The 56,377-nt window shown below is 73.3% G+C and carries 53 protein-coding genes (1 of these 53 cut by a window edge); 37 read left to right on the plus strand and 16 right to left on the minus strand.

Annotation, left to right across the window (positions count from 1 at the left end):
• The 3 genes from ACFV6E_RS29905 to gap all read left to right on the plus strand — a co-directional run.
• Positions 1-230, plus strand: a 230-nt coding sequence (locus tag ACFV6E_RS29905; RefSeq protein ID WP_385465802.1) for a hypothetical protein, incomplete at its 5' end; no start/stop codon positions are given.
• 34 nt (positions 231-264) lie between these two features.
• The gene (locus ACFV6E_RS29910) at positions 265-1,221 is read left to right on the plus strand and encodes a GlxA family transcriptional regulator (protein ID WP_385164249.1); all 957 of its coding nucleotides are present in this window, start codon (positions 265-267) and stop codon (positions 1,219-1,221) included.
• A gap of 132 nt (positions 1,222-1,353) precedes the next feature.
• Positions 1,354-2,352 carry a type I glyceraldehyde-3-phosphate dehydrogenase gene (gene gap, locus ACFV6E_RS29915; RefSeq protein ID WP_385164246.1) on the plus strand — a complete coding sequence of 333 codons (999 nt, stop codon included), beginning with the start codon at positions 1,354-1,356 and terminating at the stop codon, positions 2,350-2,352.
• Between the two features lie 345 nt (positions 2,353-2,697).
• Here gap and ACFV6E_RS29920 read toward each other — a convergent pair whose 3' ends face one another.
• Genes ACFV6E_RS29920 through ACFV6E_RS29930 form a run of 3 tightly spaced genes read right to left on the minus strand, consistent with a single transcriptional unit; the run spans position 2,698 to position 5,104 of the window.
• Entirely contained in the window at positions 2,698-3,456 is a 759-nt protein-coding gene (locus tag ACFV6E_RS29920) for an SDR family oxidoreductase (RefSeq protein ID WP_385465804.1), read from the minus strand.
• A 60-nt stretch (positions 3,457-3,516) separates the two neighbouring features.
• Positions 3,517-4,329 (minus strand): maleylpyruvate isomerase family mycothiol-dependent enzyme, encoded by an 813-nt coding sequence (locus ACFV6E_RS29925; RefSeq protein WP_385164241.1) that lies wholly within the window; start codon positions 4,327-4,329, stop codon positions 3,517-3,519.
• Between the two features lie 7 nt (positions 4,330-4,336).
• Positions 4,337-5,104: an enoyl-CoA hydratase/isomerase family protein gene (locus ACFV6E_RS29930; RefSeq protein ID WP_385164239.1), complete on the minus strand. Its 768-nt coding sequence runs from the start codon at positions 5,102-5,104 to the stop codon at positions 4,337-4,339.
• 312 nt (positions 5,105-5,416) lie between these two features.
• On the opposite strand from ACFV6E_RS29930, the gene ACFV6E_RS29935 reads away from it, so the two are divergent.
• The 22 genes from ACFV6E_RS29935 (at position 5,417) to ACFV6E_RS30040 (ending at position 34,746) form a co-directional block, all read left to right on the plus strand.
• Complete coding sequence (locus ACFV6E_RS29935) at positions 5,417-6,439, plus strand: LysR substrate-binding domain-containing protein (protein WP_385164236.1); 1,023 nt, start codon at positions 5,417-5,419, stop codon at positions 6,437-6,439.
• Positions 6,440-6,942: 503 nt separating this feature from the next.
• Entirely contained in the window at positions 6,943-8,466 is a 1,524-nt protein-coding gene (locus ACFV6E_RS29940) for a sugar transferase (RefSeq protein WP_385164234.1), read from the plus strand.
• Between the two features lie 81 nt (positions 8,467-8,547).
• On the plus strand, positions 8,548-9,864 hold the full coding sequence (locus ACFV6E_RS29945) for a nucleotide sugar dehydrogenase (protein WP_385164231.1): 1,317 nt from the start codon (positions 8,548-8,550) through the stop codon (positions 9,862-9,864).
• Positions 9,854-11,134, plus strand: coding sequence for a glycosyltransferase family 4 protein (locus ACFV6E_RS29950; RefSeq protein ID WP_385164228.1), 1,281 nt, complete (start codon positions 9,854-9,856; stop codon positions 11,132-11,134). The genes ACFV6E_RS29945 and ACFV6E_RS29950 overlap by 11 nt, the downstream gene beginning before the upstream one ends.
• Complete coding sequence (locus ACFV6E_RS29955) at positions 11,131-12,498, plus strand: Wzz/FepE/Etk N-terminal domain-containing protein (protein WP_385164225.1); 1,368 nt, start codon at positions 11,131-11,133, stop codon at positions 12,496-12,498. The genes ACFV6E_RS29950 and ACFV6E_RS29955 overlap by 4 nt, the downstream gene beginning before the upstream one ends.
• Positions 12,495-14,081 carry a Wzz/FepE/Etk N-terminal domain-containing protein gene (locus tag ACFV6E_RS29960; RefSeq protein WP_385465807.1) on the plus strand — a complete coding sequence of 529 codons (1,587 nt, stop codon included), beginning with the start codon at positions 12,495-12,497 and terminating at the stop codon, positions 14,079-14,081. Before ACFV6E_RS29955 ends, ACFV6E_RS29960 begins: the two co-directional genes overlap by 4 nt.
• Positions 14,082-14,084: 3 nt before the next feature.
• Positions 14,085-16,013, plus strand: a complete 1,929-nt coding sequence (gene asnB / locus ACFV6E_RS29965; RefSeq protein WP_385164219.1) for an asparagine synthase (glutamine-hydrolyzing) — start codon at positions 14,085-14,087, stop codon at positions 16,011-16,013.
• Between the two features lie 25 nt (positions 16,014-16,038).
• Positions 16,039-18,231 carry a bi-domain-containing oxidoreductase gene (locus ACFV6E_RS29970; RefSeq protein WP_385465809.1) on the plus strand — a complete coding sequence of 731 codons (2,193 nt, stop codon included), beginning with the start codon at positions 16,039-16,041 and terminating at the stop codon, positions 18,229-18,231.
• A complete protein-coding gene (locus ACFV6E_RS29975; protein WP_385465812.1) occupies positions 18,228-20,198 on the plus strand; it encodes an alginate lyase family protein in 1,971 nt (656 codons plus the stop codon). The genes ACFV6E_RS29970 and ACFV6E_RS29975 overlap by 4 nt, the downstream gene beginning before the upstream one ends.
• Positions 20,199-20,221: 23 nt before the next feature.
• Positions 20,222-21,760: a right-handed parallel beta-helix repeat-containing protein gene (locus ACFV6E_RS29980; RefSeq protein WP_385465814.1), complete on the plus strand. Its 1,539-nt coding sequence runs from the start codon at positions 20,222-20,224 to the stop codon at positions 21,758-21,760.
• Position 21,761: 1 nt separating this feature from the next.
• Positions 21,762-23,054: an O-antigen ligase domain-containing protein gene (locus ACFV6E_RS29985; protein ID WP_385164208.1), complete on the plus strand. Its 1,293-nt coding sequence runs from the start codon at positions 21,762-21,764 to the stop codon at positions 23,052-23,054.
• Positions 23,055-23,070: 16 nt separating this feature from the next.
• Positions 23,071-24,348 carry a glycosyltransferase gene (locus ACFV6E_RS29990; RefSeq protein WP_385465898.1) on the plus strand — a complete coding sequence of 426 codons (1,278 nt, stop codon included), beginning with the start codon at positions 23,071-23,073 and terminating at the stop codon, positions 24,346-24,348.
• Positions 24,345-25,580 (plus strand): class I SAM-dependent methyltransferase, encoded by a 1,236-nt coding sequence (locus ACFV6E_RS29995; protein WP_385465817.1) that lies wholly within the window; start codon positions 24,345-24,347, stop codon positions 25,578-25,580. Before ACFV6E_RS29990 ends, ACFV6E_RS29995 begins: the two co-directional genes overlap by 4 nt.
• 13 nt (positions 25,581-25,593) lie before the next feature.
• Complete coding sequence (locus tag ACFV6E_RS30000; protein ID WP_385465820.1) at positions 25,594-26,388, plus strand: glucose-1-phosphate cytidylyltransferase; 795 nt, start codon at positions 25,594-25,596, stop codon at positions 26,386-26,388.
• The gene (locus ACFV6E_RS30005) at positions 26,385-27,032 is read left to right on the plus strand and encodes a PIG-L deacetylase family protein (protein ID WP_385164200.1); all 648 of its coding nucleotides are present in this window, start codon (positions 26,385-26,387) and stop codon (positions 27,030-27,032) included. Before ACFV6E_RS30000 ends, ACFV6E_RS30005 begins: the two co-directional genes overlap by 4 nt.
• A gap of 3 nt (positions 27,033-27,035) precedes the next feature.
• Entirely contained in the window at positions 27,036-28,061 is a 1,026-nt protein-coding gene (locus ACFV6E_RS30010) for an NAD-dependent epimerase/dehydratase family protein (protein WP_385465822.1), read from the plus strand.
• A complete protein-coding gene (locus tag ACFV6E_RS30015; RefSeq protein WP_385164194.1) occupies positions 28,049-29,332 on the plus strand; it encodes a DUF4910 domain-containing protein in 1,284 nt (427 codons plus the stop codon). The genes ACFV6E_RS30010 and ACFV6E_RS30015 overlap by 13 nt, the downstream gene beginning before the upstream one ends.
• Positions 29,333-29,337: 5 nt before the next feature.
• The gene (locus tag ACFV6E_RS30020) at positions 29,338-30,627 is read left to right on the plus strand and encodes a hypothetical protein (RefSeq protein WP_385465901.1); all 1,290 of its coding nucleotides are present in this window, start codon (positions 29,338-29,340) and stop codon (positions 30,625-30,627) included.
• The gene (locus tag ACFV6E_RS30025) at positions 30,624-31,583 is read left to right on the plus strand and encodes a glycosyltransferase family 2 protein (RefSeq protein WP_385164190.1); all 960 of its coding nucleotides are present in this window, start codon (positions 30,624-30,626) and stop codon (positions 31,581-31,583) included. Before ACFV6E_RS30020 ends, ACFV6E_RS30025 begins: the two co-directional genes overlap by 4 nt.
• Positions 31,580-32,803: a polysaccharide pyruvyl transferase family protein gene (locus tag ACFV6E_RS30030; protein ID WP_385465825.1), complete on the plus strand. Its 1,224-nt coding sequence runs from the start codon at positions 31,580-31,582 to the stop codon at positions 32,801-32,803. The genes ACFV6E_RS30025 and ACFV6E_RS30030 overlap by 4 nt, the downstream gene beginning before the upstream one ends.
• Entirely contained in the window at positions 32,800-33,345 is a 546-nt protein-coding gene (gene rfbC, locus ACFV6E_RS30035) for a dTDP-4-dehydrorhamnose 3,5-epimerase (RefSeq protein ID WP_385465828.1), read from the plus strand. The genes ACFV6E_RS30030 and rfbC overlap by 4 nt, the downstream gene beginning before the upstream one ends.
• 66 nt (positions 33,346-33,411) lie before the next feature.
• Complete coding sequence (locus tag ACFV6E_RS30040; protein ID WP_385465831.1) at positions 33,412-34,746, plus strand: glutamate-1-semialdehyde 2,1-aminomutase; 1,335 nt, start codon at positions 33,412-33,414, stop codon at positions 34,744-34,746.
• 79 nt (positions 34,747-34,825) lie between these two features.
• Here ACFV6E_RS30040 and ACFV6E_RS30045 read toward each other — a convergent pair whose 3' ends face one another.
• The 3 genes from ACFV6E_RS30045 to ACFV6E_RS30055 form a co-directional block, all read right to left on the minus strand.
• Complete coding sequence (locus ACFV6E_RS30045) at positions 34,826-35,527, minus strand: phosphatase PAP2 family protein (protein WP_385465834.1); 702 nt, start codon at positions 35,525-35,527, stop codon at positions 34,826-34,828.
• Positions 35,528-35,542: 15 nt separating this feature from the next.
• Positions 35,543-36,043, minus strand: a complete 501-nt coding sequence (locus tag ACFV6E_RS30050) for a nuclear transport factor 2 family protein (protein WP_385465837.1) — start codon at positions 36,041-36,043, stop codon at positions 35,543-35,545.
• A 126-nt stretch (positions 36,044-36,169) separates the two neighbouring features.
• Positions 36,170-36,781, minus strand: a complete 612-nt coding sequence (locus ACFV6E_RS30055; protein ID WP_385164172.1) for an FMN-dependent NADH-azoreductase — start codon at positions 36,779-36,781, stop codon at positions 36,170-36,172.
• Between the two features lie 165 nt (positions 36,782-36,946).
• Here ACFV6E_RS30055 and ACFV6E_RS30060 point away from each other — a divergent pair, with 165 nt between their 5' ends.
• On the plus strand, positions 36,947-37,345 hold the full coding sequence (locus ACFV6E_RS30060) for a winged helix-turn-helix transcriptional regulator (RefSeq protein ID WP_385164170.1): 399 nt from the start codon (positions 36,947-36,949) through the stop codon (positions 37,343-37,345).
• Positions 37,346-37,458: 113 nt separating this feature from the next.
• Here ACFV6E_RS30060 and ACFV6E_RS30065 read toward each other — a convergent pair whose 3' ends face one another.
• Complete coding sequence (locus tag ACFV6E_RS30065; protein ID WP_385164167.1) at positions 37,459-38,292, minus strand: helix-turn-helix transcriptional regulator; 834 nt, start codon at positions 38,290-38,292, stop codon at positions 37,459-37,461.
• A 314-nt stretch (positions 38,293-38,606) separates the two neighbouring features.
• On the opposite strand from ACFV6E_RS30065, the gene ACFV6E_RS30070 reads away from it, so the two are divergent.
• Positions 38,607-39,551 carry an SDR family oxidoreductase gene (locus ACFV6E_RS30070; RefSeq protein ID WP_385465840.1) on the plus strand — a complete coding sequence of 315 codons (945 nt, stop codon included), beginning with the start codon at positions 38,607-38,609 and terminating at the stop codon, positions 39,549-39,551.
• 39 nt (positions 39,552-39,590) lie between these two features.
• Here the strand turns inward: ACFV6E_RS30070 and ACFV6E_RS30075 are convergent, their stop codons facing one another.
• The gene (locus ACFV6E_RS30075; RefSeq protein WP_385465904.1) at positions 39,591-40,745 is read right to left on the minus strand and encodes a 4-hydroxybenzoate 3-monooxygenase; all 1,155 of its coding nucleotides are present in this window, start codon (positions 40,743-40,745) and stop codon (positions 39,591-39,593) included.
• A gap of 325 nt (positions 40,746-41,070) precedes the next feature.
• On the opposite strand from ACFV6E_RS30075, the gene ACFV6E_RS30080 reads away from it, so the two are divergent.
• On the plus strand, positions 41,071-41,583 hold the full coding sequence (locus tag ACFV6E_RS30080) for a flavin reductase family protein (protein ID WP_385465843.1): 513 nt from the start codon (positions 41,071-41,073) through the stop codon (positions 41,581-41,583).
• Here the strand turns inward: ACFV6E_RS30080 and ACFV6E_RS30085 are convergent.
• A complete protein-coding gene (locus ACFV6E_RS30085) occupies positions 41,574-42,491 on the minus strand; it encodes an MBL fold metallo-hydrolase (RefSeq protein ID WP_385465846.1) in 918 nt (305 codons plus the stop codon). The genes ACFV6E_RS30080 and ACFV6E_RS30085 overlap by 10 nt on opposite strands.
• 209 nt (positions 42,492-42,700) lie before the next feature.
• Between ACFV6E_RS30085 and ACFV6E_RS30090 the strand changes: the two genes are divergently transcribed.
• Complete coding sequence (locus ACFV6E_RS30090; protein WP_385164153.1) at positions 42,701-43,507, plus strand: BTAD domain-containing putative transcriptional regulator; 807 nt, start codon at positions 42,701-42,703, stop codon at positions 43,505-43,507.
• Between the two features lie 190 nt (positions 43,508-43,697).
• Here the strand turns inward: ACFV6E_RS30090 and ACFV6E_RS30095 are convergent, their stop codons facing one another.
• Positions 43,698-44,141, minus strand: a complete 444-nt coding sequence (locus ACFV6E_RS30095) for a nuclear transport factor 2 family protein (RefSeq protein ID WP_385164151.1) — start codon at positions 44,139-44,141, stop codon at positions 43,698-43,700.
• Between the two features lie 193 nt (positions 44,142-44,334).
• Here ACFV6E_RS30095 and fabG point away from each other — a divergent pair, with 193 nt between their 5' ends.
• From fabG to ACFV6E_RS30115, 4 genes are read left to right on the plus strand one after another with little or no spacing between them, the layout of a single operon-like run.
• Positions 44,335-45,120, plus strand: coding sequence for a 3-oxoacyl-ACP reductase FabG (fabG, locus tag ACFV6E_RS30100; RefSeq protein WP_385465849.1), 786 nt, complete (start codon positions 44,335-44,337; stop codon positions 45,118-45,120).
• On the plus strand, positions 45,120-45,905 hold the full coding sequence (locus ACFV6E_RS30105) for an SDR family NAD(P)-dependent oxidoreductase (protein WP_385164145.1): 786 nt from the start codon (positions 45,120-45,122) through the stop codon (positions 45,903-45,905). Before fabG ends, ACFV6E_RS30105 begins: the two co-directional genes overlap by 1 nt.
• A 34-nt stretch (positions 45,906-45,939) precedes the next feature.
• A complete protein-coding gene (locus tag ACFV6E_RS30110) occupies positions 45,940-46,962 on the plus strand; it encodes an LLM class flavin-dependent oxidoreductase (protein ID WP_385164142.1) in 1,023 nt (340 codons plus the stop codon).
• 23 nt (positions 46,963-46,985) lie between these two features.
• Positions 46,986-47,816: a DUF6081 family protein gene (locus ACFV6E_RS30115; protein ID WP_385465852.1), complete on the plus strand. Its 831-nt coding sequence runs from the start codon at positions 46,986-46,988 to the stop codon at positions 47,814-47,816.
• A 79-nt stretch (positions 47,817-47,895) separates the two neighbouring features.
• Here the strand turns inward: ACFV6E_RS30115 and ACFV6E_RS30120 are convergent, their stop codons facing one another.
• The gene (locus ACFV6E_RS30120; RefSeq protein WP_385164136.1) at positions 47,896-48,294 is read right to left on the minus strand and encodes a PPOX class F420-dependent oxidoreductase; all 399 of its coding nucleotides are present in this window, start codon (positions 48,292-48,294) and stop codon (positions 47,896-47,898) included.
• A gap of 3 nt (positions 48,295-48,297) precedes the next feature.
• The gene (locus ACFV6E_RS30125; RefSeq protein ID WP_385164133.1) at positions 48,298-49,803 is read right to left on the minus strand and encodes a DHA2 family efflux MFS transporter permease subunit; all 1,506 of its coding nucleotides are present in this window, start codon (positions 49,801-49,803) and stop codon (positions 48,298-48,300) included.
• 87 nt (positions 49,804-49,890) lie between these two features.
• On the opposite strand from ACFV6E_RS30125, the gene ACFV6E_RS30130 reads away from it, so the two are divergent.
• The 3 genes from ACFV6E_RS30130 to ACFV6E_RS30140 are packed head-to-tail and all read left to right on the plus strand — an operon-like array spanning position 49,891 to position 52,167.
• A complete protein-coding gene (locus tag ACFV6E_RS30130; protein WP_385465855.1) occupies positions 49,891-50,697 on the plus strand; it encodes a TetR family transcriptional regulator in 807 nt (268 codons plus the stop codon).
• Positions 50,694-51,488, plus strand: a complete 795-nt coding sequence (locus ACFV6E_RS30135) for a hypothetical protein (protein ID WP_385465857.1) — start codon at positions 50,694-50,696, stop codon at positions 51,486-51,488. The genes ACFV6E_RS30130 and ACFV6E_RS30135 overlap by 4 nt, the downstream gene beginning before the upstream one ends.
• A gap of 19 nt (positions 51,489-51,507) precedes the next feature.
• A complete protein-coding gene (locus ACFV6E_RS30140) occupies positions 51,508-52,167 on the plus strand; it encodes a DsbA family protein (RefSeq protein WP_385465860.1) in 660 nt (219 codons plus the stop codon).
• 255 nt (positions 52,168-52,422) lie between these two features.
• Here the strand turns inward: ACFV6E_RS30140 and ACFV6E_RS30145 are convergent, their stop codons facing one another.
• Positions 52,423-53,328, minus strand: coding sequence for an NmrA/HSCARG family protein (locus ACFV6E_RS30145; protein ID WP_385164122.1), 906 nt, complete (start codon positions 53,326-53,328; stop codon positions 52,423-52,425).
• Positions 53,329-53,455: 127 nt separating this feature from the next.
• Between ACFV6E_RS30145 and ACFV6E_RS30150 the strand changes: the two genes are divergently transcribed.
• Positions 53,456-54,559: an acyl-CoA dehydrogenase family protein gene (locus ACFV6E_RS30150; protein WP_385465863.1), complete on the plus strand. Its 1,104-nt coding sequence runs from the start codon at positions 53,456-53,458 to the stop codon at positions 54,557-54,559.
• A gap of 71 nt (positions 54,560-54,630) precedes the next feature.
• On the opposite strand, the gene ACFV6E_RS30155 is transcribed toward ACFV6E_RS30150, so the two are convergent.
• The 3 genes from ACFV6E_RS30155 to ACFV6E_RS30165 all read right to left on the minus strand — a co-directional run.
• Positions 54,631-55,566 carry an aromatase/cyclase gene (locus ACFV6E_RS30155; protein WP_385166478.1) on the minus strand — a complete coding sequence of 312 codons (936 nt, stop codon included), beginning with the start codon at positions 55,564-55,566 and terminating at the stop codon, positions 54,631-54,633.
• Positions 55,567-55,640: 74 nt separating this feature from the next.
• Positions 55,641-55,889 carry an acyl carrier protein gene (locus tag ACFV6E_RS30160; protein WP_385465866.1) on the minus strand — a complete coding sequence of 83 codons (249 nt, stop codon included), beginning with the start codon at positions 55,887-55,889 and terminating at the stop codon, positions 55,641-55,643.
• A 39-nt stretch (positions 55,890-55,928) separates the two neighbouring features.
• Positions 55,929-56,377 carry the end of a ketosynthase chain-length factor gene (locus ACFV6E_RS30165; RefSeq protein WP_385166482.1) on the minus strand. Its footprint extends 775 nt past the window's final position, so the window shows 449 of its 1,224 coding nt (coding positions 776-1,224); its start codon lies beyond the right edge, outside the window; its stop codon occupies positions 55,929-55,931.

Consider the following 56,377-nt stretch of genomic DNA (forward strand, 5'->3'; position numbering starts at 1 on the left):
CCGTACAGCCGGCGCAGGAGACGCAGGAGACGCAGGCGGCGCCGACGGCCCGCCCAACACCGCCGCCGCTGTGCCCAAGGTGGATCGCGCCGGGCGACGCGTCGGCGGCCCTGCGCGAAGGGCCGGACGGCTGCCCCTTCGTGGACCTGCCCGGACGCCGCGAGGTCACGGTCCTGCGCGGCGGGAACACCCTGCACCTGGCGGAGTTCGCCGGGGACGGCGCCGGCTGAGCGGCGGCGCCGGCCCGCACGTAGCCTCGTGCGCATGCCAGCCTCCCGTCCGCACCGCGCCGCCGTCCTGGTCCTCGAAGGCGCCAAGCCGCTCGACGTCGGCATCCCCGCGCAGGTGTTCACGACCCGCGCGAGCATGCCGTACGAGGTGCGGGTGTGCGGGGCGGTGCCCGGCCTGGTGACCGGCGGCGACGGTCTGTCGTACGCCGTCGCGCACGGGTTGGACGCGCTCGCGTGGGCGGACATCGTCTTCGTGCCCGGCTACCGGTTCCCGGACCGCGACGACCCGCCGGGGGCCGTCGTGGACGCGCTGATCGCCGCCCACGCCCGGGGCGCGCGGCTCGCCGCCATCTCGACGGGCGCGTTCGCGCTCGCCGCCACAGGTCTGCTCGACGGCAGGCGCGCCACCACGCACTGGCACTACACGCGGGCGCTCGCGGCCAGGCATCCGCTCGTCCGGGTCGACGAGAACGTGCTCTTCGTCGACGAGGGCAGCGTGCTCACCTCGGCCGGTGCCGCCTCCGGCATCGACCTGTGTCTGCACATCCTGCGCGGTGACCTCGGGGTGGCCGCGTCCAACCACGCGGCCCGCCGTCTGGTCGCGGCCCCCTACCGCAGCGGCGGGCAGGCCCAGTACGTGCCGCGCAGCGTGCCCGAGCCGGTCGGCGAGCGTTTCGGGGCCACCCGCGAGTGGGCGCTGCACCGGCTCGGCGAGCCGCTCACCCTCGACGTGCTGGCGCGGCAGGCCGGGGTCTCGCCGCGCACGTTCTCCCGGCGCTTCGTGGAGGAGACCGGCTACACGCCGATGCAGTGGGTGATGCGCGCCCGCGTCGATCTCGCCCGTGAACTGCTCGAACGCTCGCAGCGCAGCGTCGAGCAGATCGCCGCCGACGCCGGGCTCGGCACCGGCGCGAACCTGCGGCTGCACTTCCAGCGCATCCTGGGCACCACGCCGAGCGAGTACCGGCGCACCTTCACCCGGGGTGAGTAGCGGCGCGCGGCGGGAGCCGCTTCGCGCGGCGCGAGCAAGGGTGGCGGGATCCTTGTGAACCGTGGCGATCGCGCCACTGTCAGCGGCGCGGGCCGCGAGCGAGCCTGGTGGCGAAGGGAAGGGACCACCACCATGACTCGCATCGCCATCAACGGATTCGGCCGTATCGGACGCAATGTGCTGCGCGCGCTGCTGGAGCGCGACAGCGACCTGGAGATCGTCGCCGTCAACGACCTCACCGAGCCCGCCACGCTCGCCCGGCTGCTCGCGTACGACAGCACGGCAGGGCGCCTCGGACGTCCGGTCTCCGTCGACGGGGACACCCTCGTGGTCGACGGGCACCGGATCAGGGTGCTGGCCGAGCGCGAACCGGCGCGGCTGCCGTGGGCCGGACTCGGCGTCGACCTCGCCCTGGAGGCCACCGGCCGCTTCACCTCGGCCAAGGCGGCCCGCGCCCACCTCGACGCGGGTGCGCGCAAGGTGCTCGTCAGCGCGCCGTCGGACGGCGCCGACGTTACCCTCGCGTTCGGGGTCAACACCGACGCCTACGACCCGGACCTGCACACCGTCGTCTCGAACGCCTCGTGCACGACCAACGCGCTCGCGCCGCTGGCCAAGGTGCTGGACGAACTGGCCGGGATCGAGCACGGGTTCATGACGACGGTGCACGCTTTTACCCAGGAGCAGAACCTCCAGGACGGGCCGCACCGCGACCCCCGGCGAGCCCGGGCCGCCGGCGTGAACATCGTGCCGACGACGACCGGTGCCGCCAAGGCGATCGGCCTGGTGCTGCCGGGCCTGGACGGCAGGCTGTCGGGCGACTCGATCCGCGTACCGGTGCCGGTGGGCTCGATCGTCGAACTCAACACGACCGTCGCCCGCGACGTGACGCGCGAGGACGTGCTGGCGGCCTACCGTGCCGCGGCGCAGGGGCCGCTGGCCGGTGTGCTCGAGTACTCCGACGACCCGCTGGTGTCGTCCGACATCACGGGCAACCCCGCCTCGTCGATCTTCGACTCGGCTCTCACCCGCGTCGACGGCCGCCATGTGAAGGTGGTCGCCTGGTACGACAACGAGTGGGGCTTCTCGAACCGCGTCATCGACACGCTGGAGCTGCTCGCCGCCCGCTGACGGGAGGCCGCGGCGGGTGCGGCTCCTTTCGAGGGACAGGCTGGGCTGGGCATTCGCCGGTCCGGCTCGGCTGTCGCACATGAAGATCCTTTCGCAACCAGCAGTCACGCCCGCGCGTCGAGACAAGATCGACAGCAGGAGAGAGCAGATCACCGCGCGACCCGCTGCGGTGGTCGAGTGGATCGCTCCGGCACGCCTCACGTCGCAGTCCATACAGGTAAGGCCCTCTCCGAAGGAGAGGCCGGGGGACGCTGGTTCACGGGTTCCGGGCATCGCCCGTCACGGGGCTCCGCATCGGAGGTCCGCCGTCCCGCTGTGGTCTCGGCCGTGACCGCTTGTGGTGGGTCATCCGGTGCTGGCGCCGCCGTCCACGCGCATGATCTGTCCGGTGATGTGGCCGGCGTCGGGGGACAGCAGGAAGCACACGGCCGCGGCGACGTCGTCCGGCCGGCCCAGGCGCCCCGTGGGCACACCGGCGAGGTAGCGTCGTTCGGAGGGGGAACCGGTGGGGTTGTTGGCGCGGAAGAGTTCGGTCTCGGTCGGCCCGGGGGCGACGGAATTGACGGTCACTCCGGTGGTGGCGAGTTCACCAGCCCAGGCCCGGGTGCAGAAGTCCAGTGCTGCTTTGGCCGCTCCGTAGGCGGTGCGTTCGGGCTTGCCCAGGGTCACCAGGCTGGTGATGTTGACGATGCGGCCCCAGCCGTGGCCGGTCATGGAGGGCAGGGCGGCCTGGACGGTCTGGACGGCGACGCGGACGGTCAGGTCGTAGACCGCGTGCAGGTCGCCCAGGTGCACGTCGGGCAGGGGCGCGGGCCGGACCAGGCCGACGTTGTTGACGACGGCGTCGACGGGGCCGTCGGCCAGAACGGCGCGCAGCGCGTGATCCGTGGCGGAGGGATCGGACAGGTCGACCGCGTGGAGCTCTCCGGGGAAGGTGCCGACTGGGGTGCGTGCCAGGCCGACCGGCCGATGGCCCTGGCTGGTCAGGCGTTCGGCCACAGCCAGACCAATACCGCGCGAGGCTCCTGTGATGAGCACGCGTCGAGAAATCACGGAAGTGGCTGCCTTTCTCATGTCGGCGGGTCGTGTCTGTACCGGCTTCATGGGGTGTGGCGCCACGGTGCCGGTGCCCTGTCGGGGCACCGGCACCGTGGCGGTGCGGGCTCAGAAGCCGGGGAAGAGGGATGTCAGGTCGTCCAGGGTGACGGCTCCGGTGACCTGGACGTTGTCCGTGGGCTGGTGGCGGCCGTAGACGAGGCGCAGTACGGCTTCCGCCGTGCCGGTGAGGACGCCTGCCGGTTCGGCCGGCTCGCACGGGTACAGGTGCAGCTCGGCGCCCAGGTCCAGCAGCATGCCGGTAGCCGGCTCGCTCAGGTTGAGGGCGAGTTGCGCGGGGGCGAGCCGGGTCAGGGTGCCGGCGTCCCTGAAGCGGGTGGCCACCACATCCAGCCGCTGCCACAGCAGCCGCGTCTCCGGCTCGGGAATGGTGGCCTGCGGGTTGAGGGCGGCCTCGATGTCCCAGGCGTGCACGGAGTGCTCGGAGAGCCGGTAGCCGGCGTAGACAGCTACGTCGAGCAGGCCCGCGAAGTACGGGACGCGCACCGACTGCTGCTGCGGCGTCCGGAGGGAGTCCAGCAGTGCGAGGTGGCGGGCGTCGGCGGCCTGCCATGCCGCTCGCTGCGTGAGCGGGGACAGGGCGTTCCACCGGTCCCATACCGGCCCCAGGTCCTGCGGTGTCGGTGCCCTCTCGTCGCCCGTGATACCGCGTTGGAGCAGAGCGGTGCAGATCTCGGCGGCGCTGCCCAGGTGGGAGAGGACCTGGGCGATGCTCCACCGGCCGGCTTTCGAGGGCCGTCGCAGTTCTTCTTCGGACAGGGCACCGACGCTGTCGGCCAGGCGCGAGGAGCTGGCGTGCAGGGCCGCGAGCCAGGGGTGGAGGGTGCCTGGGGTGTCGGTGGAACTCGTGTGGGTCGTCATGGCGTTCTCAGTTGCTCTGGTAGGCGAGGTCGGCGGCGGTCAGGCCCTCCAGGGCCATGCCGAGCTGAAGGCCCTCGGCCATGCGGCGGCTGATGCGCTGGCGCAGGGTGACGGCGAGGTAGCGGGTGAGCAGCTGGGGCTTGGCGGCCAGGTCCTCGGCGAGCTGCTGGGCGCGGGGCAGTACCTCCTCCAGCGGCAGGACTTCGGCGACGGCGCCCCAGCGTTCGGCCTGCTCGGCGGTGAAGGAGCCCTGGGTCAGGGTGAGGTAGCGGGCGCGGTTGACGCCGAGGGCCTCTTCCCAGGCGATCTGGATGCCGTCGCCGGGGACGATGCCGAAGGTCAGATGGGGGAAGTCGGAGAAGACGGTGGTGTCGGCGGCGATGACGATGTCCGCGAGCAGGGCGTACTCGCTGTGGACGGAGGCGGGGCCGTTGACCGCGGTGATGACGGGCATCTCCAGGTCGACCAGGCGCTGCAGTACGCGGCGGCCCTCGGCGATGGTGCGGTCCCACTGGGCGGGCTTGGTGATGTCGCCCAGGCTCGCACCGTCGATGTCGGTCATGAACCGGTCGCCGGTGCCGGTCAGCACCAGCGCCCGGTTGTCGCGGTCCTCACCGATCTCGAACAGGGCGCGGGGGAAGTCGGTGTGCGTGGTGCCGGTGAAGGTGGCCGGTCCGTCGTCGGTGTGGAAACGCAGCGTGAGGACACCCGAGGCGGTGCGGCTCATCGCGAGGTTCTTGAACGCGGTGAAGTAGGACGGGATCTGCTCAGACACAAGAGGCTCCCAGAGATAGGGCGGGCGGTCGTTCCGCCCGGTGGCTCCTACTCAACTCCTGCCCCGCTCGCCTGCATAGTGCCTGGCCAGAGCGTCTGCCGAGGGCGGCTATAAGCTCCGGTGATGGCGCCGGGCATCGCCCGGCCGGCCCGCGCCCGCATTCCACCCGGACGGCACCGGCTCGCTGGGGCAACGTCCTGGTACTCGTGCGTGCTCGTCCCCGGGCGCGAGAGGAGTGTCACGGACAGCGACATCACCTCGCTCCGTGGACGCGTGTGGCGTGTTCCCTCAGCAGCGTGATGCGATGAGCGCATGGAGATCCGAGCAATGCGCGCGTTCGTGGCGGTGGCCGAGGAGGGAGGCCTGTCCGCGGCGGCGCGACGGCTGCACATCAGCCAGCCCGCCCTTTCCCAGACGGTCAACGCCCTGGAACGCGAGTTCGGCACCCGGCTGCTGACCCGCAGCTCCACCGGCGTGCAGGCAACCGAGACCGGCCTGACCCTGCTCGCCGAGGCCCGTGCCGTCCTGGCCCGCTACGACCAGGCACTGGCCGCCATGGCGGCCCGCACCGGGGAAGACACGACCACACTGCGGATCGGCATCCCCCTGGAACTCCCCGCCGACCTGCTGTCCAAAGCCCTGCTCGACCTGGCCGCCGCCTACCCTGCGACACGCGTACAGGCAAGGCACCTGTCCACCTCCGCGCAACTGGCCCAGCTGCGCAAAGGCGACCTCCACCTGGGCCTGCTGAGGGAACGCCCCCTGGGACAGGAATTCGACGCGATGCCGGTCGTCGAAGAACACCTGGGAGTTCTCCTCGCGACGGAGCGTGCCGCGGAGCTGGCCGGCCCCGACGGCATCCGTCTCGACGCGCTGAACGGACTGGACTGGGTGGGTTTTGCCCGCTCCGGCAGCCCCGCCTGGTACGACGAACTCACCGCTGTCCTGCGCAGCCACGGCATCGACCCGGGCGTCCCCGCCCCCGAAGGGCAGCCACTGATCGCGGAGGTGAAACTCGCCTCCGTCAGCGCCGGCCACGCCTTCACCCTCGCGCCCCCCGGCTGGTCCCAGCCCCTGCCCGACACCGTCACCTGGTACCCGCTGACCGGCCATCCCATTGTCCGGCGCACCTGGGCCGTCTGGAACGCGGGATCCCACCGCCGCGACCTCGGACACCTCATCGCCGCCCTGGACCAGCCCACCGATCACGAACCGCCCAGCACCATTCGCCAGGACCAGCACGAGGAAAGACCGTCCCTCCAAAGGAGCCGCACCCGGCCGCGGCACGGTCACACGCACGGTGTGAATGCCGCGGCGGCCCGGGACGCACTGTGAACGCCGCGGTCCGCCGCGGCGTTTGGCGTGTCCGCGGCACCGTTCACCTCGGACGTTCACACCGCTCACGGGAGGCGTTCACACCGGCACGCGATCACTGGCCGGTAATTCGAATCTCAAAGCTTGAACACAACCCGCACACCCTCTCTACATACTCGCCCCGATGGTCTAGATTGACCGTGCTTCACATGCGGACACCAGGCGACAAATGACGATCTGAGCCTCGGGTGTGGGAGTGCCCCGGGGAATCGACGGGTGCCCGCGCGGCACGGAAGGCGGGGGCCTTCCGGCGGGAGGAACGGCGCGACGCGGGAGGCGGGGGTTGCCTCCCGGGGGGACCGACAGCACGGAAGGCGGGGGTGCCTTCCGGGGGGAATTCGGCGCGGCGCGGGAGGCGGGGGCCTCCCGGGGGGAGGAACGGCGCGGCGCGGGGGGCAGGGGGTGCCTCCCGGGGGGTGCGACAGCGCGGGGGGCTGGGGAGGCCTCCCGGAGGGGGAGGATCCGTGTGGAGCGAACACGTCGAGCCCACTGGCGACCTGCGGGGGTCTGTACAGCAGGGGGAATTAGCCGGCCCGTTGCCATCGACGCACGGGCGTCTGGTGAACGGGACACTGCGTCAGCCCGTGATCGACTGGGAGCAGCGGTACCGCCGTACCGTCATCCTCAGCGATACCCTGACCACCGCCCTGGTGGTGGTGGCGATCGGCAACTTCTTCGGGGCCCGCGACGCGGCCAACTGGCACGAGAAGTGGACGATACTCGCGTTCGGCACTGAGCTGCTGGTGCTGGGAGCGCTCGCGGTGAGCCGGGCGTGGTCCCCGGCCGTGCTCGGCCAGGGGGCCGAGGAATTCCGCCGGTTCGGCCGCTCGCTGTTCATGGCGACCGTCGTCCTGGCGCTCGGCGGGATCGCCCTGACCTCGCGCAACATCAAACTCTGGATCTTCGTGGCGATCCCCGCGATCGCGCTCGTGGTCATGCCCACGCGCTATCTGCTGCGCATCTGGCTGCACCGGGAGCGCAAGGAGGGACGGTGCCTGAGACCGGTGCTCGCCGCCGGCAGCCCGGACACCGTGCGCGACCTGATCACCCGCACCCGCAAGTTCCCGCACCTGGGCTGGCGCGTGGAGGCCGTGTGCACACCGGACGGGCTCGGCTCCGAGGGTGACCGGCTGGACGGGGTCCCGGTCGTCGGCCGGCTGGCGGACGTCGCGGGCCATGTCCGCCGCGACGGCTACCGTGTCGTCGCGGTCACCCCGGACCCGCACTGGTCGCCGGACCGGCTGCAACGGCTGGCCTGGAACCTCGAGGGCAGCGACGCCGAGATGGTGGTGGCGCCCGTGCTGATGGAGGTGGCGGGCCCGCGGCTGCACGTCGACGCGGTGCTCGGGATACCGCTGCTGCGGGTCAGCATGCCGACCTTCACCGGGGGCCGCCGGGCGGTCAAGGGGGTCGTGGACCGGCTGGGCGCGGCGGTCCTGCTGCTGCTGTTCGCGCCGCTGATGGTGCTCGTCGGACTGCTCGTCCTGGTGGACAGCCGGGGCGGGGCGCTGTACCGGCAGCAGCGGGTCGGCAAGGACGGCCGCGAGTTCACCATCTACAAGTTCCGCACCATGGTCGCCGGGGCCCACCGGGCGAAGGCCGGGCTGGCCGGCCTCAACGAGGGCGCGGGCGTGATGTTCAAGCTCCGCCGGGATCCGCGGGTGACCCGGGTGGGCGGGGTGCTGCGCCGGTACTCGCTCGACGAACTCCCGCAACTGTTCAACGTACTCACCGGATCGATGTCGCTCGTCGGTCCGCGGCCTCCGCTGCCCGAGGAGTCCGCCGCTTACGGCCCGGACATCAGGCGGCGGCTGCTGGTCAAGCCCGGACTGACCGGCCTGTGGCAGATCAGCGGGCGCAGCGACCTGCCGTGGGAGGAGGCGGTCCGCCTCGACCTGCGGTACGTGGAGGACTGGTCGCTCGCCCTGGACACCGTGATCTTGTGGAAAACACTGCGTGCCGTGCTTCAGGGACAGGGGGCCTACTGACGCACGGGGGGCCGTGGTTCAACGTCCGGTCGGCGCACGAACGGCAGGCCGCGAGGGCCTGCCTGGGGGGAGGAACGGGTCATGAGAGTCAGCGTTTTAGGGCTCGGCTACGTGGGCTGTGTGTCGGCCGCGTGCCTGGCCGGCCTGGGGCACGACGTCATCGGGGTGGACATCAGCCAGGTGAAGATCGACCTGGTCAACGACGGCAAGGCCCCGGTGGTCGAGGAACGTATCGGGGAACTGGTCGGCGAGGCCGTGCGGAGCGGACGGCTGCGCGCCACCGCCGACGTCCGCGAGGCGATCGCGAACAGTGATGTGTCGCTGGTCTGCGTGGGCACGCCGTCGGAGCCCAACGGCAGTCTGTGCACCACGTACCTGGAGCGGGTCGCCGAGCAGATCGGGGCCGCGCTGGCCGGGCGCGAGGAGCGGCACACGGTCGTGTTCCGCAGCACCATGCTGCCGGGCACCTGCCTGAACCTGCTGGTGCCGATCCTGGAGAAGTTCGCCGACGGCACGGCCGGGGCGGACTTCGGGGTCGCGGTCAATCCGGAGTTCCTGCGCGAGGGCACGAGCGTGCGGGACTTCTTCGACCCGCCGAAGACCGTCATCGGCGAGTTCGACACGGCGAGCGGCGACGTGGTGGCGCGGCTGTACGACGGACTGCCCGGCGAGGTGTTCCGGGTGCCGGTCGCGACGGCCGAGGCGATCAAGTACGCGGACAACGCCTTCCACGGACTGAAGATCGGTTTCGCGAACGAGCTGGGCGCGGTCTACCAGGCGCTCGGGGTGGACTCGCACCAGGTGATGGACGTCTTCCTGGCCGACCGCAAACTGAACATCAGCCCCGCCTATCTGCGGCCCGGCTTCGCCTTCGGCGGCTCCTGCCTGCCCAAGGACCTGCGCAGCCTGGTCCACGCGGCGCAGCGGGCGGACGTCTCGGTGCCCATCCTGTCCCATGTGCTGCCCTCCAACGCCGACCATCTTCAGCGCGCGGTGGAGCTGGTCGAGCGCACCGGCAAGCGCCGGGTGGGGATGTTCGGGCTGTCCTTCAAGCCCGGCACCGACGACCTGCGCGAGAGCCCGCTCGTGGAACTGGCGGAGCGGCTCTTCGGCAAGGGGTACGACCTGCGGATCTACGACGCCAACGTGAGCCTGTCCCGGCTCCTCGGCGCGAACCGCGAGTACATCGAGCACCGGCTGCCGCACCTGTCGCAGCTTCTCGCGAACTCCGTCGCGGAAGTGCTCGAGCACGCCGAGGTGTGCCTGGTCGGGACCAGGGACCCGGCCGTGCTGTCGGCGCTGCCGCACGGCAGCGGCCCGGCGATCGTCGATCTAGTCCGCCTTCCCGACGCCGAGGCGCGCCGGGCCGAACCGGGGTACGTGGGCCTTGCTTGGTGACACATCGTTCGAGGACAAGGGTAGCGGCGTACGGCCGGGCCGACGCGCGCTGATCCTGGTGGAGAACCTGTCGGTGCCGTTCGACCGGCGGGTGTGGCAGGAGTGCACGACGCTGCGCGACGCGGGGTGGGAGGTGCACGTCATCTGCCCCCGGGGAACGAAGCGGGACACGGAACCCGAGGCGGTGATCGACGGGGTGCGGATCCACCGCTACCCGTTGCACGCCGCCACCGGCGGACCGGCCGGCTATCTGCGGGAGTACGGCTCGGCGCTGTGGCACACCATGCGGCTGGTCCGCAAGGTCGGCCCGGTGCACGTGGTCCACGCCTGCAACCCGCCGGACCTGCTGTTCCTGGCGGCCCGCTGGGCGAAGCGGCGCGGGGCCCGGTTCGTCTTCGACCAGCACGACCTGGTGCCCGAGCTGTACCTGTCCCGGTTCGACCGCGGCGAGGACCTGCTCTACCGCGGCGTGTGCGCGCTGGAACGGCTGACCTACCGGGCCGCGGACGTCGTGCTCGCCACGAACGAGAGCTACAAGGAGGTCGCGCAGCGCCGTGGCGGCCGGCGGCCCGAGGACGTGTTCGTGGTGCGCAGCGCGCCGCAGACGGACCGGTTCCAGCCGGTGCCGCCCGAGCCGGAGCTGAAGCGCGGCAAGCCCCATCTGCTGTGCTACCTCGGTGTGATGGGACCGCAGGACGGTGTCGACTACGCCCTGCGGGCCCTTGCCAGGCTCCGCGACGAGCAGGGGCGGACCGACTGGCACGCGGTGTTCGTCGGCTCCGGCGACGCCTTCGACGCGATGGTGGAGCTGTCCCGGCAGCTCGGACTCAGCGACCAGGTGGAGTTCACCGGGCGTATCCCGGACGCCGACCTGGTGCGCTACCTGTCCACCGCGGACGTGTGCCTCTCCCCCGACCCGTGCAACCCGCTCAACGACGTGTCGACCATGAACAAGGTCCTGGAGTACATGGCGATGGGCCGGCCGGTCGTCTCGTTCGACCTGAAGGAGGCGCGCGTCTCCGCCGGTGACGCCGCCCTCTACGCGCCCGACGACGACGAGGCGGAGTTCGCCCGGCTCGTCGCCCTGCTCCTCGACGACCCCGAGCAGCGGGCCCGGATGGGCAAGATCGGCCAGGAGCGGATCACCGGGCCGCTCGCCTGGCGCAACTCGCAAGCCTCCCTGCTCGCCGCCTACGCCGCCGCCTGCCGGGACCGCACCGCGGTGCCGGCGGGCGGGCCTGTCCGGGTACGGAGGAGGCGGCGTCGTTGAGCGATGACCCGATACGCCTGGTCACCATCGGGCGGATCTTCCGCCGGCGCTGGCGGCTGCTCGCCGCCCTCGCCGTGGTGGGCGCGCTCACCGGCTACGGCGCCTCGCTGCTGTTCCCGCCGAAGTACACGACGACGGCGTCGGTGCTGCTGCCGGGGCAGTGGGAGGAGCGCGAGCTGCTGACCCAGGCGGAGATCGCGACCAGTTCGCAGGTGGTCGACCGCGCGGCCACCGCGCTGCGCTGGCCCGGGGTCGACGGCACCGACCTGCGGGACCAGGTGAGCGCCCAGGCCACCAACGGGAACATCCTCAAGATCTCGGGCACGGCCAGTACCCCGGAGCACGCGCAGCGCCTCTCCGACCAGGTGGCCCAGCAGTACGTCACCTTCGCGGCCCGGGTCGCGGGCGAGAGCACCGAGTCGGACGCGACGACGGACCTGGAGGCGCTGCGCAAGAAGGTGGAGCAGGCCGACCGCCGCATCACCGAGCTGGCCGAGGCCGCCGATCCGGGGCGGACCGTGGAGGGCGTGCAGGCCCGCACCGAGCTGGAGAAGCTGCGCACGTCGCTCCAGGAGGCCATGAAGAAGCTCGACGAGGCCGACCCGGCGTCCGACCGGGCCGGCATGGTCGTCATGGGTCCCGCGGCCCGGCCGACGGGCGAGGCGCCGCCCACGCGGACGCAGTTCGTCGTCGCCGGGGCGCTGCTGTTCTTCCTGTTCGCGGTGGTCGGCCATCTCGCCGCCGCCCGGGCCGGCCGCCGGCCGCGCACCGGGGCGGAGATCGCCGCGGCGCTGGGCTCGGCGCTGCTCGGCACCGTCGACGTACCCGGTGAACGGCGCGAGCGGCAGTCGCCGGGCGGTGGCCCGCGGGGCCGGGTCCGGCGGTTCCTCGGTGTCGACACGCGGTGGGACGTACCGGCTCCGCGGATGTCCGGGGACGAGGCCAGCAGGCGGATCCGCTACCGGCGGGTGTGCGCCCGGCTGCGGGAGCGGGTGCCCGCTCCCCGGCGGCTGCTGGTCGTCGTACCGGACGGCGACGAGATCGCCCGCCGGGCCGCAGGCCAGCTCGTCGCCGAGGCCAGAAGCGATCCGCTGCTGCGGGTGGCGGAGGTCTCGGTGTCCCGGCCGACGGTGCCGGACCGCGGCACCGAGTCCGGTGTCCTGATCGTGCTCAGCGCGGGCACCTGGACCGCGGACGAGCTGACCGGGCTCGCCGAGGCGTGCGCGGACGCGGGGCACGAGATCGTCGGCATCGTCGTCACCGGCGCGGTCCGGGCCCGTCCGGCACGGTCCGCCGGCACCCCCGCGGAGAATCACACGCTGGCGCTCGCGGTGCCCGGCCACGCGGCGGGAGGTCCGGGATGACCACGACCACGACCGCCGAAGCACCGGCGGCCGCTCCGCTGCTCGATGTACAGGCGCTGGTGGTGGCGGTGCGCAGGCGCCGCCGCCTCTGGTACGCCGCGGCGCTGCTGGGGCTGCTGATCGGCGCGGCGGTGGCGGTCCTGCTGCCGCCCCCGCCGTCCGCGGCGACGAAGGTGCTCGTCGCGCACCAGGAGGACCAGCCGAACGACACCGGAACGCTGATGCGTACCGACATCGAGGTGCTGGGGACCACGCGGATCGCCGCCGCGGCCCTGAAGAGCCTCAAGTCCCCGGAGCGCCCGGAGGACTTCCTGCGGCAGTACCGGGGCACCGGGCTGACCAACAACATGCTGCGGATCGATGTGACGGCCGGCAGCGAGGCCCAGGCGGTGGCACGGGCGAAGGCGCTGGCGGACGCGTTCGTCGCGGACCATGTCAGGCGGATGCGGGAGACCGCACAGGCCGAGGCCAAGGCCCTGCTCGACCAGCGCGCCCGCATGCAGGACGAGCTCGCCGAGGTCAACAAGGAGATCGGCGGCCAGTCGTCGACCGAGGGCGACCCGCAGGGGTCGGCGAGCAGCGAGACGCTCTTCGCCCGCCGGGCCGAACTCACCTCGCGGATCGCCGACTTCGGCCAGCGCGCCGAGGAGGCGCGGATCGGCGTGCCCCGGGTCGTCTCCGGCACGCAGATCGTGGACGCCCCGCGCCCGGTGCGGCACTCGCTGCCCAGGGCCGTCGTCACCGACGCCGCGCTCGGACTCGTCCTCGGGCTGGTCCTCGGGCTCGCGCTGGCCGCGGTCGGCGCGGTGGTGGCGGACCGGCCCGTGCTGCGCCGGGAGATCGCGGCGAACCTGGGCGCCTCGGTCATCGCGGAGCTGCCCCGCCGCTCCGGCGGCCCGTGGCGGCGCCGCCGGACCCGGGCCGCACGGACCCGGCTCACCGCGACCCTGGCCCGCACCGTGCGCGGCTCCGCGGAACCGCTGTCGCTGCTGGAACTGGGCTGCGCGCGCAACGCCGGCGCGATCGCCCTGGATCTCGCCGGGGAACTGACGGCGGAGGAACCGGTGGTGATCGTCGACGGCCTGCCGGGGCCGCAGCTGGCCGGAGTCCGCCAGGAGCCGGGCGGCCCGGCCGTGGTCGGCGGCGAGCGGGCCGCGGACCTGCCGGACCAGGAGCGCCGGATCGGCGTCGGCTCGGTCGCGCCGGGCACCGCCTGGACCGACTTGCAGTACCTCGGCACCCGGGCGGTGCTCGTCGTACGGGCCGGGCACGGCAGCGCGGCCTGGCTGCACACCGTGGCGCGGCAACTGGCGGACCAGCGCGTCACGGTGCTCGGTGTGGTGCTGATCGACCCCGATCCGCGGGACCGTACCGACGGGACGCTGTGGGACGGGCACATCGCGCTGCGCGGCCACGGCGAGCGGTACGCCCGGCAGCACGGCGGAAGTACCTCCCACGCCGTCGAGGCGGTGGGCGGGGGCACCTCCCACGCCGTTCAGGCAGTGGGGGAAGGCCAGCCGCGGCCGGAGCGGCAGCCGATGTGGGCCGCACGGGTCCCGGACAGCGACCAGGAGGCGCGGTAGGACATGTGTGGCATCGCAGGCACGTACCGGTGGCCGGGCGGGAAGGCGGTCACCGACCGGCTCACCGACGTCCTCGCGCACCGCGGGCCGGACGGGGCGGGCCGGTACAGCCATCCCGCCGGCGACGGGGAGGTGCACCTGGGGCACCGGCGTCTCGCCATCATCGACCTGTCCGGGACCGGCGCCCAGCCGATGGTCTCGGACGGCCTCGCCCTGACGTACAACGGCGAGCTGTACAACGCGCCCGAGCTGCGGGCCGAGCTGTCGGCCGCCGGGGTGCGCTTCCGCGGCACGTCCGACACCGAGGTGCTGCTGGAGGCATGGCGGCGCTGGGGCACGGACTGTCTGTCCCGGCTGCGCGGCATGTTCGCGTTCGGCGTCTTCGACGAGCGGACCGGTGAACTGGTCCTCGCCCGCGACCAGTTGGGCATCAAGCCGCTGTTCCTGCTGCGGCGCGGCGGGGGCCTGGTGTTCGCCTCGGAGCTGAAGGCGCTGGCCGCCGCGACCGGGGGCTCGCTGGAGGTGGACCACGCGGCCCTGGTGGCGTCGCTGCTGTACTACTGGGTGCCGGACTCGCGCTGCGCGTTCCGCGAGGCGGAGAAGCTGCCGCCGGGCAGCTGGCTCAGGTTGCGGCCCGACGGCCGGGCGGAGCGCGGCACGTTCTGGAGCCTGAAGGACGTCGCGGCCGAGGGCCGCGAGCGGGCCCTGGCGGGCGAACAGCCCGACCTCGCCGCCGTCGTCGAGGAGTCGACCCGGCAGCACCTGCTCTCCGACGTCCCCGTGGCGACCTTCCTCTCCGGCGGCCTGGACTCCAGCTACCTGACCGCGCTGGCCGCCCGCCACCGACCGGGCATCTCCGCCTACACGATCGGGTTCCGCGCCGAGGACGCCAGGTTCGAGGCGATGCCCGACGACCTGCGCTACGCCCGGCAGGTGGCCGCGCGGTTCGGCGTCGACCTGCACGAGATCGAGATCGCCCCGGACGTGCTCGACCTGCTGCCGCGGATGACGTACCACCTGGACGAGCCGATCGGTGACCCCGCCGCGATCAACACGTACCTGATCTGCTCGGCCGCCCGGGAGGCCGGGGTCAAGGTGATGCTGTCGGGGATGGGCGCCGACGAGCTGTTCGCCGGGTACCGCAAGCACCTGGCCAATCTGCTCGCGCTGCGCTACCAGCGCGTCCCGCGGCCCGTGCGGCGCGGCGTGTCCAGGGCGGTGGAGCGGCTGCCGGTCGCCTCGGCCCGCCGCGGGTACCGGTCGGTGCGCTTCGCGAAGCGGTTCCTGTCCTTCGCCGAGCTGCCGGAGGAGACCGCGTTCCGGCGCAGCTACACCATGTACGACCGGGAGGAGCTGCTCGCCCTGGTCGATCCGGACCTGGCCGGGTCCGTCGAGGACGTGCTGACCGAGCACGCGGACGTCTACGAGGACAACGACCTGGACGACTTCGTCAACCGCATGTGCCTGGGCGACGCCCGGATGTTCCTGCCGGGCCTGAACCTCGCGTACACGGACCGCTCCAGCATGGCCGCGTCGACCGAGGTGCGGGTGCCGTACGTGGACGTCGAGGTGGTGAAGGCGGCGTTCGCCGTACCCGGCGACCGCAAGATCACCGGACGGCAGGGCAAGGCCGTCCTGAAGGAGGCGGCGGCCTCGGTCCTGCCCCGGGAGATCGTCTACCGGCCCAAGGGCCTGTTCAGCGCCCCGCTGCGGGCCTGGATGAGCCGGGATCTCGCACCGCTGGTGCGCGAGGTGGTGCACGACGGCGTGCTCGTCGGTTCCGGGCTGCTGCGCCGTGACGCGCTGGCCCGCATGGTCGCCGAGGACGCGGCCGGGCAGCGGGACTTCTCCAAGCATCTGTGGCACGTGCTGACCCTCGAGTACTGGTATCGCGGCGCGACCTCCGGCTCCGGCCGGAGCCGGGCGGCCTGACGGCGTAGAGACAAGAGGACTTCGGGTGAAACAGGTTGTGCAGAACTACAAGAGCGGCGAGCTGACGCTGCTCGACGTGCCGGTGCCCGGGTGCAAGCCGGACGGTGTGCTGGTCCGCAGCGCCTACTCGCTGATCTCCACCGGAACCGAGCTGATGAAGGTCTCCGAGGCCGGCATGTCGATGGTGGGCAAGGCCCGCTCCCGGCCCGACCAGGTCGCCAAGGTCATGCAGAGCGTGGCCACCAACGGGGTGGGCGCCACCTACCGCAAGGTGATGGGCAAGCTGGACTCCTACACGCCGCTGGGTTATTCGCTGTGCGGGGTGGTCGAGCAGGTCGGCGCCGGGATCGACGAGGTGAAGGTCGGCGACCTGGTGGCCTGCGCCGGCAACGAGCACGCGCTGCACGCCGAGCTGAACTGGGTGCCGAAGAACCTCTGCGTGCCGGTGCCGGAAGGTCTCGCGCCGCGGCACGCGGCCTTCGGCACCGTCGGGTCGATCGCGATGCAGGGCGTCCGCCAGGGTGAGCCGCAGCTCGGCGAGGTGGCGCTGGTCATCGGCCTCGGGCTGATCGGGCAGCTGGTGGTGCAGCTCCTCACCGCCTCGGGGGTCCGTGTCGTCGGGGTCGATCCGGACCCGGTGCGCTGCGGGCTCGCCGAGCGCCTGGGCGCCGCGGCCTGCGGCGATCCCGTCTCCGCGGCCGTGGAGGCCGCCGTCGCCGAGCTCACCGACGGGCACGGCGTGGACCAGGTGTACCTGGCGGCCGGCGGCGGCAGCAACCAGCCCGTCGAGCTGGCCGCCCGGCTGAGCCGGGACCGCGGCCGGGTCGTCGACATCGGCAAGTGCCGCCTGGACCTGCCGTGGAACGCGTACTACGAGAAGGAGCTCGACGTCCGCTTCTCCCGCAGCTACGGCCCCGGGCGCTACGACCCGGAGTACGAGCTCCAGGGGCGCGACTACCCGATCGGCTACGTGCGCTGGACCGAGCGCCGCAACCTGGCCTGCTTCCTCGACCTGATGGCACGCGGCCGGGTCGACGTGGAGCCCCTGGTTTCCCACGTGGCCGACTTCGAGGACGCGGTCGAGACGTACCAGAACCTCAAGGACGGCGCGCTGAAGGCCGTGGCCGTGCTGTTCCGCTATCCCGGGCACGCGGCCGGGACAGGGCAAGCGCAGGCCCCGACGGTGGCCGTGCCCGCGGTGCGGCGACCCGGTGGTACGGCGTCCGCTCCGGCGCGGGCCGCCAAGGCTCCGGTGCGCCTGGCCTTCGTCGGCGCGGGGAACTACGCGACGTCGATGCTGCTGCCGCACCTGGCGCAGCGCGAGGGCGTGACCCTGTCGACCGTCGTCACCACGACGGCGCTGTCCGCGGCCAACGCCCGGCACAAGTTCGGCTTCGCCCGGGCGACCACCGATCTCGACGCCGTGCTCGGCGATCCGACCGTCGACGCGGTGTTCGTCGTCACCCGGCACAGCTCGCACGCCGAACTGACCCGGCAGGCGCTGCTGGCCGGCAAGACGGTCTTCGTGGAGAAGCCGCTCGCGCTCACCGAGGACGAGCTGTCCGGCGTGCTCGCGGCGGTGGAGGAGTCCGGCAACGACCGGCTCCAGGTGGGCTTCAACCGCCGGTTCGCGCCGCTGCTGCGCGAGGCCAGGAGGCGGTTCGGCCCCAGGACCGGCCCCGCGAGCCTGCGCTACCTCGTCAACGCGGGCCGTCTGGAGCACGGCAGCTGGTACCTGCGGCAGGACACCGAGGGCTCGCGGTTCGCCGGTGAGGGCGGGCACTTCATCGACACGGCGAGCTGGCTGCTGGGCGCCGACCCCGTCTCGGTGTACGCGGTCGCCGCGTCCGGCAACGAGGACCTCCAGGTCGTGCTGAGCTACCCGGACGGCTCCACCGCCGCCATCAGCTACGTCACCACCGGCTCGCCCGGCTTCCCCAAGGAGACGCTGGACCTCATCGCGGACGGCCGGGTGCTGCGGCTCGACGACTTCGTGCGTGCCTCGGTCCACGGCCGCAAACGGTGGGTCAGCTCACGCCTCGCCAAGGCCCGGGACAAGGGCCAGCGCGCCGAGCTGGACGCCTTCCTCGAGGCCGTGCGGACCGGCGGGCCGATGCCGGTGCCGCTGGACTCGCTGGCCGCCACCACGGCGGCCACCCTCGCCGTGCGGACAGCACTGGCCGGCGGCGCGCCCGTGACGCTGGCGAGAACGCGATGACGGCGAGCCCGGGAGGACCGGGCTGGTACCTGCGGCGGCTGTCCCGGATGGGACCGCGGGAGATCGGCGGCCGGGTCGCCGACACCGTGCGCAGACGGCGGTGGCGCTCGGCCCGCCCCGACTGCCCGGACGTGAGCGGCGCGGAGTTCACCGCGGTCCTGCCCGCGGGCACGGTCGCCGCGGTGGAGCCGGACGCCGCGAAGCGGCTGATCGCCGAGGCGGACCGGCTGATGGCCGGGCACGCCGAGTTCTTCGGGGTGGCCCGCGACGACCTGGCCGACCCGGACTGGTGGTACGACCCGAAGACCGGGCGCCGCGCCCCGTGGGGTTACGCCTTCGACGTGCCGTACCGCGACGAGGACGCGGCCGGGGACATCAAGCAGATCTGGGAACCGTCCCGGCACCAGTACCTGACCGTGCTCGCCGCCGCCTACGCGGTCACCGGCGACGAGCGGTACGCCGAGCGGGTGGCCGCGCATCTGCGGTCCTGGTGGGCGGGGAACGCGCCGCTGCGCGGCGTGCACTGGGTCAGCGGCATCGAGCTGGGCATCCGGCTGCTGTCCTGGGTGTGGATCCGCCGGCTGCTCGACGGCTGGCCGGGCGCGGCCGCCCTGTTCGAGGACAACCCGGTGGCACGCAACCAGATCTGGCACCACCAGCGCTGGCTGGCCGCCTTCCCCAGCCGGGGGTCCTCGGCCAACAACCACGCCATCGCCGAGGCCGCCGGGCAGGCGGCCGCGGCCTGCGCGTTCGGCTGGTTCCCCGCTTCGGCGCGCTGGCGGGCCGAAGCGCTGCGCACCCTCGACCGGCAGATGCGCGCCAACACCTTCGGCTCCGGCCTCAACCGCGAGCTGGCCACCGAATACCACGGACTCGTCCTCGAACTCGGCCTGGCCGCGGTGGCCGAGGCGGACGCCGCCGGGGTGCCGGTCCCCGCGTCGACCCGGCTGGTGCTGCTGCGGATGACCGACGCGCTCGCGGCCGTCGTGGACGGCCGGCTGCGGCCGCCGCGCCAGGGCGACGCGGACGACGGGCACGGGCTGGTCGTGGACGGCGCGGGCACCGACCGCTGGGCCTCGCTGCTGGCCACCGGGCAGGCCGTGTTCGGCCGGCTCTCCTGGTGGCCTGAGGTGACCGGCGGCGATGTGCGCACCCCGTTCCTCACCGCGCTCATCGAGCCCGGCACCCGGTCCGTGGCCCGTCCGGCGAGCCGGCCGGCCCATTTCGCCGACGCGGGCCTGACGATTCTGCGCGGCCCGGGCGGGATCTGGTGCCGCTGCGACGGCGGCCCGCACGGCTTCCTGTCCATCGCCGCGCACGCCCACGCCGACGCGCTGTCCGTGGAGGTCCGGCACGACGGGGTCGACGTGCTCGCCGACCCGGGGACGTACTGCTACCACGGGCAGCCCGAGTGGCGGCGGTACTTCCGCTCGACCCTCGGCCACAACACCCTCGAACTGGACGGCGCCGACCAGTCCGGCTCCGGCGGCCCGTTCCTGTGGACCCGGCACGCCCGCAGCCGCGTCCTGAGCGCGGACACCTCCTGCGCGGACACGGTCCGCTGGTGCGCCGAGCACGACGGCTACCAGGGCACCGTGCACCGCCGCCGGGTGGAACTGACGTCCTCGACACGTGAGTTGAGGGTGGTCGACGAGGTGCGCGGCCCGCACCGGGCGGCCCGCCTGGCGTTCCACCTCGGCCCGGCCATCACCGCGGACCTGTCGGGGAACCGGGCGGTGCTCACCTGGTCCCGGGACGGCGAGGAGCGCTCCGCGGTGCTGGAGCTGCCCGGGGAGCTGAGCTGGCGGGCGCACCGCGGCGAGAGCGACCCGCCGCTGGGCTGGTACTCCCCCGGCTTCGGGCGCAAGGAGCCCGCCACCACGCTGATCGGCACCGGTTCCACCGGCGCCGCCGCGCGGTCGGGCGAGTTCACCACCGTACTCAGGTTCCGCGGCCACAGCGGCTAGGAAACGGCCAGGAAGGGGGACACGTGGAGGTCAAGTGGCGGCACTGGGCACGGCCGGCTGCACCGCTGGCGCTGGTCCTGCTCGCGGCGACCGGCTGCACGGGCACGCCGGACGCCCCGGCGGAGCCCACCGGTACGCCCTCCACGTCCGGGGCGCGCTCCACCTCCGTGGCCCGGGTGTGCGCCGGACCCGCGGCCGGTCCGGCGAAGGCCCCGGCGGGCGCGGTGACGGTCGACCCCGCCAAGGTCGGCGACCTGGCCGAGAAGACCAAGAAGAACCCCCCGAACACCACGTTCTGGCTGCGCCCGGGCAAGCACCGGCTCGCGTCGGACCGCTACGCGCAGGTCGTGCCAAAGAAGGGGGACCGCTACCTCGGCGCGCCGGGCGCGGTGCTCGACGGCCGCAAGACCAACCAGTACGCGTTCGGCGGCACCGCCCGCGACGTCACCATCCGCCATCTGACCGTGCAGCACTTCGCCGCGCCGAACAACGAGGGCGTGGTCAACCACGACATGGCCGACGGCTGGGTGATCGAGCATGCGAAGATCCAGTACAACTCCGGTGCCGGGCTGATGGCCGGTGCCCGCCAGCAGGTCCGCGCGAGCTGTCTGCGCGAGAACGGCCAGTACGGCATGAACGCCTACAAGAGCGGTGACTCCATCACGCACCTGGTGGTCGAGGGCAACGAGATCACGGGCAACAACGCCGACGACTGGGAGCGGCGCAAGCCGGGCTGCGGCTGCACCGGAGGCATCAAGTTCTGGGCCGTCGACGGCGCCGACATCCGCGGCAACTGGGTGCACGACAACCGCGGCGCCGGATTGTGGGCGGACAACAACAACAACGACTTCCGCATCGAGGACAACGTCCTGGAGGGCAACGACGGTGCGGCGCTGATGTACGAGACCAGCTACAACGCGGTCGTCCGCGACAACACGATCCGGCGGAACAACTGGGTCGTGGGCCGCGCGTACGCCGAGCGCGGCGACGAGTTCCCGTACGCGGCCGTCTACGTGTCCGAGTCCGGCGGCGAACCACGCGTCGGGGCCCGCACGGACAGGATCGAGATCTACCGGAACCTGCTGGAGGACAACTGGTCCGGGATCACCCTGTGGGAGAACGCCGACCGGTTCTGCAACAGCCCGGCCAACACCTCGACCGGTTACTGCACGCTGCTGGTGAAGGACACCCACCGCTGCAAGCGGCCGGCCATTGCCGGAGCGCCGCTGTATTCCGACTGCCGGTGGAAGACCCAGCGGGTCGACATCCACGACAACCGCTTCGTCCTCGACACCTCCGTCGTCAAGTGCGCGGCGGAGTGCGGCCGCATGGCACTGCTGGCCAACTACGGCACCTACCCCGAGTGGTCGCCGTACAAGGGCGAGCGGGTGGCCGACGCGGTCACCCTGGAGCAGCACAACCGCTGGCACGACAACGTCTACCTCGGGCCGTGGAGCTTCGTCGCGGGCGACATGAGCCGGGGGCTCGACACCGGGCAGTGGCAGGCCACGCCCTACCGGCAGGACGCGGGCAGCACCTTCGACCCACAGGCCGGAGGCTGAGATGAGCGGGGAACCGCTGCGCGGCGGGCCTCCCGGCGGCCCCGGCACGCAGGACACCCGAACCGGTGCCGCAGCGCGCCCGGCCGGGCCGCCGAAGGCCGTCGGCATCGCCTGGGCGCTGCTGGGCCTCAACACGCTCGGCTCCGCCGGGGCGAAGACCATCGTCACGCTGCCCCGTTCCCTCATCCAGATGGCCACCATGGGCGCGCTGGTCGCCGCGTTCGCGCTGGCGCTCGCCGTCAACACCCGGCTGCGTGTCAGGCCCAGCGCCTACCTGTTCCTGCTCACCCTGCTGCTGGTGCCGAGCGTGATCGCCAGCGCGCACCTGGAGGCCGGCTTCGGCGCGCTGTTCCGCTGCGCCCGGCTGGCCCTGTTCGTCGGCACGCTGTGGCTGCTCAGCCGCTGGTGGGACGGCGGCACGGCGTTCGTCCGGTACCACATCCGGATGTACGTCCCGGTGCTCGTGTCGGTGGCGGCCGGCCTGGTCGTCTCACCAGGCACCGCCCTGCCCGAGTACTACGGCGGCCGGCTGGTCGGCGCGCTGTGGCCGCTCACCCCGCCGCAGATCGGCCAGTACACCGCGGTGATCACCGGGCTGACCGTGCTGCTGCTCCTCGGCCGGCGGACCACCGGGGCGAGCGCGGCGCTGGTCATCGTGGTCTCGCTCGTCCTGCTCGCGCTGACCCACACCCGCACGGCCACCCTCGGCCTGCTCGTCGGCCTGGTGCTGGCGATCGGCTCGCTGCTGCTGACCAGCGCCGCCGCCCGCCGGTTCTTCGTCTGGACGGTGGTCATCGCCACGGTGGCCGCGGTGGCGTTCGCCTCCGCGCTCCAGGCGTGGTTCCTGCGCGGCCAGAGCCAGGAGAACTTCTCCAACCTCACCGGCCGGGCCAAGGTCTGGGACGCGCTGCTGGCCGCGCCCCGCACGATGGGCGAGAAGGTGTTCGGGGTGGGCCTGAGCGACAAGTCGTTCGCCGGGCTGCCGATCGACAACAGCTGGCTGGCCGTCTACCACGAGCAGGGCCTGCTCGGCGTCACCATCGTGGCGGGGTTCCTCCTCGCCCTCGGCGGTGTCGCGCTGCTGCGTCCGCCGTCGCTGCCGCGGGCCTGCGCGATCTTCCTGATCAGCTACTGCGCGATGTCGTCGTACACCGAGGCCGGCCTCGGCGACGCCTCGCCGTACCTGCTCCATCTGGCGCTGGCCGCCTCGCTCCTCGCGGCACCCGCCGCCGCGCCGCCCCCGCCGGCGGCCGCGCTCCCCCGACGACACGTCCCGCGCTGGGCCCGGAGGTGAACTGACCATGCACGGCTTGCACGTTCTCGTGGTGCACAACCGCTACTCCTCGGCGCAGCCGAGCGGGGAGAACAAGGTCGTCGACGACGAGGTGGCGCTGCTGCGCGAAGCCGGCCACCGGGTCGGGGTGTTCGAGCGGCGCAGCGACGGGATCGCGGCCCGGTCCCTGCCCGGCAAGGCCGCGATCCCGTTCCTGGTGCCGTGGAACCCGGGGGTCCGCAGGGAGCTGGCCGCCCGGCTGCGCGCCGAGCGGCCCGACGTGGTGCACGTCCACAACGTCTTCCCGCTGCTGTCGCCCGCGGTCCTCGCGGCCTGCGCCGACGCGGGCGTGCCCGCCGTCGCCACGCTGCACAACTACACCCAGGTCTGCCCGCCCGGCACGCTGCAACGGGACGGCCGGACCTGCACCGAGTGCGTCGGTTCCGCGGCACCGCTGCCCGCCGTCCGGCACGGCTGCTACCGCGGCTCCCGCCTGGCGACGGTGCCGCTCGCGGTCAGCCTGTCGGTCAACCGGCGGCGGTGGTGGTCCGGTGTGGAGCGGTTCTTCTGCGTCTCCGCGGCGCAGCGCGAGGTCCTGGTGCGGGCCGGCATGCCGGCGGAGCGGCTGGCGGTCAAGCACAACTTCGTGACCGACCCGGGCATCCGCCGGACGGGCGCGGGCGAGCAGGTGCTCTTCCTGGGCCGGCTCGCGGAGGCCAAGGGCGTACGGCTGCTCATGGCGGCGTGGGACGAGATCGCCGCGTCCGGCGGGGTGGGCGTGCCGCTGGTGATCGTCGGCGCGGGGCCGCTGGCGGACGAGGTGACCGCCTGGGCGGCGGGCCGGGACGACGTGCGCTACGCCGGCCTGTACGACCCCGCCCGGTGCCGGGAGGCCGTCGCGCGGTCGGTCGCCGTGCTGGCGCCCTCGACCGCTCTGGAGACGTTCGGCCTGGTGGTCGCGGAGGCGATGGCGGCCGGGGTCCCGGCCGTGGCGGCCGCTCACGGCGCGTTCACCGAACTCGTCGAGGACGGGGTGAGCGGGCTGCTGCACCGGCCGGGCGAGCGCGACTCGCTCGTGGCATGCATCTGCCGGATCACGGCCGATCCGGCCCGCAACCAGGAGATGGGCCAGGCGGCCCGGCGCCGTTACGAGCGGGGCTTCAGCCCGGCCGTCGGCCTCGAACGCCTGGTGGAGGGGTACCGCACCGCGATCGCGGGACGGTACGGCGGCGGGGACGGCCCGCCGCCGGCAGGGGACACGAGCACAGGCCCGCGGCGGAGCACCCGCGCGGGCGGGGATGGGGGACGTAGATGACACGATGCCGACTCTGCGGTTCGGCGGCGCTGGCCAGCGTCGTCGACCTGGGAGCGACTCCGCCGTGCGAGAGCTTCCTCGCCGCGGACCAACTGGACCGGCCCGAACCGGCGTACCCGCTGCATCTGCGGGTGTGCACCGACTGCTGGCTCGCGCAGCTCCCGCCGCTGATCACACCGGAGGAGACGTTCAGCGAGTACGCGTACTTCTCCTCCTTCTCCACCTCCTGGGTGGAGCACGCGCGCGCCTTCACCGCCGACGCCGTCGAACGCCTCGGACTCGGCGCCGACGCCTTCGTGGTCGAGGTCGCCAGCAACGACGGCTATCTGCTCAGGCACATGGTGGAGCGGGGGATCCGCTGCCTGGGCGTCGAGCCGTCGGTGAACGTCGGCGCCGCGGCGCGGGACGCGGGCGTGCCCACGCTCACCGCGTTCCTCAACCCGGCCACCGGCGCGCACGTCCGCGCCGAACACGGCCCGGCCGACCTGGTCGTCGCCAACAACGTGTACGCGCACATCCCCGACGTCGTCGGGTTCACCCGGGGGCTGCGCGCCCTGGTCGCCGACGACGGCTGGGTCTCCATCGAGGTGCAGCACCTGCTGACCCTGATCGAGCAGAACCAGTACGACACGATCTACCACGAGCACTTCCAGTACTACACGGTCGCGTCCGCGATCCGGGCGCTGGAGAGCGGCGGGCTCACGCTCGTGGACGTCGAGCTGCTGCCCACGCACGGCGGCTCCATCCGGCTGTGGGCCCGCCCGGTCGCGGCGGCCGGCGAGCCGAGCCGGCGTGTGACGGACGTCCTGGACCGGGAGAAGGCCGCCGGGCTACAGGAGCTGTCCGGGTACACCGAGTTCTCCGCCCGGGTGGCCAAGGTCCGCCGCGACCTGCTCAAGTTCCTGATCAAGGCGGCCGAACGCGGCGAGACGGTCGTCGGCTACGGCGCCCCCGGCAAGGGCAACACCCTGCTCAACCACTGCGGCATCCGGCCCGACCTGCTGGCCTACACGGTCGACCGCAACCCCTACAAGCACGGCAGGTTCACCCCGGGCACCCGCATCCCGGTCCTGCCGCCCGAGCAGATCGCCGCCGACCGGCCGGACTGGGTCCTCGTCCTGCCCTGGAACCTGCGGGCCGAACTGGTCGGGCAACTGTCCTTCGTGCACGACTGGGGCGGCCGCCTGGTCTTCCCCATCCCGGAACTGAGCATCGTCGAGGCCACGTCGTGAGAGAGGTTGCAGCATGAAGGTCGTACTGTTCTGCGGCGGTTACGGGCTGCGGATGCGCAGCGGAGCCTCCGACGACATGCCCAAGCCGATGGCGATGGTCGGCCCGCGCCCGCTGATCTGGCACGTCATGCGCTACTACGCCTACTTCGGGCACACGGAGTTCATCCTGTGCCTGGGCTACGGCGCCCACCACATCAAGGACTTCTTCCTCAACTACGAGGAGACGACGTCCAACGACTTCGTACTGCGCGGCGGGCGGACCGAGCTGCTGTCCACCGACATCGCCGACTGGACGATCACGTTCGCGCAGACCGGCGTCGACTCGCCCATCGGGGAGCGGCTGCGCCGGGTGCGCCAACACCTGGACGGCGACGAGATGTTCCTCGCCAACTACGCCGACGTGCTCACCGACGCCCCGCTGCCGCAGATGATCGATAACTTCACCCGGCGCGACGCCGGCGCCTCGATGATGGTGGTGCCGCCGCAGTCCTCCTTCCACTGCGTGGACCTGGGCGAGGACGGCCTGGTGGGCGGCATCACCGCGGTGGGCGAACTGCCGCTGTGGGAGAACGGCGGCTACTTCGTGCTCCGCCAGGAGGTCTTCGACCACATCCCCGAGGACGGGGACCTGGTCGCCGACGGCTGCGCCCGACTCGCCAAGCAGGGACGGACGGTGGCCTACCGGCACCGCGGCTTCTGGAAGCCGACCGACACCGTCAAGGAACGGGCCGCGCTCGACGCCGCCTACGCCCGCGGCGAGCGCCCGTGGGCCGTGTGGGAACGGGACGATGCCGGGGTGAGCGCGTGATCGGGCTCGGGGCCGGGCACCTGGAGCGGATCGTCGCGGTCGGCGCGCACTGCGACGACATCGCCATCGGCGCGGGCGGCACTCTGCTCACGCTGTGCCGCGCCCGGCCCGGCGTCCGCGTCGACGCGCTCGTGCTCACCGGTGGTGGCGGCGAGCGCGAGCAGGAGGAGCAGGCCGCGCTCGACGCCTTCTGCCCGGGCGCCGACCTGCGCCTGACCGTGCTCAAACTGGCGGACGGCCGGCTGCCCGCGCAGTGGGAGGAGGCCAAGGCCGCGGTCGAGGAGCTGCGCGGGCGGACCGAACCCGACCTGGTGCTGGCCCCGCGCACCGAGGACGCCCACCAGGACCACCGCGGCCTGGCGCGGCTGATACCCACCGCGTTCCGCGACCACCTCGTCCTCGGCTACGAGATCGTCAAGTGGGACGGCGACCTCGGCCGCCCGACGGCGTACCAGCCGCTGTCGCCCAAGACCGCCGAGGACAAGGTGCGGCTGCTGCACGAGCACTACCCCTCGCAGCGGCACCGGCCCTGGTACGACCGGGAGGCCTTCCTCGGGCTGGCCCGGATCCGCGGCATCGAGTGCCACGCGCGTTACGCCGAGGCGTTCGCCGTCACCAAACTCACCATCGACCTGGGGGATTGAACCTTGCGCGTACTGCTGACCGGGCACCAGGGCTATCTGGGCACCGTGATGGCCCCGGTCCTCGCCGCCGCCGGGCACGAGGTCGTCGGTCTCGACGCCGGCCTGTTCGCCGACTGCGTTCTCGGCCCGCCGCCCGCGGACCCCGCGGGGCACCGGGTGGACCTGCGTGACGTCACACCCGAGCACGTCGCCGGAGCCGACGCCGTGATCCACCTGGCCGCGCTCTCCAACGACCCGCTGGGCTCGCTGGCGCCCGAACTCACCTACGACATCAACCACCACGCGTCCGTACACCTGGCCCGGCTGGCCCGCGACGCCGGGGTACGGCGCTTCCTGTACGCGTCGACCTGCTCCGTCTACGGCGCCGCGGGCGGCGGCGACCTGGTCGCCGAGGATGCCCCGCTGCGCCCGGTGACGCCGTACGCCGAGTCCAAGGTGCGGGTGGAGGACGACCTGCACATGCTGGCCGACGCCGACTTCACCCCGGTCTACCTGCGCAACGCCACCGCCTTCGGCTTCTCCCCGAGGCTGCGCGCCGACATCGTGCTGAACAACCTGGTCGGCCACGCGCTGCTCTCCGGCGAGGTCCTGGTGCTCTCCGACGGCACCCCCTGGCGCCCGCTGGTGCACGCCGCCGACATCGCCCGCGCCTTCACGGCCGCGCTGGGCGCCCCGCGTGAGGCGGTGCACGACCGGGCGTTCAACATCGGCAGCGAGATCAACAACGTCACGGTCGCCGAGATCGCCGGGCAGGTCGCCGAGGCGGTGTCCGGCGCGAAGGTGCGGATCACCGGGGAGAACGGCGCAGATCCGCGCTCGTACCGGGTGGACTTCGCCGCCTTCCGCGCCGCCGTACCCGGCTTCGACTGCGAGTGGACGGTCAAGCGGGGCGCCCTCGAACTCGCCGACGCCTACCGCGAACACGGGCTGACCCGCGAGGGCTTCGAGCAGCGCTTCACCCGCCTCGCCGTCCTGCGCGCGGCATCCGAGGCCGGCACCGTCGACGACACCCTGCGGTGGCGCCGGTGACCACGGCCGGCGCGCGGATGCACGCGCTGGTACGGCGGCTGTACCCGCTGTGCCGCAGCATCACGGGCGACGGGGTGCGCGCCACCCTGGACATCGTCGGCGAACACCTCCCGCTCCAGGTCCACGAGGTGCCGACCGGCACACAGGTCCTCGACTGGACGGTGCCCCAGGAGTGGAACATCCGGGACGCCTACGTGGCCGACGCCACGGGCCGGCGGGTCGTCGACTTCGCCGCGTCCAGCCTGCACGTGCTCGGTTACAGCGTGCCGGTGTCGGCGACCATGCCGCTGTCCGAACTCCGCGCACACCTGCACACCCTGCCGGACCACCCGGCCTGGGTCCCGTACCGCACCAGCTACTACCAGCCCGAGTGGGGGTTCTGCCTGGCCCAGGAGGCCCTGGACGCGCTGCCGGACGGCGAGTACGAGGTACGCGTCGACTCCACCCTCGAAGACGGCCACCTCACCTACGCCGAGCACGTCGTCCCCGGACAGGTCACCGACGAGGTGATCGTCTCCTGCCACGTCTGCCACCCGTCGCTGGCCAACGACAACCTCGCCGGGATCGCGGTGGCGGTGTTCCTGGCCCGGGCACTGGCCGAGCGCACCCCCTACCACACCTACCGGTTCGTCTTCGCGCCCGGCACCATCGGGGCGATCACCTGGCTCGCCCGCAACGCCGAGCGGATCGACCGGGTCAAGCACGGCCTGGTACTGGCCTGCGCGGGCGACCCCGGCCAACTGACGTACAAACAGAGCAGGCGAGGGGACGCGGAGATCGACCGGGTGCTGCGGCACGTACTGACCACCTCCGAACGCCCGCACCGCATCACCGAGTTCACCCCCTACGGCTACGACGAACGGCAGTACTGCTCCCCCGGGTTCGACCTGGGGGTGGGCTCGCTCAGCAGGACCCCCTACGCCGGATACCCCGAGTACCACACCTCGGCGGACAACCCGGACTTCGTCACCCCCGAGGCGATGGCGGACACCCTCGCCGTCTGCCGCGAGGCCTTCGCCGTCCTGGACCGCAACCGGCGCTACGTCAACCTCAGCCCCTACGGCGAACCCCAGCTCGGCCGGCGCGGACTCTACGACGCGCTCGGCGGCCGCAGCGACACCAAACAGACCCAGATGGCCATGCTGTGGGTGCTCAGCCTCTCCGACGGCGAGCACAGTCTGCTGGACGTCGCCGAGCGGTCCGGGCTGCCGTTCGACGCCGTCGCCGACGCGGCCGACGCCCTGCACGGCGCCGGACTGATCAAGGCATGAGGCCGATGACCGCGCAGGAGGAGAAGACGACGGGGACGGCCGGATCCGCCCGGCGCGCCCTCGTCGGCCGGCTGTCCTGGGGACTGGCCGACCAGGCGGCCTCCAGCATGTCCAACTTCGTGGTGGGCATCTACGTCGCCCGCTCGCTGGGCGTGGCCGCGTTCGGCGTCTTCAGCCTGGCCTGGGTGACCTACGGCGTGGTCCTCAACGTATCCCGGGGCCTGGCCACCGACCCGCTCGTGGTGCGTTTCAGCGGTGTGCCCGCCACGTCCTGGCGCGCGGCGGTGGCCCGCTCGACCGGCACCGCGCTCGGTCTGGGCACCGCCCTCGGCGCGGCCTGTCTGACGGCCGGGCTCGCGCTCGGCGGCAGCGTGGGACCCGCCTTCGCCTGCCTCGGCGTCGTCCTGCCGGCCCTGCTGCTCCAGGACGCCTGGCGGTTCGCGTTCTTCGCCGCCGGCACCGGCCGCAAGGCGTTCGTCAACGACCTCGTGTGGGGCGTCGCGCTCGTCCCCGCCATGGTGGTGGCGGCCCGCGTGGACACCGTCGCCGCCTTCGTGCTCGCCTGGGGCGCCTCCGCCGCCGTGGCCGCCGCCTACGGCTGCCTCCAGTCCGGCATCCGGCCCCGGGTCGCACAGGCGCGCGGCTGGCTCGGCGAACAGCGCGACCTCGGCTACCGCTACCTCGTCGAGAACGTCGCCCTCAGCGGCGCCAGCCAGCTCCGCGCCTACGGGCTCGGCGTCATCGTCGGAGTCGGCGCGGTCGGCGCGGTGCGCGGCGCCGAACTCCTGCTCGGCCCCTTCCTCGCCGTACTGATGGGCCTCTCCCTGGTCACCGTCCCGGAAGCGGCCCGCGTCCTGCGGCGCGCCCCGCACCTGCTCGGCAGGTTCTGTCTCCTCCTCGGCGGCGGCCAGGCCCTCGCCGCGCTCCTGTGGGGCACGGCCCTGCTGCTGATGCCCGGCCGGCTCGGCGAACTCGCGCTCGGCGACGTATGGCCCGCCGCCTCACAGCTCATCGTGCCGATCACACTCGGCGTCGCGGGCGCGGGACTCGGCACCGGCGCCGCGGCCGGACTGCGCGCCCTCGCCGCCGCCCAGCGCAGCCTGCGCTGCCAGCTCTTCGCCTCCGCCTGCTACGCCGGCGGCGGCCTCGGCGGCGCGGCCCTGGCCGGCACCTCCGGCTCGGCCTGGGGCGTCGCCGCCGCCACGCTCAGCAGCTCGGCCCTGTGGTGGCTGCACCTGCGCTCCGCCCTGCGCGAGCACCACCGAGACCACATCCGCGAAGTGAGGACCCCATGACCGCCCCACCCCGGCTGAGCATCGGCCTGCCCGTGTACAACGGCGAGGAGTACCTGGCCGAGTCCTTCGACGCCCTGCTCGGCCAGACCTACGAGGACTTCGAGCTGATCGTCTCCGACAACGCCTCCACCGACGGCACCGAGGACATCTGCCGCCGGTACGCCGCGAAGGACTCCCGCATCCGGTACCTGCGCCTGCCCCGCAACGTCGGCGCCACCCCCAACCACAACCACGTCTTCGTGAAGTCCCGCGGCGAACTGTTCAAGTGGGCCTCGCACGACGACCTCTACGGCCGCGACCTGCTGCGCCGCTGCATCGAAGCGCTGGACGAGCGGCCCGAGATCATCCTCGCCCACACCGACCAGGCGGTCATCGACGGCGACGGCAAGGTCAAGGTCCCCTACGAGTACACCCTCGCCACCGGCTCCCCGCACCCGCCCGAACGGTTCCGCAGCATGCTCTTCGAACCCGGCGGCGACGACTTCTACGGAGTCATACGCGCCGACGTGCTGCGCCGGGTCAGACCACTCGACAGCTACCACCACGCGGACCGCACCTTCGTCGCCGAGATCGGCCTGCACGGCCCCTTCCACCAGGTGCCGGAACTGCTCTACTTCCGCCGCGACCACCCCACCCGCGCCGAACGGGCCAACCCCTCCAAGCGCTCCCGGTGCGTCAACCTGGACCCGCGCCGCGCGGGCCCGCTGCACCCGACACCGCGGCTGCTCGCCGAGTACGTCTGGGGCTTCGTCGCGGCGATCCGCCGGGCACCGCTGTCCCCCGCCGAGCGGCGCGAGTGCTACCGCCACCTGGCCGCGTGGATGACCAGCCGGGCCCGCCCCGGCGGCGCGGGCGAGCGGGTCGAGGACCGCGCCCCCGTCGACCCCGACCGGCTCACCGTCGACGTCGACGCCCTCGTGGCCGGCCGGGACGGCCACGAAGGGAGGCGGGCATGACCGCGGTACGCGTCGGGGTGTTCGGACTGCTCGGCTCCGGCAACCTCGGCAACGACGGCTCGCTGGAAGCCGTCCTCGGACACCTCCGCGCCACCCACCCCGAGGCGGTCGTGGACGCGCTGTGCGGCGGACCCGACGCCGTCACCGCCCGCTACGGGATCCCCGCGACACGGCTGCACTGGTACCGCGGCGAGTACCGCACCGCCTCACGCGCGGGCGCCATCGCGGCGAAGGGCATCGGCAAAGTCATCGACGTCTTCCGCACCGCCGCCTGGACGCGCCGGCACGACGTGGTGATCGTGCCCGGCATGGGCGTCCTGGAGGCCACGCTGCCGCTGCGGCCGTGGGGCTTCCCCTACTCGTTGTTCCTGCTCTGCGCGACCGGCAGACTGCTGCGCACCCCGGTCGCCCTGGTCGGCGTCGGCGCCGCCCCGATCGGCAGCCGGCCCACCCGGACCCTGGTGCGCTGGTCCGCACGGCTCGCCGCCCACCGGTCCTACCGGGACGCCCCGTCCCGCGACGCGATGCGGGCGATGGGCGTGGACACCTCCCGCGACGCGGTCCACCCCGACCTCGCCTTCGCCCTCCCAACACCCCCCGCGTCCGCCCCCTCCGGCGCGCCGGGCACCGTCTGCGTCGGCGTCATGGCCTTCCACGGCGGCAACGACGACCGCGACCGCGCGGACCAGATCCACCGGCGCTACCTCGACGGGACGACCCGGTTCGTGCGCGCGCTCGTCGCGGACGGCAGACCGGTCCGGCTGCTCACCGGCGACGACGTCGACCGGCCCGTGGTCGACGCCATCCTCGACGCGGTCGGCTCACCGCTGGTCACCGCCGCAGAACCGGCCTCGCTCGCCGACCTGATGAAGGAGACGGCGGCGGCCGACAGCGTGGTGGCGACCCGCTACCACAACCTGATCTGCGCGGTCAGGACCGGCACGCCCACGCTCGCCCTCGGCTACGCCGAGAAGAGCGACGCGCTCATGGAACGGATGGGACTCGGCGCCTACTGCCACCCGGCCCGCGAGGTCGACGCCGACCGGCTCCTCGAACAGTTCCGCGCCCTGGAGCGGCACTCGGCCGAACTGCGGCAGACCCTCACCGAACGGAACGAGGCCGCCGTCCGGCAGCTCGACGCCCACCTCACCGCCCTGACCGCGGCCCTGTTCCCGGCCGCCGGCCAGACCCACGCCCACGCCACGCGGGAGACACCATGAAGGCGACCGAAGTCCCCGGGATCGCCGGCGCGTACCTCTTCGAGCCGGCACCCCGCACCGACGAACGCGGCTTCTTCTCCCGCACCTTCGACGCCGACGTGGTCCGCTCCGCCGGCCTCGACCCGCACGCCTTCGTCCAGGACAGCGTCTCCCGCTCGGCCCGCGGCGTGCTGCGCGGCCTGCACCTGCGCTCCGGCGCGGGCGAGGCCAAGCTCGTGCGCTGCTCGTACGGCAGGATCTTCGACGTCGTCGTGGACCTGCGGCCGGACTCGCCGACCTACCGCCGCTGGGCCTCCTTCGAGCTGTCCGACACCACGCAGACGACCCTGTACATTCCGGCGGGCTGCGCGCACGGCTTCCAGGCACTGACCCAGCCCGCCGACACCTCCTACCGCATCGACCGCCCGCACGATCCCGCCGAGGACGTGACGATCCGCTTCGACGACCCCGAACTCGCCATCCCCTGGCCGCTGCCGGCCACGTCGATGTCCGCACGGGACCGCGAGGCACCGACCCTCGCCGAGGTCCTGAAACAGCGGTGAAACCTACAGCACCAAGCACACAGCACCAGGCACACAGCACCAGGCAAAGAAAGAGGTGAGGCCGGCGTGGGCATCCAAGACACGGCGGAAATCCTGCTGCCCCGGTCGCGGCAGGCGAACGAACGGCTGCACGCCCTGGTCCCCGGAGGCGCGCACACCTACGCCAAGGGCGACGACCAGTACCCCGAGAACCTGGCCCCGGTCATCAGCCACGGTCGCGGCGCCCACGTCTGGGACGTCGACGGCAACCGCTACATCGAGTACGGATCCGGGCTGCGGTCGGTCAGCCTCGGCCACGCCCACCCGCGCGTGCTCGAAGCGGTGCGGCACGAGCTCGACCGCGGCAGCAACTTCGTCCGGCCGTCCATCGTGGAGGTGGAGGCCGCCGAACGCTTCCTGGCCACCGTGCCGACCGCCGAGATGGTCAAGTTCGCCAAGAACGGCTCCGACGCCACCACCGCCGCGGTACGCCTCGCCCGCGCCGCCACCGGGCGCCGGCGCGTGGCCGTCTGCGGCGACCACCCGTTCTTCTCCGTCGACGACTGGTTCATCGGCACCACACCCATGTCGGCCGGCATCCCTGCGGCCACCAGCGAACTCACCGTGACGTTCCCCTACGGAGACCTGGCCGCCACGGAAGAACTGCTCACCCGGTACCAGGACGACGTCGCCTGCCTGATCCTCGAACCCGCCGGCCACACCGAACCGCCGCCCGGCTACCTGACCGGACTGCGCGAACTGGCCGACCGGCACGGCTGCGTACTGGTCTTCGACGAGATGATCACCGGCCTGCGCTGGTCCGAGGCCGGCGCCCAGGGCCTGTACGGCGTCACCCCCGACCTCTCCACCTTCGGCAAGGCGCTCGGCAACGGGTTCGCCGTCTCCGCGCTGGCCGGGCGCCGCGCACTGATGGAACGCGGCGGGCTGCGCCACTCCGACGACCGGGTGTTCCTGCTCTCCACCACGCACGGCGCGGAGACGCACTCGCTGGCCGCCGCGACGGCCGTGCTGACCACGTACGCCGAGGAGGGCGTCACCGCGCGGCTGCACGCGCTCGGCGAGCGGCTGGCCGCCGGGGTCCGCGACGCCGCGGCGAGCGCGGGTGTCGGCGACCACGTCGTCGTCCGGGGCCGGGCCAGCAACCTGGTCTTCGCCACCCTCGACGAGCACGGGCAACCCTCGCAGCGCTACCGCACCCTGTTCCTGCGCCGGCTCCTCGCGGGCGGCGTGCTCGCCCCGTCGTTCGTGGTGAGCAGCGCGCTCGACGACGCCGACATCGACCGCACCGTCGACGTGGTGGCCCACGCGTGCGCGGCCTACCGCAAGGCGCTGGACGCCGGTGACCCCACCCCCTGGCTGGGCGGACGACCGGTGAAGCCCGTGTTCCGCCGCCTGGCGTGAGGCGACGGAACGTAAGGGACGTCAAGGGCTGAACGGCGATTGACGGTACGTCAGCTATTGCCCGGCCGCTGACGGCACCTCAAGGATTGTTCGGTCGTGCCACGTCGGCCGTCCGGCCCGGCAGCCGGTCGGCCGCCGCGTCGACCAGCCACGCCGCCACCGGTACCACCGCCAGCGCGGTGCACCAGCCGCCGAGGACGTCGGTCGGGTAGTGCGCGCTCAGGGCGACCTGCGCCCAGCCCATCACGGCGCCGCCGACCAGCCCGGCGGCGAGCACGAGCACCGTGCCCGCCGCCCTGCCGAGACCGAGCAGACCCGTCGCCAGCAGCCCCACGACGAGGGCGAGCGCGGTGGCGAAGGCGGTGTGCCCACTGGGATAGGACAGATTGCCTTCGCCGTGGATGGTCCGTCCCACCAGATGCTTGAGCAGCGTCGCCGTCCCCACGGCCAGACCGGCGCCCACGACGACGAGCACCGCCGCGCGAGGACGCCGGAGCAGCAGACAGCCCGTCACGGCGACCACGACCAGCGCCGCCGCTCCCCCGGGCTCCCCCAGGAAGTCCACCGCCAGGGCGATACGCCGCCACGGCGAGCCCACCCCCTCCGCCGGCGGCTCCAGCCACGCGTCCACCCTGCCGGGCCGGCCGTGCCCCGCGTACCGGGCGCCGAGCACGACGACCGTCAGCGCGGCGAGCACGGCGGTCGGTCCGAGCCACGCGCGCACCGGCGGGGGCAGCACCGGGGGCTTCGCCGACGGCCGGACGGCGGATTCCGCCCGCACCCTCGCCCCCATGTGTCAGCGCCCTCCCGCCGACCGGCCGGCGACCGGCGGTCCGGCGTCGGACGATCCGGCGTCGGGGGCGGGGGCCAGACCGTCCTCGACCAGACCGGCGAGCACCGCTTCGCCGAGGGCGTGCACGGCGGACCGCGGGCGGACCATGACGGTGAACTCCTTGATCCGGCCGTCGCCGTCAAAGTGCAGCAGGTCGATGCCGTGGATCTCCTTGCCGCCGGCTCTGGCGCGGAAGAGCAGCACCGCGGACGGCGCGGTGGCGCCGTCGGCACTGGTCTGCGCGGTGCCGGTGTGGTCACCGACGTACCGGAAGTCCTCGAAGACGCGCAGCAGGACCCTGAAGAGACCCAGCACCATCGGCTTGCCCTCGAAGGGCGGGAACTTGACGGGACTGTAGAAGCGGATGTCGTCGGTGAACAGCTCGTCCAGGGCCGCGAGGTCCCGGTGGTCGACGGCTGCGCGGAAACGGCCTGCGGTGTCCACGGCCCATCCCTCCGTAGTCATGAGCGGAAGCGGTCACCGCTATGCCTACCACTGGTACCGGACGGCCGTCGGGCCAAAGGGCCTGTTATTGATGACGATTCAACGAGAGGAGGGCGCCGCGCCCGGCGGAGGGCGGCGCCCGTCGCGTCAGGCCGCGAGCGCGGCGTGCTCGCGGCCGGAGTCGGCGGCCCGCTCCAGCGACTTCCGCGCCGACTCCTCGGCGAGCGGGAGCAGTTCCGCCATGCCGGGAATGACGGGGGCCATCGTGAACTCGCGCGTGATCGTCTCGACCTGGAGGTTGAGGCCGCCGCCCAGCACCTTCTCCAGGTAGTTGGTGTCGAAGTCGAAGCCCGCCCGCGGCGTGCCGGGGGCGTAGGAGCCGCCCCGCGAGGCCGCGACCACGGCGCGCTTGCCGGTCGGCGCCACGCCCTCGCCGAAGGTCCGCCCCACCAGGATGATCTGGTCCAGCCACGCCTTGAGGGTGGAGGGGATCGTGAAGTTGTACATGGGGGCGCCGATGAGGACGACGTCGGCCTTCTCGTACTCGGCGATCAACTCCTCGCGCAGCGGCGGGACGGACTCGGCCGTGACGGTGGCGGCGTCCAGGTGCGGCACGGGGGCGGCGGCCAGGTCGCGGTAGACGACGCTGCCCTGCGGGTGCGCCTCCTCCCACGCCTTGCGGAACGCGGCGGTGAGCTGACGGGAACCGGACCTCTCCAGCGGCGACAGGGACGAGTCGATGTGCAGCAGAACGGACATGTCGGTAACTCCTCGGGGCGGGCGCGCGGACGTGCGGTGCGCGCGCGTGCGGCGGTCCTGCGGCCGGCGCACAGGGGCGCCGTACAGCGGCTTCTTTAGCTGCTTACCCTTCAACAGTAGCTTACTTTTTCGCAGCACGTGAACCCCGAGCGGTACCATGGGCGCATGACAACGGAGTGGCAGGACGAGGGGCGATGCGCCGGAGCGGGCGGCGCGGTCGAACGCGTCTTCGTCCTCCTGGGCAAACGCTGGAACGGCGTGATCCTCGCCAGCCTCATGAGCGGCCCGGGACGCTTCGCCGAACTGCGCCGCGCCGTCAGCGGGATCAGCGAGCGCATGCTCTCCGACCGCCTCGCCGAACTCGGCAAGGCCGGTCTGGTCAGCCGCGAGGTGGACGCCGGTCCGCCGCTGAGCGTCTCCTACCAGCTCACTCCCGCGGGCGAGGCGCTGCGGCCGGCCCTGGAGGAGCTGGGCAACTGGGCCGAGCGGTTCCTCGACGGCTCCGGGCAGGGCGGGTGCCCCGGCATGGGGGAACCGCGGGCCGCGGATTCCGCGAGCGCGTGACGCCTGCGATCCCGTAACACCCGCGAGCGCGCGTGAGCGGCCACGAGCGCCGTACAGGCACCCTCAAGACGCCTTCGGTGCCCTGCTCATGAAGGCACGGGCCCGGGCCCGGCTCAGGTCCGTGCTCCTATGACGGACAGCAGCCGCAGCTTCTCGTAGCTCTCGCTGCCGGGGACGGCGGTGTAGACGAGCAGGCGGTGCGACTGGTCCGCATCGAGCAGCGTCTGGCAGGTCAGCTCCAGCGCGCCGACCTCGGGGTGGACGAAGTGCTTCACCTCGCGGGGCCGGAGGCCGACCTCGTGGTCGTCCCACACCCGGCGGAACTCCTCGCTCTGCGCGAGCAGCAGCTCGGCGTAGTGGGCCGCGCGGGAACCCGGCCCCCGCAGCGTGGCCACCCCGCGCAGGCCCGAGACGAACATGCGGGTGAGGAACGGGCGGTCCTCGGGGGCGTAGAGCTGTCGGGCGGCGGGGTCGGTGAACCACCGGTAGCCGAAGCTGCGGGCCGGGCCGCTGTAGACGGTCTGGTCGCCGGTGAGCGCGACGCCGAGCGGGGTCTGCCGCAGTGTCTCGCCGAGTTCGGTCACGACCTCCGCGGGGGTGTCGTACAGCCGGTCGAGGATGCGCAGCAGGCCGGGACCGATGTGCTCGCTGCCCGCGCTCCGCGGGGGCGGGGTGTGTCCGGCCAGCCGGAAGAGGTGGTCGCGCTCGTCCAGGGAGAGGTGGAGTCCCTGCGCGATGGAGGCGATCATCTGCTCGGACGGCTGGGGTCCGCGCTCGCGCTCGAGCCGCGCGTAGTAGTCGGTCGACATGTGGCACAGCACGGCCACTTCCTCCCGCCGCAGCCCGCTCGTCCTGCGGCGCTGTCCGCGCGGGAGGCCGACGTCCTCGGGTTGCAGCGAGGCGCGGCGGCGGCGCAGGAACTCAGCCAGTCCGGTCCGATCGATCACCGTACGTGCCTCCGCCGCCGTGCCTGTGTGCCTGTGTGCCTGTGTGCTCGGTGCGCGCCCGCCCCAGCATGGGGGTTCGCTCGCGTCACCGCGTCCGGCTCCTTCGACGTCCCTTTCTACCGGCCGTGCGTCTCGGCAGCCACGGATCGTCAGTCCCCCCTTCAGCCGTTGCCGCCGCCACGGCGCTCGTCCTGCGGTCGCCGGGTTCCGCCCGAGCCTGGACCTCCCGATCAGTGGATCGGCCGGTCCTGCACAGAGACACCGTCGTCCACGACCGTGGAGGCAACGACACGACTCGACCCAGGAGTGGGCCCATGCCACGCAACCCCGTCGACATCACCGTCCCCGACCTGTCCGGCAGGCGCGCCGTCGTCACCGGAGCGAGCGACGGCATCGGGCTCGGACTCGCCACACGGCTCGCCGCGGCCGGTGCCGAGGTGCTCCTGCCCGTCCGCAACCCGCGCAAGGGCGAGGCCGCGCTCACCGCGATCCGCCGGACGGTCCCCCACGCGGACGTGTCGCTGCGTGAACTCGACCTGTCCTCGCTCGCCTCCGTCGGGACCCTCGGCAAGACCCTCGCGAAGGAGGACCGGCCGATCCACCTCCTCATCAACAACGCCGGTGTCATGACCCCGCCCGACCGGCAGCGGACCGCCGACGGCTTCGAGCTGCAATTCGGCACGAACCACCTCGGCCACGTCGCCCTGGTGGCCCATCTGCTGCCGCTGCTGCGCGCCGGCCGCGCCCGCGTGACCTCGCAGCTCAGCGTCGCGGCGAACCAGGGCGCCATCAACTGGGCCGACCTGAACTGGGAACGCTCCTACGACGGCAGGAAGGCCTACAGCCAGTCGAAGATCGCCTTCGGCCTCTTCGGCCTCGAACTCGACCGGCGCAGCCGGGCCCACGGCTGGGGCATCACGAGCAACCTCTCCCATCCCGGTATCGCCCCGACGAACCTGCTCGCCGCCCGCCCCGAGGTCGGCCGCGCCAAGGACACCATGGGCGTGCGCCTCATCCGGGTCCTCTCCGCGCGCGGCATCCTCGCCGGGACGGTCCACACCGCACAGCTCCCCGCCCTGTACGCCGCCACCTCCCCCGACGCCGAGCCCGGCGGGTTCTACGGGCCGCTCGGCCCCGGACACATGGGCGGCCCTCCCGGGAAGCAGAAGCTCTACTCGCGCCTGGACAGCCCCGAAGAGGCCCGGCGCGTCTGGCAGGTGTCGGAGGAACTCACGGGAGTCCGCTTCCCCGGGAACTGAATGGGGTGGGTGGAGTGCGTCCGCGGCCTGCCGTAGCGCTCACTCGAGGCCCGTCATGAGTTCCGCGAAGGCCCGCGTGGCCGTCGGGGAGGTGAAGAGGCGGTCGAGGCGGGCGCGGGCCAGGTGGCGCAGGAAGGGGCCGGAGCCGGTGGCGTCACCGGCGTCGTGGACCGTGCGGGTCAGCCAGTGGGAGAACTCCTGGTCGTTCCAGACGCGGCGCAGGCAGCGCCGGGAGTACTCGCGCAGCCCGGTGTCGTCGTGGTCGCGGACGTGGTCCCGGACGGCGCGGGCGAAGAGATCGGCGTCGTACAGGGCGAGGTTCATGCCCTTGCCGCCCATCGGGGACACGATGTGGGCGGCGTCGCCGACGAGGAACAGCCGCCCGTACTGCATGGGGTCGTGGACGAGGCTGCGTAGCCGGAAGGTCTCGCGGTCGGTGACCGGGCCCGCGGTGAGGGCGGGGTCGGCGAGCCTGGTGCGCAGCGCGTCCCAGACGCGGTCGTCGGGCCAGGCGCCGGGGTCGTCGCCGGGCGGGCACTGGAGGTAGTAACGGCTGCTGTGCGGTCCGCGCGGGAAGTGCGCGGCGAAGCCCTGCGGGCTGACGGCGAGGAGGGGGTGGGCGGGCGGCGGGGCGTCGGCGAGGACGGTGAGCCAGCCGATGCCGTGGTCGAGGGTGTGGGCGGTGAGGACGCCGTCGGGGACGGCGGTGCGGGTGATGCCGTGGTCCCCGTCGCAGCCGGCGACGAAGGCGCAGGTGAGGGTGTGCGGGACGCCGTCGGCCGAGCGGTAGCGGACGGTCGGGCGGTCGCCGGTCAGGCCGTGCAGCGAGACGTCTGCCGCCTCATACCGCAGGTCGCCGCCTTCGGCTAGATGGGCGGCGGTGAGCTTCTGGACCAGGACCTGCTGGGGGCACAGCCGCGCCCCGGGGCCCGCCGAGCCGTCGGTGTCGTCGACGAAGTGCCGCTCGCCGTCCACCCGGAACTCCAGGATGCCGTCGTGCGGCGGGCCGCCCAGCACCAGGTCCGCGAGGCCCCAGGACGCGAACATCCGCACGGCACGGCTCTCCACGATGCCGGCCCGCTGCCGCCGGGCCACGTACTCGCGGCTGCGGCGCTCCAGGACGATGCAGTCGATGCCGCAGCTGCGCAGCAGGTTGGCGACGGTCAGCCCGGCCGGCCCCGCCCCGATCACCACGACGGTGGTGGACTCCGGCTCCTCACCCGGCTCACCGACGGTGGCGGGCTCCGGATCCTTGCCCGACTCACCGACGGCAGCGGATCCCGGCTCCTCGCCCGGCTCACCGACGGTGGCGGGCTCCGGCCTCTCGCCCAACTCCGCGTCAGATGCGTCCACTTGGCACCTCCCCCGGTCAGCGTAGCCGTCCTCCGACGGGGTGAGCGTGGCGTGGGCCCACCCACGAGCGTGCGAGCGCATCTCCACCGCATCTCCATCGACCGCCGTGAGGCTCTACGGGCGGTCGGGGCTGGCCCGTCCGCTACGCGGCTGGTGCGGAGGCGGCATGACCCGGGTGGAGACTGCGGAGTTCCGGAAGTTCTTCGGATCGATTCCCACGGCTGTGGGGGTGGTGACGACGGTGGACCGCGCGGGGCGCCCGCAGGGACTCACCTGCAACGCGTTCTCGGCGGTCTCCCCGGCGCCACCGCTGCTGCTGGTGTGCGTGGACCGCAACTCCCGTACGCTGCCGTCCCTGCTGGCGCGGCGGGCGTTCGTGCTGCACCTGCTCGCGGACGACGGCGAGGAGACGGCCCGGGTTTTCGCGAGCGGGTCCGACGACAAGTTCTCGGGGCTGTCGTGGCTGCCGGGCGAGGCGGTCCCCGGGATCCCGGTCCTGAAGAAGGGCGTGCTGGCGCACGCGGAGTGCACCCTGGAGCGGACCGTGGAGACCGGCGACCACCACCTGCTGATCGGCCGGATGAAGACGGTACGGGTGCACCCCCGCCGGCCCGTGCTGTACCAGCGGGGGTCGTTCCGGGCCTGGGACGGGCTGGCCGAGGAGGCGGTTCAGGCGTGACAGGCCGGGAGCCCGCCGTGGAACTCGACCATCTCGGCGAAGAGCGCGGGCATGTCGGCCGCGTTCCCGACGGCCTGGCCCCGTTCCTCGGCATACGCCCGGTGCAGGTTGGGCACCAGCCGCTCGGCGTCGATCCAGTCGCCGTACCCGCCGAGGTCGGCCTCCCGGGCGGCCGCCAGCGGTTCGAGCCCGGCCGCCGCGCCTTCGCGGGCGATCCGCTGGACGAGGCGGAGATAGCCCTCGGCCGCGTCGAGCACCTCGGGGCCCGCGACCGGTCCGTGCCCGGTGACGACCGTACGGGGGCCGAGGGCGCGCAGCACGGCGATGGCCTCCAGGCAGCCGGCCACCGATCCCATCGGGCAGAACGGGGTGACGCCGGACATCACCAGGTCCCCGGTGAACAGCACGCGTTCCGCGGGCAGCCACACCACGGTGTCACCGGCGGTGTGCGCGGGCCCCAGGCAGAGCAGTTCCGCCGTCGTGCCGCCGATGTGCAGGGTCAGCCGGTCCCGGAACGTCACCTCGGGCAGGACCACCTCCACGTCGCCCCAGCACACCCCGGGCCACAGGCCGGTGAGGTGCAGGCCGACCGCGTCCATCTCCGTACGGGTGTGTTCGTGGCCGACCACGACGGCCTCGGGAAAGACGAAGTTGCCGAACGTGTGGTCCCCGTGGGAGTGGGTGTTGACCACGGTGCGCGGGGCGGTGCCCGCCGCGCCGAGCACCGCCTCGCGCAGCGCCCGGGCCCGGGCTTCGGTCGCGGCGGTGTCCACCAGCGCCGCCCGGCCGCCGGAGACGATCAGTCCGGCGTTGTTCAGGCACCAGCCGCCGTCCGGCTGCACATAGGCGAACACCCCGTCGGCGACCTCCTCGAGCCGCGGCGCGCGTCCCTGGAATCCTTCGGTCATCTCAGCTCCCTCATGGCGATCCTGGACCTCACGCATCGTCGGCTGCGCGGATGGAGGCCCGCTTGAGGACCGGGGACGTGTGAAACACACATCCCCGCGCTGCGAACTTCAAGGGCGAACTCGTGTCGCACACCCTGGGGCCCGGCAGGCACCCGGTGCCATGCTGCGGATGCGCATCGCCCGACGAGCTCGCAGATCGGAGATTGCCTGTGAAAACACGGGTCCTGGGTCCGCTCACCGTCGAGTACAACGGCAGGTCCGTCGTCCCGACGGCCGGCAAGCCGAGGCAGATCCTCGCGCTGCTGGCGCTCCGGCCCGGACGGACCGTCCCGGTGGACACCCTGATCGAGGAGGTATGGGGGGACGCGGTCCCGCGCAGCGCCGCGACCACCCTCCAGACGTACATCCTGCAACTGCGCCGGAGGATAAGAGAGAGCCTGGGGGACGATCCCGGGATATCGCCCAAGGACGTCCTGTCCACCTGCTACGGCGGCTACCGGCTCGTGCCGCCGCACGAGGGGCACGACCTGGCCGAGTTCCAGGACCTGCTGACGCGCGGCACGCGGGCGCTGGAGGCGGGGGACGCGGCGGCCGCCTCCACGCTGCTCGGCAGCGGTCTGATGCTGTGGCGCGGCGCGGCGCTCGCGGACGTGCCGACCGGGCTGGTGCTCGAACTCGAGGTCATCGGCATGGAGGAGGCCCGGATGACCGCGCTGGAACAGCGCGTCGAGGCGGACCTGCGGCTGGGCCGGCACACCTCGCTCCTGCCCGAGCTGCGGATGCTGACCGGCCGGCACCCGCTCAACGAGAACCTGTGCGCCCACCTCATGACCGCGCTGTACCGCGCGGGCAGCCCCTGGCGGGCGCTGGAGGAGTTCCGCAGGCTGCGCGCCCGGCTCAACGCGGAGCTGGGGGTGGAGCCCACCCCGCGGTTGCAGCGGCTGCACCGGGCCGTGCTGGAGGGCGACCCCGTACTGGAGGCCCTGCCGGGTCCTGCGCTGGGCCGCGTGGGCTGAGGCAGCGGTTCCCCGTCGGCCGGGACCGACCGGGGCCGACCGGGGCCGACGAGGACGACGGGGACGACGTCGCCGACGAGGACGACGAGGCCGACGAGGACGGCCCGGGTGGTGCACGACCGGCCACCCGGGCCGCCGCCTTGTCCCCGGGCCGCCGCTCTGTCCCCTGCCGCCCGCCCCGGGACCCGTCTCAGAACATCTGGTCGTGTTCCACGCGCCGGGAGCGGGTGAGCACCGTGTCGTCCTCGATCTCCAGGACGTCGTGCACCACGCAACTCGGCGCGATCGACGGCTGCTTGACCCCCGGGCGGACGGTCACGACCAGCGCGTAGACCCGGGACGCGTAGGATCCGTCGTCCCGCGGGGTGAGCGCGATGTGGTTGAACCAGTGCCGGCGCCGTACCGGGTCGCCCTCGAACCGTGCGTGGAACGCGGTCAGTTCGGCGACGATCCCGTCCCGTCCGACGGCCGGGTCCGCGTCCGGCGTGTGCTGGAACACCCCGTCCTTGGTGAAGGTCGCCGCGTAGTCCTCGAACCGCCCGGAGTCCAGCGCCTGCATCTGGTGCGCGTAGAAGTGCTGGACCCGGACGAGCAGCCCGTCGGGTACGGCGGGTACGACGTTGCTCTCGGTCATGTGGGTGCCTCCTGCTCTCAGGGCCTCGCCGCCTGGACGCGGCGGCTCGCCCGGATCCTGCGCCGGGCCGCTGGAGCGCAGGTGGAGAGCGGGCGGGGGCGTGGGCGCGGACGCTCCAAGATCCCTCCAGTGCGGCTCGACCGGCGCCTCCGACGCTCTGCGGGAACCGACGCTCACGACACACGGAGGGCACATGACCGCGACCGCATCGCCGGTGGCTCTGGTAACAGGGGCGACCAGCGGCATCGGCTTGGAGATCACCCGGCGGCTGGCCGGACGGGGCGCCCGCGTCGTCCTCTGCGCCCGGGACGAGGCCCGGCTCACCGCCACCGTCAAGGAGCTGCGCGGGCAGGGGCACGAGGCCGACGCCTTCGTCTGCGACGTCGCCGACCCCGGGCAGATCCGCGGTTTCGTCCGCGCGGCGGTGGGGCGGTACGGGCCGGTCGGCATCCTCGTCAACAACGCGGGCCGCAGCGGCGGGGGCGCCACCGCCGATCTCCCCGACGAGCTGTGGAACGACGTGATCACCACAAACCTCACCAGCGTCTTCCTGATGACCAAGGAGGTGCTGACCACCGGCCGGATGACCGAGCGCGGAACCGGCCGGATCATCAACATCGCGTCCACCGGCGGCAAACAGGGCGTCGTGCACGCCGCCCCGTACTCCGCCTCGAAGCACGGCGTCGTCGGCTTCACCAAGGCCCTGGGGCTCGAACTGGCCCGCACCGGGATCACGGTCAACGCCGTCTGCCCCGGGTTCGTGGAGACCCCGATGGCGGAGCGGGTGCGCGAGCACTACGCGGACATCTGGGGGGTCGGCGAGCAGGAGGCCTTCGACCGGATCACCGCCCGGGTGCCGATGGGCCGTTACGTGGAGCCGCGCGAGGTGGCCGCCATGGTCGAGTACCTGGTGAGCGACGACGCCGCGGCCGTGACCGCGCAGGCGCTCAACGTCTGCGGCGGACTGGGGAACTACTGATGGCCGCCCCGTCACCCGCCACCCCGTCACCCGCCTCCCCCGCACCGGCCGCACCCTCCCCCGTCGCCCTGGTGACCGGCTCGTCCTCCGGCATCGGCGAGGCGATCGCACGCCGTCTCGCCCTGGCCGGTTACCGGGTGGCGGTGAACTCGGCGCGGTCGGTGGAGGCCGGCGAGAAGGTGGCGGCCTCGCTGCCGGACGGGCTCTACGTCCGTGCCGACGTCTCCGCCGAGGCCGAGGCCCGCGCACTGGTCGCCCGCGTCGTGGAGCACTACGGCCGGCTGGACGTCCTGGTGAACAGCGCGGGCCGCACCCGGACCATCGCGCACCGGGACCTGGAGACGGCGGCACCCGCCGTCTGGCGGGACATCCTCGGCCTCAACGTCATCGGCACCTGGCAGACCACCGTGGCGGCCATGCCCCACCTGACCGCCACCGGGGCGGGCGCGGTCGTCAACGTCTCCTCCATCGCGGGCAGCCGGACCGCGGGCAGCTCCATCCCGTACGCCGTCAGCAAGGCCGCCGTGGAACACATGACGCGGCTGCTGGCGAAGGCGGTCGGGCCCGCGGTCCGGGTCAACGCCGTCGCCCCCAGCCTGATCGAGACCCCGTGGACGGCCGACGACCCGTTCTTCGCGCCGATCGCCGAGTACGTACGGCAGAACGCGCCGCTGCGCCGGGTCGGCACCCCCGAGGACGTGGCGACCGCCGTCGGGCACCTCCTCGGCGCGGCGTACACCACGGGTCAGACCGTGTACGTCGACGGCGGCTGCCACCTGCTGTGATCCGACACCCGAACGACCACAGGAGCGCGTCGTCATGCGCCTCGCAGTGAACCTCACCCATCAGGGCGCGAGCGAGCTGGCCCGCGCCGCCGAACAGCTCGGCTACGCGGCCGTCCTCGCGCCCGAGGGGTACCGGTCGGACGCGGCGAGCCTGCTGGGGCTCGTCGCCGGACAGACCGAGCGGGTGGAACTCGTCTCGGGCGTGATGCAGATCCCGGCCCGCCCGCCCGGCCTCGCGGCGCTCACCGCCGCCACGCTGGACGCGCTCAGCGGCGGCCGGTTCCGGCTCGGCCTCGGCGTCTCCAACCCCGATGTGGCGCGGGGCTGGTACGGCACCGGTGCCGACCGGCCGCTCGGCCGCACCCGGGAGTACGTCGGCCTGGTGCGCCGGGCGCTGACCGGCGACCCGGTCCACCACGAGGGGCGCCACTACAGCGTCGGCGGTCCCGCCCCGCTGCACGTCCTCACCGAACCGGTCCGCCCCGACCTGCCGGTCTACCTCGCGGCGGTGGGCCCGGCGAACCTCAGGCTCGCCGGTGAGATCGCCGACGGCTGGATCGGGGTGTTCACCGCGCCCGAGGCGGTCGTGGACGCCGTCGCGCGGATCGCCGACGGGCGCAAGCGCGCGGGCCGGGACATGGCCGGCTTCGAGGTGCTGCCGAGCCTGCCCACGGCCGTCGGCCCCGACCCGGCCGCCGCCGCCGACCTGCTGCGCCACCAGTACGTCTACCTCATGGGCATCGGCGACGCCGAACGCAACGTCTACTGCGCGCTGGCCCGCCGCCTCGGCTACGGCCACGTCGCCGACGGCCTGCGGGAGCGGCTGGCCGCCGGGGACCGGGCGGGGGCCGCCGCGGCGCTCCCCGTCGACTTCATCGACCGCACCGCGCTCATCGGGCCGGTGCCGCGGATCGCCGAGCGGATGGCCGAGTACGCCGGGGCGGGTGTGACCACGCTCGGTGTCATGGTCTCGGCCGCGGCCGCCTCGCCGGCCGAGCGGCTGTCGATCCTGCGCGCCTGCGCCGCGGCGTGGGAGCTGTCGGGCACCGCCTCATGACGGCGACATCCCAAGGAGGGAACATGGCTCACGTCCGGACCGTCTTCGCGGACGACTTCACCGCGGGCTGGAACGCGCCGGGCTCCCCGGCGCGCTGGGAACCCCGGCCGCTGTCCTGGCTGCCCGAGGGGGACGGCACGGTGACGGCGACGCCCGAGGGCCTGTCCGTCGTACCCACCGGGAAGAACCCCGCCACCGGGCTCCCCGCGTTCACCCGGCCGCCCGCCGGGCACGAGGGCCCCGGCCATCTGCGCTGGGCCGCCTTCGCCGTCCCCGGGTCCGGGTCCGGGTCCGGAGACAGCCGCAAGGGCTTCCCGCTGCCGGAGACCGGCGTCCTCCGCGCGGAGGCCGCCCTGTCCGCCGAGCTCTACGGCACCGACCAGCACCCCTACGGCGACGGCCTCGACGACCCGGACACCAGCCTCAAGTGCGGGATGGCGGCGATGATCTGCGTGGACATGGAGTCCGGCATGGTCTTCGACTTCGCCCTCACCAACGGATGCGTCTGGGCGCTGTACGAGCGGCTGCCGCGTCCCGGCGCGCACCACGGCACGTTCTCGTACGCCGTCCCGGTCGCCGGCCGCTCCCCGGAAAACCGGCACGAGCTCGCCATCGAGGTGGCCGCGGGGGCGGGGAGGGCCCGGTGGCTGCTCGACGGCGCCGAGGTGTTCGCCGTACCGGACGTCGGGCTGCGGCTCGGCTCCGACGAGCATCTGGCGCGCGCGGAGCCGGGGCCCGAGGAGCGGGTGACGGTCGGCCGACTCTCGTTGGGACTCGGGTTGTTCGCCGACCCGGTGTGGGGGCAGGGGGCGCGTCTGCTGGTCCGCCGGGCCGGGGTGTCCACCACCGGGTGAGACCGGCGGCGCCGACGGCACGGCATCGGGGGGACGGCCTTGGCGGCCGTCCCCCCGAGCGTGTGTCACGGCCCGGTCCTCAGACGCTCCGGGCGTGGATGCCCGGCCGTGCGGGGTCCAGACCCCAGGACAGGATGCGGGTCGGGCGGATGCGGATCATCTCCCCGCTGAAGTGCTCCATGTGCTTCTCGGCCCCGGTCAGCGCCTCGGCCCGGCCCCGGATCTCGACGGCGCGCACCCGCCAGGGGCTGAAGGAGGCGATGTCGTCGACGACGAGGGAGACGTTCGCGTTGGACCGTACGTTGCGGAACTTGCGGCTGTCGCCGAGGGCGCGGCCCTGGATGTCGATCGTCCCGGTCGCGGGGTTGTAGCGGAAGGCGACGGGGTTGTTCTGCGGCACCCCGTCGGGTGCGACGGTGGCCAGCCGGCCGAGGGTCTGGCTCTCGAGATAGCCGAGTTCGGCTTCGGTGAACGCCATGGGTCAGGCCTTTCCTGTGGCCGGCTGGGCCGCCGACTGCCGTTTCTGCGCGCGCTGGGCGGCGAACACCGGCCGCTCGACGACCGCGAGCACCACCGTGGCGAGCAGCGCGACCAGCGTGACGACGAGCACCCACCCGAAGGCGGCGCCGAAGGAGTCCGCGAGGCCGGCCGGGGTGCCGTCCGAGCCGGACAGGCTGTTCTGCAGGACCACCACGATGATCGCGGTGCCCATGGAGCCGCCGATCCGCTGGAGGATGCTGAGCTGCGGGGTGGCGTCGTTGACCTTGCCGCGGCCGAGGACCCGGTAGGCGGCGGTCATCGCCGGCATCATCGACATGCCGATGCCGAAGCCGCGGACGACCAGCGCCAGACAGAGCGCCAGGTACGAGGTGTGCGGGCCGATCAGGACGAAGGGCAGCGTCGAGACGATGTTCACGACGCCACCGATGATGGCGGTGAGTCCGCCGCCGAGCCGCTCGGTCGTCCGGCCCGACAGCCACATGGCCGCGGCGGCGCCGAAGCCCGACGGGCCCAGCAGCAGGCCCGTGGTCACGGCGTCCTCGTGGCGTACGGACTGGTAGTACAGCGGCATCAGGAGCATGCCGCCGTACATCGCGGCGCCCAGGCAGAACGTGGCGAGGCAGGCCGCGCCGAACGCCTTGTCGCGGTAGAGGCGCATGTCCAGCAGCGGGCGCCTCGGCTGTTTGACGCGCAGGGCGTGCACGACGAAGGCGGCGGTCAGGACGAGACCGGCGGCGAGGGTGATCACCACGGTGGCGGAGAACTCGCCCTTGTTGCCGAGTTCGGCCAGACCGTAGGTGAGACCGATCATGCCGAGCGAGACCAGGAGCAGACCGGCCACGTCCAGCCGGCCCGCGCTCTCGGCCGGCTCGCGCGGCAGCAGCCGCAGCCCCAGCAGGACGGCGAGCAGCCCGATCGGCAGGTTGACGAAGAAGATCCAGCGCCACCCGGGTCCGTCGAGGAGCAGTCCGCCGATCGTCGGTCCCACCACGGGGGTCAGCACCATCGGGATGCCGATGATGCTCATGACGCGGGCCATGTTCTGGGGTCCGGCCTTCTTCGCCAGGATCATCTGGCCGACCGGCAGGGTCAGGCCGCCGCCGATGCCCTGGAGCGCGCGCAGGGCGATCAACTGGCCGCTGTTCTGGGCCAGTCCGCATGCCACCGAGGCCAGCGTGAACAGCACGATCGAGGACAGGTAGAGCCGGCGGGCGCCCACCCGGCGGGCGGCCCAGCCGGTCACCGGGATGACGGAGGCGAGGGCCAGCAGATAGGCGGTCACGACCCACTGGACGGTGTCGAGGCCGGTGTGCAGTTCGCTGGTGAGGTCGTTCAGCGCGATGTTGACGATCGTCGAGTCGAGCAGCGAGGCGATCGCCCCGGCCACGACGACGACGGCGATGCGGCGGACCTCGGGACTCAGCTTGCGGGGCGGTGGGGCGGACGGGGCCGTCCCGGTGCTGGTTCGGGCACTGTCTGTGGACATGACGGCATGATTGCCCGCACGGGTAACCCTGTCAACCAGATGGATGAAGAGGCTGTACGGATGGTTGAGGGGGGTTAGCATGCGAGTGTGGAACAGAAGAGAACAGACGGGAAAGACGGCGATGCCGCGCGTCGGCCGCGCCGCGCGCCGCGCCCCGAGGACCGGGTGCTCGACGCCGAGCGCAGCCGCCGCCAGCTCCTCGACGCGGCCCTCGACGTGTTCTCCGCCAAGGGCTTCGACGGCGCCCGGGTGCAGGAGATCGCCGACCGGGCCGGCGTCAACAAGCAGCTCATCAGCTACTACTTCGGCGGGAAGCTCGGCCTCTACCGCGAGTTGCAGAAGGCCTGGCAGGAGCGCGAGACGGACCTGGGCGGCCCCAGCCTGCCGCTGGAGGAGGCCGTCGTACGCCACCTGCACGAGGCGCTGGCCGACCCCCGGCCGATGCGGCTGGGGCTGTGGCGCGGACTGACCAACCCCTCGGAGCTGGCGGCGGACGAGGTCGAGGAACGCGAGGACCTCTCGCACACCTACGCCCGCCGCGACCGCCGGGAACTGGCCGCGGACATCGACCCCGCCTGCGCGGTGCTGCTGCTCATCGGCGCCGTCGCGGCGCCGGTCACCATGCCCCAGCTGGTCCGCCGGATCTTCGGCACCGAGGCGTCCGACCCGGCCTTCCAGGAGCAGTACGAGGAGCAACTGCGCGGCGTCATCCGCCGGTTGGCCCTCCCGCTGCCGGACGGCGACGACACCACCGCTCCGGACACCACCGGTCCGGACGCCACCACTCCGCACGCGACCGCCCCGGGCCCCGCCGCTCCACCGGACGTCGAGCCCGCGTCGAGGCGGCCCGGTCAGCCTGGCCCCGCACCGGCCGACCAACGGGAGGACCCATGACCGTGGCACTCGCCCCGCACGCGGGCTTCATCGCGCTCGTCACCATCCGGACCAAGGACGCCTCCGTCCAGCACGCCCTGGTGAAGATGCTCTCCCAGGACGTGGAGTCCTGGGTGCGGCACTGCCCCGGCTTCGTCTCGGCCAACTACCACCTCAGCTCCGACGGCACCTCGCTGGTCAACTACGCGCAGTGGACCAGCGAGGAGGCGTACCGGGCGTCCTTCGAGCGCAACCCCGACAAGGAGGCCATGCGCCGGGCCATCCGCGACCTCGCCGGGGTCGAGGACGGCCCCTCCATGACGGGGTACCGGCTCGAGCGCAGCATCGGCGCGCCCCGGCCCGCGGAGCCCGGCGAGGACCTGCGGGCCACCGCCGACTGGATCCGCCGCGGCGCGATGCAACTGGGCAGCCGGCTGCGCAAGGAGAACCCGGAGAACCCGCCCGCGGTCCACGAACTCACCGTCCTGGTCCAGCTGATGAACAACCGTGCCCCCAAGTCGGCGCGGCAGTTGGCCGCGTACGACGAGGTACCGGTCGAGACCATGCTCGACACCCTCGCCGGGCTCACGTCCCGCGGTCTGGCCGAGGCCGTGGACGGCGGGGACGGCGGGGACAGCGGGGACGGCGGGGACTACGCCATCACACCGGACGGCAAGGCCGCCCTGGACGCCGGCCGCGAGGTGCGGACCGAGTTCCTGGCCAAGGCCGTCGAGGGCCTGGGGCTCACCGCGACCGAACGGGCCGTACTGCACCGGGCGGGGCCGCTGCTGGAGCGGCTGGCCCGCTACTGACCCCGACCGAGGAGCGCCGATGCGCGTCGACATCTGGACCGATCTCGCCTGCCCGCACTGCTACTACGGTTCCCGCAACCTGCTCACCGCGCTGGCGTCGAGCCGGGCCGGCTCCGGGATCCGGGTGGCCTGGCGGAGCTTCCAGCTCATGCCGTCCGGGCCCGCGCCCGACCGCGACCCGCGGGAGCCCGTGCCGAGCCTGTTCGACGCGCTGGCCCGGTTCAACGGCAGCCGGGAGGCCGCCGTCGCGGCCATGGACCGGATCGCCCCGCGCGCCGCGGCGGCGGGCCTGGGCTTCCGGCCCGACCTGGTGCGGCCCTGCCGGACCATGAACGCCCACCGGATGGTGCACCTGGCCGCCGGACACGGCCTCGCGGCCGAGGCGGTGACCCGGCTGTACGGGGCGTACTGGGCCGAGGGCCGCGACCTCGCCCACCACGACACGCTGGTCTCCCTGGTCGCCGAGGTGGGCGTGGACGCCGCCGAGGCACGCGAGGTGCTCGCGGGAGACCGCTTCGAGCCCGCCGTACACGCCGACCGCCGAACCGCCCTGGCAACCGGCATCACCGGCGTCCCCTCGATCGTCATCGCCGACCGCTACCTCGTCCCGGGAACCGCCTCCCCCGAAGACCTCGCCCGGACACTGGACGAGGCCGCCGAGACCGTACCGGCCGACTGACACACACGCCCGCCCGCCCGAGCGGGGCCCCGCGACGACACGGGACCCCGCTTTCGGCGTGCGGTGTGCTGAGCCCACAACGCTCCGCGCCCCCGCGCCTGGTGGCGACCGACGGTGCTCGGCGGTGCTCGGCCGGGTTCCAGGCGGTCAGGCGCCCAGGCCCCGGTCGCCGAGACCGTACCGGCCGGCCCCGCGCGCCGGACGGCAGCGCCGGGCGGCCGGGGCCCGCTCCCGGCCTTACGCGTTCAGCGGCTCTCAGCCACTGCGCTCCACCCCCGCCGCGTTCGGCGCCCGGTGGTGTGCCGCCGGGGTCCAGGCGGTTCGCTTCAGCCAGGCTTCCAGGGTGAGCAGGCCGGGCTTGCGGCGGCGCAGGGCGGGGACGTCCGCGGTGTAGCCGATGCGGTTGAGCCAGTCGTAGGCCGTGGCCTGCCACTCGCTCTCCGCCCGCAGCTCGTCCATCGGCACGGCCTCGTAGCGCGCCGGGATGCCGGTGTGCCGCTGGAAGACCTCGGCGATCGTCTCGCCGGTCAGTTCGTCACCCGCGATCTCCCACGCCCGGCCGGTGAACTCCGCCGGGGCGTCGAACGCCTCCGCCGCGAAGAAGCCGATGTCCTCGGAGGCGATCATCTGCAGCGGCGTACCGGGGGCCAGACCGCGCCGGTAGACCAGCTCGCCGTCCCGGAGCAGCGGCGGGTACTGCGCGAAGTTGTCCATGAAGTAGGTGGGCCGGATGAACGTGGCCGGCAGTCCGTGCTCGCGCACCCGCTGCTCGATACGGAGTTTGGCCTCACGCCAGAACACCCCGGCAGGGTTGTCCGCGCCGCCCACCGAGCTGTGCACGAAGTGCGCCACACCCTCCTCGGCGGCGGCGTCCGCGATCACCTTCCCGTGCCGCTCCTCCGCGGGCACCCCGCCCGGCCCCAGCGGCGTCTGCACACTGAAGACACCGTGCGCCCCGCGCATCGCGGACCGCACGGAGCCGGGATCCTCCAGGTCGCCCGGGACGAGCACCGCGCCGCTCGCCGCGAGCCGCCGGGCCGCCGCCGACGCCGGGTCACGGACGAACGCGTGCACCGCCCGCCCCCTGGCCAGGAGTGTGCGGGCCGTCGAACCGCCCTGGTTCCCCGTGGCGCCGAACACGAGTGTCCACTGTGCTGACATGACTGCTCCCTTGGCTCTCCGGCCTCAACGGACGGGCCCAGCCTGGCCGCACGGCCTCCAGTCCCACTCGAGCCGCGGCGGCGAGCCTGGGCCGGGCCATGTCGCGAGAGACCGAGGAGACCGCCCCATGCCGGACCGCCCGACCGAACCCTCCGCACTGACCACCGCGGCCGCGGACACCGCCAAGATCGCCGCCGAGTACGCGGCCGAGTCCGAGCGCCGGCGGACGCTCCCGGCCCAGGTGGTGGAGTCACTGCTCGCCGCCGGTTTCGCCCGGCACTTCGCACCCGTCGCGCACGGTGGCGGGTCCGGCGGCTTCACCGACGTCGTCGCCGCCGTCGCCACCGTGGGCGCCGGCTGCACCTCCGCCGCCTGGGCCGCCTCGCTCACCGCTCATCTGCCCCGCATGGCCGCCTACCTGCCCGAGCAGGGGCGGTCCGACCTCTGGCGGAACGGCCCCGACACGCTCGTGGTGGGGGCGCTGATGCCGCTCGGCCGCGCGGAGCCCGTGCCCGGCGGCTGGCGGGTCGGCGGGCGCTGGCCCTACGTCAGTCTGATCGAGTTCTCCGAGTGGGCGCTGGTGTGCGCGGTCGCCTCCGGCGGCGGTACCACCGAGACCCGGTTCTTCGCCGTGGAGCGGGACGCCTACGACATCGAGGACACCTGGGACAGCGTCGGCATGCGCGGCACCGGCAGCAGCACACTCGTCCTGAAGGACACGCTGGTGCCCGCTCACCGGTCGTTCCGGCGGGACGCCCTGATCGCCGGTACGGCCGGGGACGGCGCCGCCCCCTGCCACCGCGTGCCGCTCCGGGCAGTCAACGGGCTGTGCTTCGCCGCGCCCGTCCTCGGCGCGGCCCGCGGTGCCGCCGATTCCTGGCTGACGCTCGCCTCCGGGCGCGGCCCGCTGTCCGACACGGCCGCCGCCGACCTGGCCCGCGCGACGGGCGAGACCGACGCCGCGGAGCTGCTGCTGCACCGGGCCGCCGCCACCGCGGACCGGGGCGGGCTCGACGCTCTGGAGGTCGGCCGGGCGGCACGGGACTGCGCGCTGGCCGCCGACCTGTCGGTCACGGCCGTGGAGCGGCTCTTCCGCGGCGCGGGCACCCGGGGCCAGCAGCACACCTCTCCGTTGCAGCGGGCCTGGCGCGACGCGCACAGCGCGGCCAGTCATGTGGTGCTCCAGTTCCAGCCCGCGGCCGTCGAGTACGCGCGCCTGCTGGCGGACTGAACGCCACGCGGCCGGGCGGGAACCGAGGTCTCGGTTCCCGCCCGGCCGCGTCGTGAGAAGGCCGCGTACCGCTACACGCGTGCCGCCGCCGCGCCCTCCAGGGTGGCCCGGCTGTTGCGGCCCAGCGCGTCGCGCAGATAGGCGCGGGCGTCGGCCGGCGTCGCCTCCGGGCCGAGCACCCCGGGGACGGCCGCCGGGTCGATCACGACGGTGTGCCGCGCGGTGGCGAAGGACCCCGAGGGCCCGTCCGTGAACGACCACTGACCGCTGTGCCCGGCCAGGAGCCGCGGCGTGACCTGCTGCTTGTACGCGATCCACGCCCCCGGGCGGCAGATGCGCACCGAGCGTGTGGTGTGCCGCGAGCCGTCCGGGGTGACGGTGTCCATCTCCATCTGCTGGACGTCCGGGCGCGGTTCGGCGAGGTCCACCCGGGATACGTGCGGCAGCAGGTCGGGCCAGCGTTCGGCGCGGGCGACGAACTCGTAGGCCTCGGCCGCCGGGACCGACAGCTCGATGGTGTCGGAGAACGCGAACACCACCTCGTCGACCGCGTGCCCGCCGGCGGCCAGCCGGCCCAGGGCGGCCAGTTCACGGGCGCTGTTGCGGTCCAGCGCCGCGGTGACCGCGGCCACGGCGGCCGGGTCGTCGTCGGCCACCGCGAACCGGTGCCGGAGCACGATCTCCGTACCGCCGGAGGGCAGTTCGCGGAAGAGCCAGCCGCCCGACATGGAGGTGACCGGCGGGGTGCTGTGGTCCTGGCGGAAGGAGATGTAGCGGCGCTCCGGGTCGAGGACACGGCGCGAGGTCCAGTGGACCACCTCGCCGTTCACCTCGGCCCAGATCTCGAACCGCTCGGACCGCTCGGCACGCTCCAGGTGGTGCACGTGCACGGTCGGTTCGAAGACGGCCGGCCAGCGGCCGACGTCGGCGACGAGGGCGTAGAGGGCGCCGGCCGGTGCGGTGGTCGTCAGGGTGTGTTCGCTGCGGTGCAGGACAGCGGAGGACATCAGGTCTCCTGGACGTCTCGGCGAGTGTGGCGAGGGGACCGCGCTCCTGTCGGCGGCGCGGCCCCCTCGGGAGGTCAGGCGGCGGCCGCGGTCAGGCTGTTCACCAGGGCCAGCAGGGCGCGCGGGGTGTCGGCGTCGGCGACGGCCTCTTCCGGCAGTGCGACGCCGTAGTCACGCTCGATCTTCGACGCGCTCTCCATCAGCGCCAGTGAGTCGTAGCCGAGGTCCTCGAAGGTCATGTCGAGGATGTCGCCGTTCAGGGCGGCCGACTCCTCCTCGCCGGCGCAGGCGATGAGCGTGCCGCGCAGGTCGTCAAGGGTCATCTGTGCCATGGTGCGTGTTCTCCCTCGGGTGGGGTCGGATCAGACGGTGGTCAGGACGAGGGCCGCGTTGAAGCCGTGCCGGCCCCGGGCGAGCACCAGGGCGGCCCGGGCGTCGACGGCACGCGGTTCGCCGAGGACGAGGTCGAGTCCGTACGTGTCCGGTACGGAGACGGTGTGGGCGGTGGCCGGGACCACCTGGTCGCGCAGCGCGAGCAGCGCCGCCGCCACGTCGGCCGGGCCGCCGCCCGCGTACATGCGGCCGGTCAGCGCCTTCGGCGCGGTCACCGGCACGCCGTGCGGTCCGAAGACCTCGCGCAGCGCCTGCGCCTCGGCCTCGTCGAGCGGGCGGAGCCCGGCCGCGTCCGCGAACACCACACCGATGTCGGACGGTGTCAACCCGGCGTCGGCCAGGGCGAGTTCGGCGGCCCGGCGCAGACCGGGCGGACGTCCCGAGCCCGGCGCCGGGTCGAAGGTGGCCGCGTACCCGG

It is taken from the genome of Streptomyces sp. NPDC059785, assembly GCF_042732375.1.
Taxonomy (GTDB): Bacteria; Actinomycetota; Actinomycetes; order Streptomycetales; family Streptomycetaceae; genus Streptomyces.

Bases quoted from the DNA above. Each gene is read 5' to 3' on its own strand.
- ACFV6E_RS30000 (WP_385465820.1), top strand. From the start codon at position 25,594: ATGAAGGTCGTACTGTTCTGCGGCGGTTACGGGCTGCGGATGCGCAGC.
- ACFV6E_RS30150 (WP_385465863.1), top strand. From the start codon at position 53,456: ATGCCGGACCGCCCGACCGAACCCTCCGCACTGACCACCGCGGCCGCG.
- ACFV6E_RS29935 (WP_385164236.1), top strand. From the start codon at position 5,417: ATGGAGATCCGAGCAATGCGCGCGTTCGTGGCGGTGGCCGAGGAGGGA.
- ACFV6E_RS30095 (WP_385164151.1), bottom strand. From the start codon at position 44,141: ATGACCGAGAGCAACGTCGTACCCGCCGTACCCGACGGGCTGCTCGTC.
- gap (WP_385164246.1), top strand. From the start codon at position 1,354: ATGACTCGCATCGCCATCAACGGATTCGGCCGTATCGGACGCAATGTG.
- ACFV6E_RS29945 (WP_385164231.1), top strand. From the start codon at position 8,548: ATGAGAGTCAGCGTTTTAGGGCTCGGCTACGTGGGCTGTGTGTCGGCC.
- rfbC (WP_385465828.1), top strand. From the start codon at position 32,800: ATGAAGGCGACCGAAGTCCCCGGGATCGCCGGCGCGTACCTCTTCGAG.
- ACFV6E_RS30160 (WP_385465866.1), bottom strand. From the start codon at position 55,889: ATGACCCTTGACGACCTGCGCGGCACGCTCATCGCCTGCGCCGGCGAG.
- ACFV6E_RS30125 (WP_385164133.1), bottom strand. From the start codon at position 49,803: ATGTCCACAGACAGTGCCCGAACCAGCACCGGGACGGCCCCGTCCGCC.
- ACFV6E_RS30105 (WP_385164145.1), top strand. From the start codon at position 45,120: ATGGCCGCCCCGTCACCCGCCACCCCGTCACCCGCCTCCCCCGCACCG.
- ACFV6E_RS30050 (WP_385465837.1), bottom strand. From the start codon at position 36,043: ATGACTACGGAGGGATGGGCCGTGGACACCGCAGGCCGTTTCCGCGCA.
- ACFV6E_RS29910 (WP_385164249.1), top strand. From the start codon at position 265: ATGCCAGCCTCCCGTCCGCACCGCGCCGCCGTCCTGGTCCTCGAAGGC.
- fabG (WP_385465849.1), top strand. From the start codon at position 44,335: ATGACCGCGACCGCATCGCCGGTGGCTCTGGTAACAGGGGCGACCAGC.
- ACFV6E_RS29995 (WP_385465817.1), top strand. From the start codon at position 24,345: ATGACACGATGCCGACTCTGCGGTTCGGCGGCGCTGGCCAGCGTCGTC.
- ACFV6E_RS30025 (WP_385164190.1), top strand. From the start codon at position 30,624: ATGACCGCCCCACCCCGGCTGAGCATCGGCCTGCCCGTGTACAACGGC.
- ACFV6E_RS29960 (WP_385465807.1), top strand. From the start codon at position 12,495: ATGACCACGACCACGACCGCCGAAGCACCGGCGGCCGCTCCGCTGCTC.
- ACFV6E_RS29925 (WP_385164241.1), bottom strand. From the start codon at position 4,329: ATGACGACCCACACGAGTTCCACCGACACCCCAGGCACCCTCCACCCC.
- ACFV6E_RS29975 (WP_385465812.1), top strand. From the start codon at position 18,228: ATGACGGCGAGCCCGGGAGGACCGGGCTGGTACCTGCGGCGGCTGTCC.
- asnB (WP_385164219.1), top strand. From the start codon at position 14,085: ATGTGTGGCATCGCAGGCACGTACCGGTGGCCGGGCGGGAAGGCGGTC.
- ACFV6E_RS30135 (WP_385465857.1), top strand. From the start codon at position 50,694: ATGACCGTGGCACTCGCCCCGCACGCGGGCTTCATCGCGCTCGTCACC.
- ACFV6E_RS30060 (WP_385164170.1), top strand. From the start codon at position 36,947: ATGACAACGGAGTGGCAGGACGAGGGGCGATGCGCCGGAGCGGGCGGC.
- ACFV6E_RS30080 (WP_385465843.1), top strand. From the start codon at position 41,071: ATGACCCGGGTGGAGACTGCGGAGTTCCGGAAGTTCTTCGGATCGATT.
- ACFV6E_RS30120 (WP_385164136.1), bottom strand. From the start codon at position 48,294: ATGGCGTTCACCGAAGCCGAACTCGGCTATCTCGAGAGCCAGACCCTC.
- ACFV6E_RS30055 (WP_385164172.1), bottom strand. From the start codon at position 36,781: ATGTCCGTTCTGCTGCACATCGACTCGTCCCTGTCGCCGCTGGAGAGG.
- ACFV6E_RS29920 (WP_385465804.1), bottom strand. From the start codon at position 3,456: ATGAAGCCGGTACAGACACGACCCGCCGACATGAGAAAGGCAGCCACT.
- ACFV6E_RS30155 (WP_385166478.1), bottom strand. From the start codon at position 55,566: ATGTCCTCCGCTGTCCTGCACCGCAGCGAACACACCCTGACGACCACC.
- ACFV6E_RS30070 (WP_385465840.1), top strand. From the start codon at position 38,607: ATGCCACGCAACCCCGTCGACATCACCGTCCCCGACCTGTCCGGCAGG.
- ACFV6E_RS30115 (WP_385465852.1), top strand. From the start codon at position 46,986: ATGGCTCACGTCCGGACCGTCTTCGCGGACGACTTCACCGCGGGCTGG.
- ACFV6E_RS30140 (WP_385465860.1), top strand. From the start codon at position 51,508: ATGCGCGTCGACATCTGGACCGATCTCGCCTGCCCGCACTGCTACTAC.
- ACFV6E_RS29985 (WP_385164208.1), top strand. From the start codon at position 21,762: ATGAGCGGGGAACCGCTGCGCGGCGGGCCTCCCGGCGGCCCCGGCACG.
- ACFV6E_RS30145 (WP_385164122.1), bottom strand. From the start codon at position 53,328: ATGTCAGCACAGTGGACACTCGTGTTCGGCGCCACGGGGAACCAGGGC.
- ACFV6E_RS30030 (WP_385465825.1), top strand. From the start codon at position 31,580: ATGACCGCGGTACGCGTCGGGGTGTTCGGACTGCTCGGCTCCGGCAAC.
- ACFV6E_RS30085 (WP_385465846.1), bottom strand. From the start codon at position 42,491: ATGACCGAAGGATTCCAGGGACGCGCGCCGCGGCTCGAGGAGGTCGCC.
- ACFV6E_RS30110 (WP_385164142.1), top strand. From the start codon at position 45,940: ATGCGCCTCGCAGTGAACCTCACCCATCAGGGCGCGAGCGAGCTGGCC.
- ACFV6E_RS30020 (WP_385465901.1), top strand. From the start codon at position 29,338: ATGACCGCGCAGGAGGAGAAGACGACGGGGACGGCCGGATCCGCCCGG.